The sequence below is a fragment of the Kitasatospora sp. NPDC049285 genome (assembly GCF_040678815.1).
In the GTDB taxonomy this organism is placed as follows: Bacteria; Actinomycetota; Actinomycetes; order Streptomycetales; family Streptomycetaceae; genus Kitasatospora.
On the sequence record NZ_JBFAQR010000051.1, the window covers coordinates 1 to 55772 of the forward strand.

The window sequence follows — 55772 nt, forward strand, 5'->3', positions numbered from 1 at the left end:
CATCACGCGTTGCCTCAAGCGCTTCGTCGCACGAGAGGTCTACCGCGCGCTCACCAGCACAGCAGCCGCACGAATCACTCGAAACGACCTCGCGCTTGCCGCTTGACGTCTATAGGAGCATCGCCAAGCCCTCCTGACGCCCCATCACCCGGCGCTTGCAGATGCCGATCGGGCCCTCGCGGTTCGACCGAACCCCCTCCTCGGCCCATCGACGCCGGTCCCCGATGGCGTCCCCGACGAGGCCGCAGCCTTCGAACCGTCATCGATCCGGTCCGCGCCGTCAGGTCCGGTCCCCGCGGCCGCGGGGATGACGTTCAGACAGCGGAAAATCGCAGCACGAACGGTGCACCGTTGGTGCTGGGCGTCCAGCCGTTCGAGCGCGCGGCCCGGATGCCCGCGGCGACTTCGGCCGGCAGGACGAGGTCAGTTGGCACCGCGTCCGGGTCGAAGACGATCGGCCGACCGGTCTCCACGACGAGCGTCGTTCCGGGACGGATGGCGTCCTCGACGGCGTAACCCAAGGTGCTGGCGTCGTAGTCGCAGCACCAGTGCTTCCTGCTCACCCGCCAGCGGTACTCGACGCCGTCGACGACGATGCGGCGGGAACCCTTCTTCGCCAGTGCCACTCTCTGCCTTCCGTTGTCGTCCGCTCGTCGTGCCGGTCGCCCGCTCTCCCTGCACGGCACCCATACGTCACCGGGCAGCCGCGGCAACGTGGCCTCCGCCCCGGATCATCCAGCAGTGGGCGTCAAGTCATCGACCAGAAAATGGAGTTGCACGTCATCCATGGACTCCGCCCAGAGCCCCTCGGCGTCGAGCACGGCTGCCGCGACCATCCGCGCCTCGGCGACCAGTTCGGGGTGAGCGTCGAAGCCCGGCCACGGCAGCACGGGAAAGTCGTTCTCCTCGCCGAACCGGCGGACCCGCTCGATGTCGCCGAGAACCGCGCGCGGCAGCGAATCGTTCGCCCAGGACCACAGCCAGGACCGTCGGGCGTGGCTGACACTGCCGATCATCGTGAGCCGACCGGTGAGGAACACGTTCCCGTCGCGCGACCACGTGATCCGCGCATCGTCCATCGACCACTGGTACTGCACGTCACCGGACAGGCCGAAACGTTCGACCATGAGCGCCTGCCGAGTACGGGCACGCTCGCGCGCCGCGAGCACGACGTCCTCCCATGCGGAGTGGTCGTGCTTCGAGCGGTCGTTCACGCTGTCTCCTCGCTGCCTCCGCGCACAGAACTTCCGGCAGATCGTCCCATCCGAGCGGGCGGCCAGGACCACCGGGCCCCGAAGACCCCCGGCTCAGAACCACCGTGGCGACGTTCCCAGGGCCGATAGTGTGGGTTGATCATTCCGACTGAAAGGCCACGGCCCTCACGGTGACCGAGTCCCACCCCCATGCCCTGTTCTCCTTCGGCGCGCTGCTTGATCAGCAGGTCCAGACGGCGCTCTTCGGGCGTACCGTACCGACGACCGCGGCATCCCTCGCCGGTTACACGACCCGGCCGATCGCCGTCACCGACGAGTCCGTGATCGCCACCAGCGGTCAGGACGTGCACCTGACCCTGGCGCGCAAGCTCGGCGGCACGGTCGAGGGCGCCGTCCTGCGCCTGAGCGACCAGGAGTTGGCCGCCGCCGACGACTACGAGGTGGCCGACTACGCCCGGCGCCGAGTGCTCCTCGCCTCGGGGGAGACCGCCTGGGCCTACCTGGACGCGAGGCCGCTGCGCTCGGCGGCGCGCATCGTCATCGTCGGCGACAGCATCGCCTACGGGCGCTGCGACCCCCAGGGCGGGTGGGCCGGGCACCTGGCAGCGGCCCACATCGGGGCGAACGAGACCGAGCACCGCGTGTTCAACCTGGCCGTCCCCGGCAGCACCCTGGCGGATGTCAGCGAGCAGACCCCCGCGCTCCTGCCTCCCCGTCACCCGGACACGCTCGTGGTGGCCGCCGGGATCAACGACTCCGCCGTACCGCACGCCACTTCGGACACCGACCCCGACGGCCTGACCACCCTCGCCGGCCACCTCGACTCACTCGCCTCGACCGCCCAGCGACACAACGCGCGCCTGGTCGTCCTCGGCCCAATCTGGCTGGACGAGACCCGCACCGGCGACTTCGAGGGCCTCCGCTTCACCACGGCACGGGCACGCGCACTGCGCGCGGCCCTGCAGACCTGGTGCGCGGACCACCACGTCGACTACCTCGACCTGTGGGAGCCGCTCCGCGACCAACCCCACCTGCTCGTCGACGGTCTGCACCCCAGCACAGAAGGCCACAAGGAGCTCTACCGCTACCTGACCGCCCTCAACGGCTGACCACCGCCCCTGACGGAGCGCCAGCACCGCCTCCGCGACACGAAGACGGGCCATCCGGGTGGCCGGCCCGGCGGCTAGCGGTTTGACGATGGATCAGCGAACGCACGGGGCCACCAACCTCCCCCGAATTCCCAGGTGGACCACGCCCACAGTCCGCTGTCAGCCTTCGTCACCGTCGAAGAACTCAGCCTCCATGGCGATCAAGTCCTGGCGGCTGAGCTCCGGCACGGTCCAGCCTCAGCGCTTCGCGTGCGCGATGAACCGGGGGTCGAGGGCGGCATGATGCCGTTCGACGTAGTACACGAGGTCGGAGTACCACAGCCAGCGCCCGTCAGTCAGCAGGGAGAGCCCGCCGATGACGGTCCTCTCGGGGCTCAGAACATCGTGTGCCAGTCCAGCTGTCGCAGCCAGCACCACACCGCTGCGGAGGTACCGGATCAGCTCACGTGAGTGTGCTGCCGCCCGGTGTCGACGGCCGCCCGGATGGACGGGCCGTCCGGCCTGCCGTGCTCGAGTTCTCTGAAATCGCCGACCATCGGAGGGACTTGGCGGGCGGCGCGCCGGTTGGCGGCGCTGTCAGGGCGGGCAGGTTGGTACACCGTTGGTGTACCGGCGGTGTACGCTCGCGGTATGGCTGATGCGACGATCAAGGTCTCCCCTGATACGCGCGACCGGCTGGCCGCGCTCGCGGCGGCCCGCGGCACCACGATCGGCGCCCAGGTGGCCCTGCTGGTGGAGCAGCAGCCCACCGCGGAGCAGATCGCGGAGCGCGTCGCCGAGGGCCGCCGGCTGCTGCGGGAGCACTTCGGGATGACCCTCACGGACCCGGAGCTGGACCAGGGCCCCGACCTGCTGCAGCGGGTCTACGACATCGCCGCGGCCGATGCGCGCGCCAAGGTCGCCCCCCGGCGCAGCGCGTGATCATCCTGGATTCCAGCGCGCTGGCCGCACTGGCCGCCGGCCATGAACGCCTGCACCGGATCGTGGACTCAGCTCTGCACAGCCCGTTCCAGCACCTGCTGGTACCGGTACTGTGCCTGGTCGAGGCCGAGATCAAGGACGAGGGGGCCGCAAACGCGGTCCTGTCACTGCCCTCGCTCGAGTTCGAACCGCTGGACGCGAGCACGGCCGTGGTGGTGGCGACCATGGTCCGCGACGGGTACGGCGGCCCGGATCTCGCCCACGCCATCGCCGCGAGCCTGCCGACCCCGGCACGTCCGATGCAGCACCTGATCCTGACGGCCCGCCAGGAGCTGTACCCGCCCGGGGTCGCCACCGTCGACATCGACGACCCCCGCCTGGAGCCGTAACCCGGAAGCGGCGCGCGGGGGGTTTGTCAGAACATGGCGAGCCGGTCCACCAGCAGTTCCACCCTTCGGTCGGTGTCTTCCGGCGGGAGGCGTCGTGCGCGGGTCAGGGTGGCCAGTCCGTGCAGGGCCGCCCAGAAGGTCTCGGTGAACAGTGCGGGGTGGACGCCGTCCCCGGCGACCTCGCTGAGGCTCTCCAGGAGGGCGGCGAAGGCGTCCTTCAGCGGCTCGGGCGTGTCCTCGTGCGCGAAGGCCAGGCCGCCGTCGAGCTGGAACATGGCGTCGTAGACCGCCGGGTTGCGTTCGGCGAAGTCAAGGTAGGTGCGGGCGAGGGCGGTGACCCGAGGGCGCGGGCCGTCGGCGGCGGAGGTCGCGGCCCGCAGGGCCGTGGCCATCTCGGCGGCGCCCTGGAGCGCGACGGCGCCGATGATCTCTCGTTTGCCGCGGAAGTGGCTGTAGAGGACGGGCTGGCTGTACTCGATGCGCTCGGCGAGCCGGCGGGTGGTGACCGCGTCCCAGCCCTGCTGTTCGGCGAGTTCGCGGGCCGTCGCCACGATGAGCCGCTCACGGCCCGCCCGTTCGCGCTCCTTGCGTTCCTGTACCGACATGATTCGATCCTAGCACCGCTAGACAATCGAGCGCAGGCAAGGCTAGCGTTGTCTCACAATCTAGCGGCGCTAGATCCCAGGAGGGGTCATCATGCTCAACGCACTCGAGGTCGTCACGACCGTCGTCGTCGGCCTGATGGTGGGGGTGGAGTTCGCCGTCGCCTTCGTCATCAACCCGATCCTCAACAGGCTCCCGGACGACAGCTACCTGCTCGGCCGCGCCCATGGCGGCCGGATGCTCGGCGCCCTGATGCCGGTCTGGTACTTCACCTCGCTCGTCCTCGCCGCCGTCTGGGCCGTCGCCGGGTGGCACCACTCCGGAGCCGGGCTGGTCGTCACCGCTGCCACGCTGCTGGTCCTGAGCGTGATCATGTCGATCCTGCTGCTCGTCCCGATCAACAACCTGAGCAAGACCTGGACCCCCGAGAACCGGCCCGAGGACTGGAAGGAGCAGATGAACCGCTGGGACCGCTACCACTACGGCCGCGTCGCGCTCATCATCGCCGCCTTCACCCTGCTGGTCACCGCCCTCACCTGAGCCCCAGGCCGACACCCCGCCGGTGGGGCCAGACCGACCCCGCCGGTGACGCGGGCTCCCCCACGACCCGGCACGCGTCCTAGAGCGGTGGGTTCGGCCGGGTCAGGCCCACGTCGTAGGCGAAGATGACGGCCTGGACGCGGTCACGGGCGCCGATCTTGGCGAGGACGCGGCTGACGTGGGTCTTGACGGTGGATTCGGAGAGCACCAGGCGTTGGGCGATCTCGCCGTTGGTCCAGCCCTGGCCGACGGCGACCAGGATCTCGCGTTCACGGCCGGTGAGGGCCGCCAGCCGCGGGTCGTCGGTGACCGCGCCGGGCGGGCGAGCCGGCAGGTGGTGGGCGTAGGCGTCGAGCAGGCGGCGGGTGATCGCGGGAGCCACCACGGCGTCGCCCTCGGCGACGGCGCGGATGCCGGCCAGGAGTTCCTCGGGGCGGGCGTCCTTGAGCAGGAAGCCGCTGGCTCCGGCGCGCAGCGCGGCGTGTGCGTACTCGTCGAGGTCGAAGGTGGTGAGCACCAGGACCCGGGAGCGGCCGCCCGCGGCGACGATCAGACGGGTCGCCTCGATGCCGTCCATGCCGGGCATGCGGATGTCCATCAGCACCACGTCGGGCCGCAGCCGGTCGGCGAGCCGCACGGCCTCGGCGCCGTGCCCGGCCTCGCCGACCACGGACGTGTCGGGCTGACTCTCCAACAGCATCCGGAAGCCGAGCCGCTGGAGCGGCTGGTCGTCCACGATCAGGACGGTCGTCATGCCGGACCTCCGGCGGCATCGAGGACGGGCGAGGGGCCGGCAGTACCACCAGTGCCCGCAGCAGCACCATCAGTACCAGCAGTACCAGCAGTACCAGCAGCAAGGATGGAAGCGTCGACGACGGAGGTCGCAGGAGCGTCGGGCCCCGGCGAGGCGTCGAGGTCGGCGACCACGGACCAGCCGCCGCCGGGGGCGGGGCCGGCCACGACCGTGCCGCCGTAGAGCGCGGCGCGCTCCCGCATCCCGGCGATCCCGTGGCCCTCGCCGGGCGGCGTCCCGGCGGCGGGTTCGCCGCCGGGGCCGCTGTCGTCGACGCGTACCCACAGCCGCCCGCCATCGAGGACGACGGCGACCCGGGCGCGGGTGCGCGGGCCGGCGTGCTTGAGGGTGTTGGTGAGCGCTTCCTGGACTATCCGATAGGTCATCAGCTGCACGCCGCGGTCGAGTGCGTCCAGGTCGCCCTCGGAGCGGTAGGTGATCTCCGGGCCGGCCGACCGGATCCGCGCGCACAGTTCGTCGAGGTCGGCGATGCCCGGCTGCGGGGCGAGTTCGGGTCCGTCGCCGCGGTCGCGCAGCACGCCGAGCATCCGGCGCAGCTCGCCGAGAGCCTGGCGGCCGGAGTCGCCGATCAGTTGCAGGGCCTCGCGGCTGCGCTCGGGCGCTACCTGGGCGGCGTACGCGCCGCCGTCGGCGAGGGTGATGATCACGGACAGGTTGTGGCCGATGATGTCGTGCATCTCGCGGGCCACCCGGGTGCGTTCGGTGGCGGCGGCGAGTCGGCTGCGCTGGTCGCGTTCGATCTCCAGGCGGGCGGCGCGCTCGCGCAGCCCGGCGAGTTGGGCGCGGCGGACCCGCACCGCGATGCCGAGGGCGACGGCGGCGGTGATCGTCGCGGACAGGAAGAACAGGCTGTCCCACAGCGGTACGGCGCCGGCCAGCCGGATCTCGACGACGGCGAGGCCGACCGGGACGGCCGCGCACGCCCACGCCAGGTCGCGCAGCCGCCCGTGCAGCGTGAGCCCGTACAGCGCGACCAGCAGCGCCCCGTCCGCGCGCAGCACCGAGCCGAGCGACCACTGGACGACGAACACCGCCGCGATCACGGCGAGCGCGGCCGCCGGGCGGCGGCGGCGCCACAGCAGGGGCAGCACCAGGCCGGCCTGGAAGGCGAGCATCGCGGGCACCGGCAGCGGGGCGAAGGCGATCCGGTGGCCGCGCGGTTCCTCGTCGCCGTGGGCGTGCACCAGGTCGGGCACGCAGAAGGCCAGGAACACCACCGCCACCACGGCGGCGTCCAGCAGCCACGGATTGCGGCGCTCCAGCTCCCGCAGGCGCTGGGCGGTCCGGCCGAGGCGCTCCAGCAGCGGGTGGGTCGGCATCACCTCACCGCCCGCGGCCCTGTCGCGGTACTGCCCCTGCTCGTTCACGGTTCTCACCAGCTCGTCGGTCGGAAATCGCCGGTCGCGGCGCCCTTGGCCGGGGCGCCGCGACGGGTCAGTCTGTCAGGCGTCGCTGCGTACCAGGCGCACGGCCGCCCCGGCGACTGCGGCGACCGTCCACAGTACGAAGACGGCGAGGCCCGCGCCGGGCGACAGCGTCGTCGAGTCGTGGTGCAGGGCGAACATCGCCTCGCCCGCGTTGCTCGGCAGGTAGGGGCTGATGTGGCTCTGCCAGGTGGTCGGCAGCAGCGAGACCAGGCCGGGCACCAGCATCAGCGTGGCGACCAGGACCGAGATGCCGCCCGCCACCGAGCGCAGCAGCATGCCCAGGGCGACGCCGATCACGCCGACCAGCCCGAGGTACAGGCCGGCGCCGAGCAGGCCGCGGACCACGCCCGCGTCGGAGAGGGTCATCGCGGCGCGGGTGCCGGAGACGATGCCGCTGCCCGCGAGGAAGGCGACGAACACGCCGACGGTGGCGAGCACCAGCGCGACCAGGCCGTACACCAGGGCCTTGGACCACAGCACGGGCAGCCGGCGCGGCACCGCGGCGAGGGTGGAGCGGATCATGCCGGTCGAGTACTCGCCGGCCGCGATCAGCACGCCGAGCACGCCGAGGGCGAGCTGCGCGAAGTGCGTGCCGAACAGCGACAGGGTGAGCGCGTTGGCGTTGGCGAAGTCACCGCGGTCCATCGGGCGGCCGGAGGTGAGGCGCGACTTGAACTGGTAGGCGGCGATCAGGCCGAACGCGACCAGGAAGAACAGGCCGAGGCCGACGGTGATCCAGGTCGAGCGCAGCGACCACATCTTGGCCCACTCGGCGCGCAGCACCCGGGTGCCGGTCACCTTGTACGCGGGGCGGGCGGGCCGTTCGGCGGCGGGCGCCGCGGGCTGGCTGGGTGCGACGGTGCTCATGCGGCGCTCCTCGGGGTGTCGGTAGTGGTGGTCGAGCCGTGGTACTCCACCGCGTCCCGGGTGAGGTCCATGAACGCCTCCTCCAGCGACACGGCGCGGGTGGCGAGTTCGTACAGGGCGATGCCGTGCTCGGCGGCGACGGTGCCGATCTGACGGGCGGTCACGCCGGTGACCAGCAGTTCCTCGGAGCCGGCTTGGCCGGTGATCTCGACGCCGGGGCCGGTGAGCAGCTCGCGCAGCCGGGCCGGGTCGGCGGAGGCGACGGTGACCTGGTCGCCGTCGGCCTGGCGGACCAGTTCCTGCACGGTGGTGTCGGCGAGCAGCCGGCCGCGGCCGACCACGATCAGGTGGTCGGCGACCAGCGCGACCTCGCTCATCAGGTGCGAGGAGACGAAGACCGTGCGGCCCTCGGCGGCCAGGCCGGTCAGCAGGTTGCGGATCCACAGCACGCCCTCGGGGTCGAGCCCGTTCACCGGCTCGTCGAGCATGACCGTGGCCGGGTCGCCGAGCAGGGCCGCCGCGATGCCGAGGCGCTGTCCCATGCCGAGCGAGAACGCGCCGGCGCGCTTCTTCGCCACGCTCTCCAGGCCGGTCAGCCCGATCACCTCGTCGACGCGCCGACGGGGGATGCCGTGGGTGTGGGCCAGCGCCATCAGGTGGTTGAACGCGGACCGCCCGGGGTGGATCGACTTGGCCTCCAGCAGCGCGCCGACCTCCTGCAGCGGCGCGGCGTGCTCGGCGTAGCGGCGGCCGTTGACGCGTACCGTGCCGCTGGTGGGGGCGTCGAGTCCGACGACCATCCGCATGGTGGTCGACTTCCCGGCGCCGTTGGGTCCGAGGAACCCGGTGACGGTGCCCGGCTTCACCGTGAAGTCGAGCCCGTCGACCGCCGTCTTCTCCCCGTAACGCTTCGTCAGCTGCTGCGCTTCGATCATCGGTCATCCCGTACCTGTGGCCGGCCGGGCCGTCCCGACCGCTTCACCGGCAACGCTAGGTCCGCTCCCCCGCCGGACCGCGGCACCCGGGGACGATCATTCGCCGCGGGGTGGTACCGCGGTACCACCCCGGTAGCGCTGGAGGCCGTCGAGGACGAGGTCGAGCCCGAACTCGAACTCCGCGCCGTACGAGTAGCCCGGACGCATGACGTGCACGGTGGCGATCTCGGTCAGGTACGGGTACTCGCCCTCGGCGAAGCCGCTCATGATCGACTCGGCCAGCTGGGCGGTCTGCTCCGGGGTGTCGAACGGCAGGGTGCGCTCCTGCAGCGCGAAACCGTAGACGTAGCTGTCGAGCACGGAAACGGCGTGCGCGGTCAGGGCGAGCGAGAAACCGCCCCGGCGCAGGCAGCCGAGCACCGCGTCGTGGTGGCGCAGGGTGGCCGGGCCCGGGGTCGCCCGCGACTCCATCAGCCCGATCGCCCAGCGGTGACGGGCCAGCACCCGGCGCATCGACTCCGCCCGCTGACGCATCGCCGGCCGCCACGGCTCGCCCGGCACGGGCAGCTCCACCTCGCCGAAGACCAGGTCGACCATCCCGTCGAGCAGGTCCTCCTTGTTGGCGACGTGGTTGTAGAGCGACATCGCCTCGACCCCGACGGCCTCGCCGAGCCTGCGCATGCTGAGCGTCTCCAGGCCGGCGGTGTCGGCGAGTTCGACGGCGGCCTGCAGCACCCGCAGCCGGGTCAGCGGCTCGCGCGGCGGCTTCTGGCCCTCGGTCGGGGGCTTCCGGCCCTCGGCAGGGGGCTTCTGACGCTCCGCCGGGAGCTTCTGGCGCTCCGTCGGGGGCTTCGGGGTCCCGGTCGGCGGCTTCGGCGCGGTACGTCGGGTCACGGTGGGCGGTCTCCTGCTCTGGTGGTCTCCCGGCGTTGACGAGCTTACGCCGTAAGTGCTGTACTTACGGCGTAAGCTAGCCACTTACAGCGTAAGCCTGACCCTCGCCCGACCTTACGGCGCAAGTCCAGGCTTACGCCGTAAGCACCGCTGCGCACGCATGCAACGCGGGCGCGGGCGGGCGCGCCACTTACACCGTAAGCAGCCAGTAGGCGGAAGATCCCGGGAGCAGCGACGATGCGCACCACGAGCGGGCCGACCGCACCCACCGAGGACGCGACGACCATGGCGGCCGTCGTGCAGGAGCGCTATGGCGCCGAGCCGGAGGACGTGCTCCGTGCGGGGCGGCTCGCGCGGCCGGCGATCGGGCCAGGCGAGGTGCTGGTGCGGGTGCACGCCTCCAGCGTCGACCGGGGCACCTGGCACCTGATGGCGGGACTGCCTTACGCCGTACGTCCGGTGAGCGGGCTGCGCGGGCCGAAGCTCCCCAACCCGGGCCGCAACCTGGCCGGCGTCGTGGCGGCGGTCGGTCGCGACGTCACCGGCTTCGCGACCGGTGACGCGGTCTACGGCACGGCGCCCGCCGCCTTCGCCGAGTACGCCGCCGCCCGGCCCGACCGGCTGGCACCCAAGCCCCGCGGCCTCACCTTCGCGGAGGCGGCGACCGTGCCGGTCAGCGCGCTCACCGCCGTCCAGGCGGTCCGCGACCACGGCCGGATCGAGGCCGGCCAGCACGTGCTGATCACGGGCGCGGCGGGCGGCGTCGGCACCTTCGCCGTCCAGTTCGCCCACTCCCTCGGCGCCAACGTCACCGCCGTGGCGAGCACCCCGAAGCTCGACGCCGTCCGGGCCCTGGGCGCCGAGCACGTCGTCGACTACACCCGCGAGGACTTCCTGGGCGGCCCGCGACGCTACGACGCGGTCATCGACATCGCGGGCAACCGTCGCCTGCGCGACCTCCGCCGCGTCCTCACCCCCCGCGGCCGGCTGGTCATCACCGGCGGCGAGACCGCGGGCCGCTGGCTCGCCGGGACCGACCGCCAGCTCCGCGCCCAGCTCCTGTCCCCCTTCACCGCCCAGCACCTCGGCACCTTCATCTGCACCGAGCACAGCGACCGCCTGCGCGAGCTCACCGCCCTCCTCGACGCCGGCGCCCTCACCCCCGTCGTCGACCGCACCTACCCCCTCGCCGAGACGGCCGCCGCCGTGCGCCAGCTCCTCACCGGCCGCACGATCGGCAAACTGGCCGTCACCCTGCCCACGGAGTAGCCCCGGCAGGGCCCCTCCGCACCCACGAGCACGTCCGCACCCACCGTCCCCGCCGCACCTACCGACACGTCCGCACCCACCGGAGCGACGCCCACCCGGGGCGGCACTCGCACGACGAAACGTCCGCGGCTTACGCCGTCAGTGCGCGGCCTGGTAGGCCCGGCCGGCGGCGGTCGGTGTGGTGCCGTCGGTGAAGAGGCCGCTGCTCGGCTTCGCGGGGTCGGCGCCGAGGCCGAACCAGGCGTAGCGCTGGAGGTAGGGCAGGGCGTCGAGGGCGGTGGTGGAGGCGGTGACGAAGGCGGCCTGCTGGTCGGGGGTGGGGAAGCGGGTGCCCTGGGAGAAGTCGATCAGGGCGTACTCGGTGAGCCAGATCGGCTTGTGGTAGCGCTGGTGGACGGCGTCCAGATAGGCCGTCAGCTGGTTGACCGCCTGAGGGGTGCGGAAGTCACCGCCGTACCAGTGCAGGGTGATGAAGTCGACCCGGTACCCCTTCGCCGCGGCGCCGGACATGAAGCGGTCCAGCCACCCGCCGGGCGTGTCGCCGCCGTACGCCACCGCCGGGCTGCCGAGGACCTGGCCGGCCTGCATGAGTTGCGGCCACAGTCCCAGGGCCTGATCGACCGTCATGTTCGACTGCGCGCCCATGTCGGGTTCGTTGAACCCGAGCAGGTAGGGCCCGTTGGCGCGGGCCTGGGCGAGGGAGGCGTCGTTGACGGAGGCCGCCCCCCAGATCATCGGGACGAAGGACGCCGCCGCGGGCGTCGTCACGCCGGAGTGCTGCGTGGCCCAGGTGTAGTACCAGCTCGCCCCGGACGCGGCGAGCGCCTGGCTGACACCGTTGAACGACCAGACGCCGACGCCCTTCCGCGCGGATGTGGCGATCCCCGTCGGCGCGCCGGCCCCGACCACGGACGCCGAGGACCCCGGCGACGCGGTGGACGCGGCGGACGCAGTGGTCGAGGCCGACGACGGTGACAGGGACGGCGTGGCCGAGCCGGACGGGTCCGGCGACGACGCCGGGCTCGCCGGGGCCGACTCGACCGGTGCGGGCGGCGTGGACGTCGCGGCGAGCGCCGTCGTCGCGGCCGGCGCGTCGAGGAAGCCCGGCGTCAGCCGTGCCCCGACCAGGACGACGACCGCCGTCAGGGCCACGGCCGCGCTGCCGAGCACCGGCTTGGAGAGCGCCCGCGATCGTGTGCGGCCGGAGTGCCGCGCCCCGCGCCCGGCCGTCCGAGCCCCGCGCCCACCGGTCGCGCCCGGCGGCGAGGACGGGCCGCTCGCGGCGAGGGCGTCGAGGATCCGGGCCGGGTCGAGGTGCGTCGGGACGGCCAACAGGGGCAGCCCGTACAGCAGTCGCTCCATCGGGAGCAGCCCTTGGTCGGCGCCGGCGCAGCGCGCGCAGTCGCGCAGGTGCCGGGCGAACCGCTTGCGCCACAGCGGGCCGGGGGTGCCGTCCCAGGTGGCGGCGGTCTCGCCGAGTCCGGCGCAGCGCGGGTCGGTGGCCAGGCCGCGGACCACGAGCCGGGAGACCTCGAGTCGCTTCTTCATCCGGCCGACCCGGACGGCGGTGTGACCGGTCGACAGGCCGAGCGCGGCGACCAGGTCGGCCTGCTCCAGTTCGCCGGTCTCCTTCAGCCACCACAGCGAGAGCAGTTCGCGGTCGTCGGGGTCGAGCCAGCGGGTGGCCTCGGCGATCTCGCGGCGTTGCTCGGTGAGGCCGAGACGCAGGATGGTCAGGCCCGCGAAGTCCAGGGCGGGGTCGGGTATCGCCTCCGCCTCCTCCAGGCGGGCCACCCGGTCGAGGGCCACGGCGCGGTCGTGCTGCCGGTTGCGTACCTGCCGGACGGTGATGGCCACCAGCCAGGACCGGAAGGCGGCGGGGTCCCGCAGGTCGGACAGTCCTCGCACCGTGCGCAACAGCGTCTCCTGTACGACGTCGTCGACGTCGGCATGGCCGTTCAGCGCCCTGCCGACGATGTTGTAGACCAGCGGCAGGCACTCGGCCACCAGGCGTTCGAGGGCCTGCCGGTCACCGGCGCGCGCCGCCGTCACCGTCCAGGCGTCCGGTCCGCTGCGTGGGGTGTTCGGCATCGGCATGGAGGTCCGTTCCTCTACGTGGGGTGCGGTGGGGCTCTGTCCACGGAGACCGTTCGCGCGGGCATCCGCCAACAGAAATCCGCCCGCGGTCCGGAAATTTCTGTTGGCGGGCACCGGCGGCCGCGGTCACCGATACGTGCGCACGCACCCCGAGGAGCACGAGGAAGGCATCAGAATGGCACGAGGACGCCGTCGCAACGGTGTGAGGTCCCGCCGGCAGCGCTGGTGGTACGTGGTGGCCGCCGTGCTCGTGACGGTCGGCGCCGTCCTGGCCGCGGACCACCTCGGGCCGACCTCCCCGTCCCACCGGGCCCCCGCCGTGGAGGCGCAGGCCGCACCGAGCGCCCCGGCCACGCCACCTGACGGACCGTCACCTTCCGCCGAGCCGACCGGCTCGCCGACGTCCTCCCCCGCGCCCACCGCCTCGACCAGCCCGTCGATCAGCCCGTCGACCGCCCCGGGCAAGGCCGCGCCGAGCGCGCCCGCGGCGCAGCCGTCGACGGCGCCGGCGGGCGAGCGGCTGATCACGCTGGTGAACCGGACCGGCGAGACGGTGTGGGCGGTGGTCACCAACAGTGCGGCCCACCCGCAGGGCCGGCGGCTGGAGCCGGGGCAGAGCACCTCGCTGACGGTGGCGAACAATTGGGGCGGACGGATCTGGGGCCGGACGGGCTGCGCCTCGACCGCGGCGAGCCACTGCTCCGGCGGCGACTGCACCACCGTGTGCGACGGCCCCAACCCGCCCACCACGCTGGGCGAGTTCAGCTTCGACGCGTACGCCGGCCTGGACTTCTACGACGTCAGCATGGTCGACGGCGCGAACCTGCCGATGTACATCAACGTCTCGCACACCACGACCACCGACCCGGTCAGTGCGTCCGGCTGCTACAAGGGCGTGTGCACCACGGCCATCGACTGCCCGCGCGCGATGCAGGCGTCCGCCGACGGCAGGGTGGTGGGCTGCAAGCCGCCGTGCGCGGCGTTCGGCGGCGACGACTACTGCTGCGTCAACCAGTGGGCGGGCCGCGAGCACTGCGTCCCGTCGAAGTGGCCGGTCGACTACACGCAGGTGTTCAAGAAGGCCGCGCCGTACGCCTATTCGTACGCCTTCGACGACTCGGCGACCATGCCGTGCAAGGGCGCCTGCTACTACCGGATCACCTTCGGCACCACCGGCTAGCGCTCACCGGCGAGGAAGGCGAGGTCAGTGCCGTCCGCCGGCCGGGCTGCGGCGGGTAGGGAGGAGTCCGATGACCCGGTGTTCGACGCGGTACGCGACGGTGGTGGCGGATCGGACCACCCCGGCGGCGCACCGCATCACCCACGGCAGTTCGAAGGCGGACGAGACGGACTTGGTGGCCACCGCGGCGGTCCGGGCGAGGGTCTCGGACATCTGCGGGGTGCCCAGCTCGCCGCCGAGCTTCTCGTCGGAGACCCGGCACGCCGCCAGCAGCCGGGCGGCGTGCTCGGGCGGGGCCGGCGGGTACGCGTCGCCGTCGCCCGGGACGGCCTGCCGGTAGGTCGCGAGGAACTCCTCGACGTGGTCGGCGGACCCGCCGTCGGCGTCGCGGATCGCCTGCGCGGCGACGGTGGCGAGCTCGTCGGCGGCGATCAGCCGCTGCAGTCCGCCGGCCACCCAGATCGCGGTGATCGGCAGGCTGCGCGGCAGCCGGTCCGACGCCGAGGCGGTCAGGAACTCCAGCTCGGGTGCCCTCCCGTCGGGGAACGGGTCCTGCACGCCAGGCGGAGGATCGCTCTCGGCGATCCGCCGCAGCTCGTCGACGAGTCGGCGCCGGTAGGCGGCCGGGTCCCCCGACTCGACCGCCATCCGGGACAGGTGCCGGGGGTCGAGCAGCAGCTGCACCAGCCAGCCGGACCCGTCGAGTCGGCCCCACATCCAGTCGTTCGCACACCACGAACTCTTGTAGAACGCGCCGAAGTGGTGCAGCTGAAGCCCCGTCAGCTTCTGCGCGGCCAGGCTGCGCACGTCCAGCGCGCTCCTCGTGTCGGCGCTGATCTGCACCAGCTCGACGGCCTGCGGCGCGCGGCGCTGGTCGGGCGACAGGACGAGTTGGAGGACCTGCAGCTCGAACAGCCGGGCGACCGCCTGATCCGCCGTCAGGACACCGTCGTCGGTGAGGTAGTGCAGCAGGTCGGCCAGCCGGGTCCGCTCGTCCGTCGCGCTGAGGCCGGTGGCCGGTGCGGTGATCGGTGGTGCCTGCGCCCGCGCCCGGGCGAGCAGCGCGGCCAGGTGAGGGTGCGCGTCCCGGATCACCGCGCCGAGTTCGGACCACGCCCCGGCGAGCGCGGCCTGCTCGGTGTCCGACGGCAGCTGGCTGCGGACCGCGGCCCGCCACGCCTCCGACCCGGCCAGCGCCGACGCCCCGGCCCGGTCCGCCGAGGCGAGCGCGGCAGCGACCTCCACCTGGAGCGCGGACCCGGACCGGACCGGCACGGCCTGGTGCGCGCGGGCCACCAGCCCGTCGAGCCGCGCCCGTTCGTCGGGGGTCGGCCGCAGCGTGAAGCCCGCGGTGAGCAGGCCCAGCACGATCGCCATCGCGCCGTCGAGCGTGGTGCGGCCGTAGCGGGCCAGCGCATCGTGGTCGCCGGGTGCCGGGAGCAGCGCGGGCAGCCGCTCGGCGACGGCCTCCTCGCCCGCGCCGGTGAGCAGGTCGGCGTCGGCGCCGAACCCGACCGGACGGTTGTCCGGCGCCCGCTGCCCGTCGAGCGTCCGCTGTCGCAGGGCCTCCTCCGCGGCCGTCCGGGCGAGCGCGTGGGCGTGCTGGTCGCGGAAGCGCGCGTACACCGGAGGCGTCACCGCACCGCCGCCCGCGGCCAGGCGGGCGAGCTGGCCGTCGGCGCGCCGCCGGGCCCGGGCCTGCTCGTTGTGCGTGGTGAGGGCCGCCAGCTCGGCGGAGATCGACTGCGAGAGCGCCGCGTTCAGGTCCCACATCAGGGCCTGGCCGAGGACGGGCGGCGACGGCACGACGCCTGGCACGCTCGCGCGAGCGCTCCCAGCAGCACTCCCGTCCGCGTTCCCGCCCGCGTTCTGATTCGGGTTCTGGTTCGCCTCCGGCAGGCCGGCGCTGGGGACGACGTAGGCGAGGATCCGGCGGATCTCGCGGTCGGCGGGGCGGTCGAAGATGGCCTCCAGCGCCGGTGCGAGCGGCCGGTTGGCGAGCAGTCCGCCGTCGGCGCAGTGCTGGGCGCGGGTGATGTCGATGTACGGGGCCATCGCCGGGTGGCCGTCGCCGCTGCCGGACCCGTCGAGCGGGAGGAACGCCGGTTCGAACGCGGCGGGGAAGGACGCGCTGCTGCGGCCCGCGAGCGCCAGTGCCCGGAACGCCTCGGGCCGGGCCAGGTCCGCGGCGGTGAAGGTGAACAGTCCGCGGTGCGTCGTGTCGCGGATCAGCGTCCCGTAGTCGTCGGTGTAGCGGCTGTCCTCGCCCTTGAGCAGCGTCGTCGTGATCATCACGCGCACCGGCGAGTCCGCGTCCGCCCCTTGCGGATTGGTCGCCATGATGTCCCGCAGCCCGTCGCTCAGACCGGCGAGCAGGACCTCGTCCCCGTACAGCAGCGAGGGCTGCGCACGGTCCGAGGGCCGCCGCAGCAGCTTGCCGAGCGAGCCCTGCGACAGCCAGATGTCGCGCAGCAGGCCGAGGTCGGTCTGCCACACCTCGGCGAGACCGAGCACCGCGGCGTTGATGCCGCCCGCACTGGTGCCGGACAGCACGTCGATGCCGAACCGGACGCCGACCAGCTCCAGCAGGCTCCCGTACTTGTCGCGCACCGGCGCGACCGCCGCGCCGACGGCCCCCGGGCGCCCCTGCCGGAGGCGGCTCGCAGCGGAGAGCAGGTTCATCTCCCGCGCGACGCCCCCCATCCAGATGGCGAGGCTCACCCCGCCGGTGAAGGTGGCCGCCAACCTGATCTCCGGTTCGACGGCGGTGATGCCGGTGTGCGGGGTGGCCGTGACCATGACTGCACCCTTCGGTGAACTCGCCACTGGTGTACGCCGAATGCGGTACTTCCATGCTCCGGGGCGGTGCCCGGACTGTCGAACGGGAGCGTGCCCGGCACGGCGGCGGACCGGGTCCGGTCCGGCGGCCGGGGCGGGAATGCGCGGGCCTGCGGCACCGACGACCACTTGATCTGCGCAAAAGCCTCACCGACTGCCGCTGTTGCTTGACGTGTGCACTGCCTAGGCTCCGGCATGCGAGGCGGCTCCAGAGACTCGACGGAAGATCACATGGACTACTGCATGGCCTGCCGACGGCACCTCAACGGGGCACTGTCCTGCCCGGGGTGCGGCAGCTCCGGCACCTCGGTCGGACCGGCGATCCCGGCCCGCACCGCCGTGCCGGTCACAGCGACGACACCCGGGTACGCCGGGCATCCGGCGCGGGCGGACCAGCCCGCCGCTGAGCCCGTCGCGGAGCCCGCGGCCGAGGCACCGCCGCAGCGCGACCGCGCGGTCCCGTCCGGCCGGGGCCGGCGCAAGCCACGGGGGCGGCAGCGCGGCATGGTGGTGCTGTCGGTGGCCGGCCTGGTGGTCGGCGGGCTCGGGGCCGTGGCGGTGGCCGTCATGGGCGGCGCCGACGGCGCCGAGGCACCCGTCGGCTCGACCGGGCCCGGGCACTCCGCGTCCATCGGCGACGCGGTGTCGGCCGAGGCGTCCGCGCACCCCGCTCCGGCCGTGGCCTCCGCGACCAACACCCACCCGAGCGGTAAGCCGTCGTCCTCGGCGTCCAGCGCCGGCCCGTCCGCGAGCACCAGCGCCTCGCGCAGCACGGCCCCGTCGTCCGCGCCGGCCACCTCACCCGCGACGACGACGCCCCCCTCCTCGCCCGCACCGACACCGACGGCCGGTTCGCCCACCCCGACCCACTCGGCCAGCCCGTCGCCGACGTGCAAGCCGGTCCTGTTCTGGTGCGCATGACGGGGGCAACGCGCGCCGGGCGGATCTGGTGCTACGTCATGAAGGCGGCATTCCGGCTGGTGAAGTCCTTCGCCGGGCCGCCGGAGCCCGAACAGCACGGCCCCTGGTGTCAGTTCGACGCCCCTCGCGGAGGGACATGACCGCCCGGACCAGCTGAAGCCGCCCGACCGCTCCGGTGCGTCAGGTGGTCGTGCAGTCGAGCAGCCGGCCGCACTCGGTGCCGATCAGCAGTCGGCCGGGCGCGGTGACGGTGAGCGCCGTCGGCACCAGCGCGGCCCCGCGTACGGTGAGCCGGGTCCATGCGCGCAAGGTGCCGTCGGCCAGTGCGAGTGCGAGCAGATCGCCGTTGGCGTAGCCCGCGTACGCCGTCGTGTCGTCGGTGTCGAGGACGACGGCGGGCCGGTCGGTGCGGAACACCCAGCGTGCCGCCCCGTCGACCGGATCGCGGCGCGCCACGTAGCAGTCGCCGGGGCGGCGTCCCTCGCGGCGCCACCGCGCGCCGGCCTGCAGCAGATCGCCGCCGGGAAGTTCCACGCCGGGGCCGTCGTCGTGGTCCTCCCCCGGCGCGAGGGCGAGCGGGAACAGCAGGCGGGGCGGGGCCCAGGCCGGGTCGAACAACGGCCCGAGTTCACCGACCGGAGGCGCGCTCGGGACGAAGGGCTCCTCCGCGCCGGGCAGCGGCACGGGGACCGTCGTCCCCACCCACCGTTCGCGCACGGCGCCAGGTTCTCCGTGGAAGAGGGAGGTGAGCATCCCGCCGCCGCGCCGCACCCGCAGGCCACGGGGTGCGAGGACGGGGAGCCCCGCGGGGTCGACGTGCAGGTCCGCGGCGGCGGACAGTCGCACTCGGGCGGTCCGGGTACCGTCCGACAGGTCGATTCGGCTGACCGAGTCGGGGACGCCAGGCAAGTACGACGGTCCGGCGTACACCCACGCCGACCGCTGGTCGGGTGCCACCACGAGCTGCATGCCTCCGCACGCGGCCGCCGGGACCGACCAGGACACCTCGCCGGACGGCAGCCGGCACTCCAGCAGGACCCCGTCCAGCGAGGCCAACACTCTTCCGTCGTCGAGTAGTTCGACCGCATGGACGAGGCGCCTGGGGTCGCGTCCCGGGTGGTACCGGTCGAGTACCCCTCCCGGGTCCGGTCGCGGGTGCGCCGCAAAGGGGCGCGTCGTCGAGTGCCGCAATTCCGAGCTGCGGACCGAACGCAGCTCCAGAGCGCGCCAGTCGGTCCGGTGGAGGTCCACCAGATGTTCTACCTGCGCCTCCGACACATCCTTGGTGACCGGCTCGAGGTAGAGGCGCAGGGATCGCCCGTCGAGCCACTCCAGCTCGCGCACGGTGCGCCCGTACGCATCGTGGAACGCCGATGTGGCCAGGCCCGATTCGAGGTCCAGCAGCAGGAGTTCACCCACATTGTGGTACCCGCCGTCGTACTCGCCGGTGCCGACCGCGAGCAGCGGCAGCTCCGGGTGGAAGGCCAGCGCGTTGGCGGGACACCTTGCGCGCAGCACCGCGACGCAGGTCAGGTCGGAGGTGCGGTACACGGCCACGGGCGCGGGCCGGCCGTGCCGGACGTCGCCCGCCACCGCGAGCAGGCCACGCTGCTCGTCGGCCACCGCCACACGTGGCCGGCCGGTCTCGGCGAACGGGCGGTCGGCGAGGACGCGGTCGATGCGCAGGATCACGGGGCGGATCGTCGCAGACGCCGGACGGTTCGTCAGCCGATTATGCAGCTCCCTGCCCTGTCAACTGCCCTGCTCTGTCCACCCGCCCTGCTCGAGTTCGCCCTGCCGCATCCAGGCGATGACGTCCAGGACGCGCAGGATGCCGATGTCCTCGCCGATGCCGGACTCGGCCCGGAGCAGCGCCAGTTGTGCACGGAAGGCGCCGTCGTCGGCCCGCAGCGCGGTGGCCAGCGACGCCCAGAAGGTGTGGTCGGTCGCGGGGCGGTGGAACAGGGCCTTCACGCGCCGGTCGTAGACCGGGACGAGGCGGGGGCGCTTGCGGGCCAGCAGCTTGCCGGCGACGACGGAACCCACCCCGTCGGGGCTGGTCGGATACGCTCCGTTCGGGTTCGCCAGGCGCTCCCACAGCTCCCAGGCCGGGCCGCCCGGTGCGATCAGCCGGTCGCTCGCCGGGTCCTCCAGCCGGGCGTCCCGGGGGATGGCCGACAGCAGCCGCTGCCAGTGGCCCTCGGGGTCGGTCAGCAGGTCGACGGCGCCGTGCGCGGCGACCGAGACGCTGAGCATGGTGATGGCGACCAGGTCGTCGGCGTCGAACCGGTCGGCGGCCTCCGGCCGGTCGCCGCCGCCGGCGAACCGTTCGAAGTAGGCGCCGGAGTACGCGAGATCGCCCCGGGAGCGCCGCCGGGTGAAGTAGGACCGCAGCAGCCGGACCGACTCCTCGACGTCCCCGTAGACCGCCGGTATGTGCAGTGTCGCCACCAGATCCCCCTGCCGTTGCCCGCGGAGCGCCAGGCTAGCGGGCCGCCCGGTCGGCTCGGGAATCGGAGGTTCGGTGCGACGCCCCGACCTGCCAGTGGATGAATGAGTGCCGGAACGAAGCCCGGACCGGACCGGCGGCGCGGTATGGCGGCGGTGACGACCCGTCAGGGCGGGGAGGCGCGATGGGGCTTCGGCGGTGCCGTTCGGGAGGCGGTGGGCGGGGGTGCCATGGCCCAGCGGATGGTGGCGGTGACCGCGTGGCCGGCCAGCGGGACGGCGCTTCGCTCGACGAGGGGCAGCCGGGGCAGGCCGAGTTGGGTACGGGCCCAGGTGGGCAGCAGGGCGACTGCGCCGTACGCGAGGGCGCTGTAGGGGGCGAGTGCGATGAGCGGTACGGGCGGCTGGAACAGGAGGAAGCGGGCGGCAGCCATCGCCTCGGAGGTGGCCCGCAACTCGGAGCGGTAGGCCGCGAGTTGCGCGGCGAGCTCCGCCTGGTTGCGGGGCGGGTCGACCACGCCGAGCGCGGTGGCCACGGTGGCGGCGTCCGCGAGGTAGCCGTCGTAGCCCGCATCGTCCAACGGGCGGGCGCCGTACGTGCGGTGGGCGCGCAGGAAGCTGTCGACCTCGGCTGCGTGCACCCAGCCGAGCAGGTGGGGGTCGGACGCACGGTAGGGCTCGCCGTCGGCGGTCACGCCCTGGATCCGCCGGTGTACGGCTCGGACCCGGTCGACCGCGTGCTGGGCGTCCTCGGCGGTGCCGAAGGTGGTGACGGCGAGGAAGGTGCTGGTCCGCTGGAGCCGGCCCCAGGGGTCGCCGCGGTATCCGGAGTGGCCCGCCACTGCGGCCATCGCCAGCGGGTGCAGCGACTGCAGGAGCAGGGCTCGCAGCCCGCCGATGAACATCGAGGCGTCACCGTGGACGGTTCGGATCGGCCGGTCCTCGTCGAACCAGCGCGGGCCGGGTGTCTCGTGGATCCTGCGCCGTGCGGCCGGGCCCTGCGGACCGGCGACCCGTGCGAACAGTTCCGCCCCCAGACCCCGTCGTATCGCGGCGAGGCCGGGGATCGCGGACTGGTGAGCGGTCACGCCTTACACTGTAAGCCCGTCGGCGGCGGAGCGACAGCTCCCGCCCCTCACCGACCCGTCAGCCGTCAGCCTCGGCTCCCGCGGACGGCGCGGCCGGACGCAGGGCGTCGCGCAGCGAACGGAGCCGGTCGGCGGGGGCACCGAGGCCGTGCACGCTCAACCGCGCCGCCTCGACGCTCGGTGCCCGGTGGACGGCGAAGGCGAGGTTCGCGGACTGGTGCAGCATCCACTGGTGGTACGAGAGCAGCCGCAGCGCCTCCTCCCGGACGGCAGCGAGGTCACCGTCGGCGGGCAGCGCGTGCATCCAGTCGGCGAGCCTCGCGTAGTGCGCGGCCTGGCGTTGCAGGACCTCGGCCAGACCCGCCGGCACCGGACCGGGATCGCCGCACGCGGCCACCGCCAGGTCGGTGGACGCCTGCCCCGCCACGGCCTCGTCCAGTACCGCCAGCAGCGCCGTCCGCTGCTCGCCGCGGTCGCCGACAGCGGGCGCGCGGGAACGCGAGCGGCTCGCCCACCGGCGCATCGCCGCCGGTCCGACGTGCCGCCGCGCGAGCGGCGCTGCACCCACCGGTCACCTCCACAGTGCCCTTCCAGTGTGCGCCACCCGCGCCGCCCGGCGCGCCACGGATCAGCCCCGGCCCGGCGCGCCGGCGGTCGGACCGGGCAGGGTGCGGTGGTTCCGGTTGAGCGGGGTACCCGTGGCCACGGCTGCGCACTTCGGTGAACTCTCCGGCGACGTACGTAGAGTACGTATTTTCCGAGCGCCGGAGCGACGTACCCGCCTGTCGGACGGAGCGCCCACCCGGCCGCGCGGCGAGCCGGAGCGGGCCGCGCCCGCTCGCACCCCGCTGCAGGTGGGATCGCGTACATCTCCTGCGCGCGGCACGGGCGCACCCGACCGGAGCCGCGCACGGCAGCGGCAACGTCGGTCTCCGCCAGCGGAGATGACCGATCGCGTGGCCGAAACTCGGCCTGTCGCGCCCCCCGGGGGTCTGCCAAGGTAACGCCGCGCCACACACTGCGCACCACCCCCCTGCCGTCGCACCGTCCTCGGGAGCCAACTCCGATGAACCTCCGGAAAGCCGTCGTCGCCGCCGCCCTGGGCGCCGCCGTCCTCACCTCCGTGCCCGCCGTCGTCGCACCGCACCACGCGTACGCCGACTCCTGCTACGACGACAACCAGACCGACTGCGTCGACGACGGGGGCGACCCCTGGGGCGACGGAGGCGGCGGCGACGTCGGCGGTGGCAGCGGCGGGGGCGACGGCTCCTTCGACCTGAGCGAGGGCAACGTCGGCGACCCGATCCCCCAGCTCCCCACGGTGGTCGTGGTCGGCAAGCGGACCCCGACCCCGGTCCCCGCCGCCCCGGGAATTCCGGTGAGCTACGGCGGCGGCAACGGCACCGGCACCCCCGGCGTCCGGGTCTGGAGTGCCGGGCAGCTCTGGGAGGTGCGGCAGAACTGCTACCGCAACTCCTCGCAGTCGCCGCAGAAGATCTCCGAGTCCGCCACGTACACGGTCTCCTTCGAGACCAGCACCAACATCTCGGCCGACGCGATGGAGGTGCTCACCGCCAGCATCGGCACCAAGCTGAACACGTCGATCGCCAAGACCTACGGCGTCGAGGTCACCCTCAACCCGAACGAGAGCTGGGCGTTGTACGTGGAGTACCAGACCGTGGTGTACGCGGTCACCACCACGCACCTGCTCACCCCCGACACCACCGAGTACGTGAACGTCACCCAGCCGACCGGCGTCACGACGGGCCGCGCCTGCTGATGGCACCGAGCTCCCCCTCGGCGGGGGGGGGGCGGGGCGCCCCGCGGGCCCCCCCCCCGCCGCGGGCGCGCGGGGCCCCCCCCCCCCCCCCGCCGCTCGACGCCGCGGCGGTTCCCGCCGCCGCCCGCCGCGAGGCACTCGACGCCCTGGCCGCGCTGCGGCGGGACGCGGCGTACCTGGACGACCCCGACCTGTTCCACCGCCCACGGGTGCGCGCCAAGCTGCGCCGCCGCCACGTGGCGGGGGCGGATCCCGCGCGGCTGGCCGAGCAGTTGGCCGCCGCGGCCGAGAGCCGTACCGCGGCGGGCCTGCTGGCGGTCCAGTCGGTGCGCGAGGAGGTCGCCGAACAGCCCGGCCGGCGCCCGTGCTTCACCCCGGACGCGCTCGTCGAACTGCACCGGCTGCTGATCGCGGGCGACCCCAACATCCCGTCCCCAGGCGGCTTCCGCCGTTCGCGCGCCGTCGTCACCTGGGACGACGGACGCGTCTTCGCGATCGACGCCGCCGCCGACGAGCTGCGCGAGCACCTCGAGCGCTGGTACGCGTGGGGCACCCGCACCACCTCGCCGCCGCTGGACGCCGCGGCCCTGGCCGCGCTCGGCCTGCTGACCATCCACCCGTTCCCCGACGCCAACGGCCGCCTCGCCCGGCTGCTGTGGCAGTGCGACCTGGTGGCGGCGGGACTGCTGCCCGGGCTGCTGCTCGACCTCGACGGCTGGGTCCACGGGCACCGCCGGGAGCACGACGAGGCCCTGGTCGCCGCCGCCGAGGGCCGGCTGAGCAGCTGGGGTGAGGTCGTCGCCCGGGCCGTCACCGAGACCGCCCGGCATCGCAGCGCCACCCTCACCACCTACCGCGCCGTGCTCGACGCCTCACTCGCCGAAGTCGCGGGCGACCCGGCCGCCACCGCCGTCCTGCACCAGCTGCGCGCCACCCCCGCAGTATCGGCCCCCTGGCTGCACGACCGAATCGCCCACCCCCCACAACCCGCCCTCGACCGCCTCCGCACCACCGGCATCCTCACCGACCACCCCCGCCTCCCCGGCGCCCTGGTCCACCCCGGCCTGCTCGCCCTCCTCGACGCGCCCCTGGACGACAACACCCTTGCGAACGGGCTGACCTGAGACCGAGTCGGCGGCGCGCCGGGAGACGTTACGGCCAGGTCTCCAAGGACGACCAGCGCCCCCATTCAACCCCGCAGTCCGGAATGCTTCGGGCCGATTCACACGCGCGCGACGACGGTTGGTACCCGTGCACGGCAGGGGGTGCACGCGGTGCACCCGATGCCTACGTTGGAGATACCGGCCCCGTCGTAGGAGCCCTTGGACCTGGGGTACGCATGTCTTGGTGGAGAGAAAATCCGGGGCAATGGCTTCGCATGAAGGTCCCCAGGCCGGCCTTCGGCGGCTACGGATGGCTGTGCGGGTTCCTGCTGTCGACATCCGTCTCCCTCTGGGGAATAGCATCGTTCTGGCACACCCCCGTAGGCGCCCAGGACAATCCATGGGTTACCTCCCTTCAAGCTTCGAGTCATTTCAAATTCTTCATAGTCGCAATATTCACAATCGGATCCTGCTACTGTTTTCGAAGATTCCGAATCAGTCGCAGAATGATAGTTCCCGGGCCGATCTCAGTACCCACGTTCAGTAGCGAGGGTGGCGGCCCGGAGATCGAGACAGAGAGACTGACTACGCATTTTCGGGAAGCCCTGGCCGAGGTCAGCCTGGAGGCTCCCTCCCCCATGCCCGGCGGGTCGCAGCAGATCGATTTCGTAGAAGTCCTGAACAGTCCGGCATTGGACTCCGGCAATTCACCCGCCACTCTGGTGGCAGCTCTTGGGAGGCTCTTGAGCGCGACCCATGTCAGGTACTCCTATCAGGTGAACGGAGTTCTCTATCGAAGCCCGGAGAACGCGTGCAGCGTGACAGTTCAGGTCATTGTCCTCCCCAAGTGGGCCAGCCAATCGATTACCTGCACCGGGTCGACGTTCGAGGCTGCCGTAAAGAGCGCCGCCTACGAGGTCTGCGCCTTCATTCTTCCATTGACGCGGCTTGTGGAGAAACCGCCCTGGGCCGCATGGCATGGCCTGGCCATCCCGCACGGGCTCTTCAGGGATGTCCAAGAGGCACAGAAATACAAGTTCTCCAGGCGTTACGACGAGGCGCTGGGAAAGTACTTCGATGCGATTTCACAGGACCCGCACAACCCGTTCCTCCGACTTGAGGTCGGATTCATTCAGGAGCAGCTCGGCCTGTGTCTCGATGCGCTGATGACCTATCAGGACATCATCAAGCTGGGCCTGAACCGCGACGTCGAACGCCTGGCCTGGATGAAAGGAACCCCGGCATACTTCCGCAAAATCGGGGTTCGCAAGAACTGGTGGCGGCCAGCACTGCTCACCGCCCGGTACCGCCAAGCGATATTACTCGGCATGGGCGAGCAACTGATAGACGACTGGTGCTCGTGCAACAGAAGACCAGCCGGAACAAGCAAGCGAGACGTCGAGCTCAGGCACTTGCGCAGCCGAATCCTGAAAATGCTCAAGGATTATGAATCCGACTTTGCCGCGCATCTCCGGGATCATGGAGACCACGCCGGATCGGGGGGCGCAGGTGGCATCGAGAAGCTCCTGGCCAGAGATTTCGCGAACACGTCCAGAGGGAAGAACGGAAAGCTTCTCGTCCAGGAATTCTTCCAGTTCGTCGGCCAGGCAAAAGCCCAGGAACTGCGCGGAGCCTACCGCTTCCGGAGAGTCCCAGGGGGCACCATCTCGCGCGTGGCCCTGAGGCTCATGCTGGTATGGGCACCGGCTCGGCGATGCTGGACCCGGGAGGCCAGGAGGACGTTGGGGGTCTGCAGAGGCCTACGCGAACTGAAGTACGCCAGGGTTTACGGTCATTCACGTCCGGCGAAATCGAGAAAGGCCGCTGCGCAATTACTGGCCAGGGTCGCCGGACGAGAATGGAAGTGGCCGATGCCCGCTAGGCACATCCAGCGGGAAATACGGTTCGCATGGTTCAGAGGACTGCCTCTCCGACGGATTCCATGGCACGACTTCTACTACTCTGCATGTATTTTCGCCATCGGCCTGCTACCTCTCGACAAGCGTAGGCCGATAAGGCTGGAAGGCGATGCGGCATCCCTGGCCGAACGGGCTGTGGACCATCTGGACATGGCATGCCGACGGGCGGACAGCAGCTCCATAGCGTCGATGCGGCCGTGGATCGTGGCGGAGGATCCGGATCTGGTCGGCCTGCGGACCTTCAATGAATTCGTGGTATGGGAGAACGAGCACTATCCGCTCAAGAACCCGACCTTTCTCCGCCCCGTAGGCGTGCACGATCTGGAGCTGATCAAATACCAGCATGACCTGTTGCAGAAGGTGGCAGGCCTGATGGTTCAGATATGGGAGCGCCGCGAGCGCGATATTTCAAACTCGCGCCTCGATGCCGGCGAGGTGCAGCGACGGTGGCTCGATGAGGAGGGCAACACCTGGAGGATGGCTCGCGACTTCGCCGTCGATCGGCACCACTGGCAGACCAGATTCGACTTCATCAGGGCCGTGCAGGAGTTCGCCGAATGCAACTCACTCCTGTTCGAGCATTCATGTCCCAGCTATGGCGATGATCCGGTGATGCAGCTGCGGGAGGTGCGCCGCCGCCACCAGGTCTCCGACAGTTCTCACCGGGAATTCCAGCAGACGGTACGCTCGGTCCACGAAAAGCGGAAAGGCAGGATCGGCGACCTGGGCGCACACCTCGGAAGTGAAGTGGGCTTCGAGGAGCGGATTGGACTTCCACGACCTGAGGCGCTGAGTCAAGAAGAGATGTGCCGCGTCTGCTGCGAACGTTCTCGGATGTGGGCGCGACTGGCGCAGGCCTTCGAGGAAAGGGCTGGAGAGAACTCGGTGGAGGCGGTCGGAGACGTGACCTCCGTGTTCGAGCGGGCAGGGCAGGCGTAGCCGCCTGGGTGCCAGGAGCAGGCGGACGTCGCGAGCACCCTGGAGGCGGTGCAGCGGTAGCCGGTCGGTCCGGTGCCCTGCTTTGCCTGGCGCATGATCAGGGTTGTGACCTTCACGCCGTCCGTGGCGCCGAAGCACATCAGCGGTGCTCCGGGTTCTCGAAGTCGAAGCGGCAGCCGGCATCCCACTCTGCGCGCTGGTTGCCGTGGGCGGGGATGCCGCCGGCGTCCTTGAGCATCCGGGCGAGGTGGAGCTGGTTCCAGGTCATGAAGGTGGTGTTGCGGTTGGTGAAGTCGTTCTCGGGACCGCCGGAACCGGGGTCGAGGTAGGACGGGCCGGGCCCGGCCGGGCCGACCCAGCCGGCGTCGGCCTGCGGCGGGATGACGTAGCCGAGGTGCTGGAGGCTGTAGATGACGTTCATCGCGCAGTGCTTGGCGCCGTCCTCGTTGCCGGTGATCAGGCAGCCGCCGACGCGGCCGTAGTAGGCGTACTGACCGCGGTCGTTGAGGATCGAGGAGCAGGAGTACAGGCGCTCGATCACGCGCTTCATCACGGAGGAGTTGTCGCCGAGCCAGACCGGGCCGGCCAGGGTGAGGATGTCGGCGGCCATCACCTGGGAGTAGACGACGGGCCATTCGTCGGTGTCCCAGCCGTGTTCGGTCATGTCGGGCCAGACGCCGGTGGCGATGTCGAGGTCGACGGCCCGCAGGACGTCGACCTGGACACCCTGGCGTTGCAGGATGCCGGTGCTGAGGTCGATCAGGCCCTGGGTGTGGCTGCGCTCCGGGGAGCGCTTGAGGGTGCAGTTGATGATGATCGCCCGCAGGTCCGTGTAAGTGGCCACCGCTGGGTCCCTCCGCGCCGGTTCGTCAGTCGTCCCCCGGTGCCATCCGGTTGATGCACCGTCGGACATCGCACCACGCGCACCGCCCCGGGCCCGGCACCCTCCGCCATCCGGTGGACCCGCCGCGCGTCGACCAGCCCTCCCTCAGTCCTCGGCGGCCTCGGCGCTCTCCGCGGTCTCGGCGGCGACCCACCCCAGGTACGCGTCCGAGCCGGCGACGACCGGGACGGCGATCACCTCGGGGGTGTCGTAGTCGTGGTGCGCCCGGATGTACGCGGTGAGCCGGTCCCCGAGGTCCGCGCGGGTCTTGAAGTCGGTCCGCCACTCCGCGGCGTCCTGCACCTCGCCCTCCCACCGGTACACCGAGCGGATCGGGTAGACCTGCGCGCAGGCGGCGAGCCGCTCGCCGACCACCGCGGCGGCGAGGGCGCGGGCCTTGTCCTCGGCGTCGTGCGTGGTGGTGACCACGAGCGCGGCGTTCGCGGGGGGCGTCATGCCCGGACCCTACCCCCGCCGCCGCCCGACTCGGCATCGGGCGCTGCTCATGACACCTGCCCGGCGGGGTAGGTTCGGGGGCGTCGGTCTTCTCCGTGCGGAGAGTCCCCTTGCAGAGAGGCAGGTGCGGCCATGGCGTCGCTGTACGAGGTTCCGGTCCGGACGCTGGCGGGTGAGCCGTCTTCGCTGGCAGAGCACAAGGGCAAGGCGCTGCTGCTGGTGAACGTCGCGTCGAAGTGCGGGCTGACCCCGCAGTACACCGGTCTGGAGCGGTTGCAGAAGCAGTACGAGGAGCGCGGCTTCACGGTGCTCGGCTTCCCGTGCAACCAGTTCATGGGCCAGGAGCCGGGTTCGGCCGAGGAGATCCAGGAGTTCTGTTCGACCACCTACGGGGTGAGCTTCCCGCTGTTCGAGAAGGTCGAGGTGAACGGCGAGGGCCGGCACCCGCTGTTCGACCGGCTGACCGAGTTCGCGGACGCCGAGGGCGCGGCCGGCGACGTGCAGTGGAACTTCGAGAAGTTCCTGGTGTCGCCGGACGGCGCCGTGGTCGGCCGGTTCCGCCCGCGGACCGAGCCGGAGGCCCCGGAGCTGATCGCCGCGATCGAGGCCCAGCTGCCCCGCTGACCCCGCACCGCGATCGGGGCCAGCCGCCCCGCGACACCGCGCGCGAGCGGGCCCAGCTGCCCCGCTGACCCCGCGCCGCGGCAAACCTTCAGCCCAGACTGTACAGCTGAAACTGGACAGCCTGGGCTGAAGGTTTTAGCGTGGGCGGCGTGAAGCCGAAGCAGACCCCCGAGGTCGCCGAGTCCGCCGTGCAGGCCGCCCAGGACACCTGGGCCGTGGTCGGCCGGCTGCGTCGCCGGCTCCGCGGGATCGCCGTGGAGGGCGACCTGACACCGGGGCAGGTCGCCGTGCTGCGGCACCTGGACCAGGCCGGTCCGGACTCCACCAGCGGGCTGGCGGCGGCCGAGCGGATGCGTCCGCAGTCGATGGCGAAGATCGTCGCCGCGCTGGAGCTGTCCGGCCTGGTGGAGCGGAGCCCGGACCCGGCGGACGGCCGCCGCCAGCTGGTGGCGCTGACCCCGGCGGGCCGGGAGCGCCGGGCGGGCGACCGCCGGGCCCGGCAGGAGTGGCTGGCGCTGGCGCTGAGCGAGCGGTGCACCGAGGAGGAGCGCCGCGCGGTGGTCACCGCGATGGCGGTGCTGGACCGGGTGGCGCAGTTGTGAGCCTGCGCACGCGACCCACGGCCGTCCCGGTCGAGCAGCGGCGGGGCGCCTTCGACCGGCGGCTGATCGCGCCGATGGTGCTGGGCTCGGTGCTGAACCCGGTCAACTCCTCGATGCTGGCGGTCGCGCTGATCCCGATCGGCCGGGCGTTCGGCGCGGCGCCCGCGCAGACGGCGTGGCTGGTGACGGGGCTGTACCTGGCCACGGCGGTCGGGCAGCCGGTGATCGGCCGGCTGGTGGACCTGTTCGGGCCGCGCCCGCTGTACCTGTGCGGGACGGCGCTGGTGGGCGTGGCGGGTGTGCTGGGGGTGTTCGCGCCGAGCCTGGGCGTGCTGGTGGTCTCCCGGGTGCTGCTCGGCTTCGGCACCTCGGCGGCGTACCCGGCCTCGATGGCGCTGCTGCGCTCGGAGAACGACCGGATCGGCGCGGAGCGCAGCCCGGCGGGGGTGCTGGCGGCGCTGTCGATCTCCAACCAGGTGATCGCGGTGGTCGGCCCTACCCTCGGCGGCCTGCTGATCGGCGCGGGCGGCTGGCACCTGATCTTCGCGGTGAACCTGCCGCTCTCGCTGGCCTGCCTGGTCCTCGGCGCCCGCTTCCTGCCCCGCCCGTCCGCCCGCACCGGCCCGGCCCGGGTGGACCTGCCAGGGATGGGCCTGTTCGCGCTGGCGCTGACCGCGCTGATGCTCTTCCTGATGGCCCCGCGCGTCGACCGCTGGTACCTGCCGCTGCTCACCCTGGCCGCCGGATCGTCCTTCGCCGTCCGGGAGTTGCGCACCGCACGCCCGTTCGTCGACCTGCGGGTGCTGGGCGGCAACCCGGCGCTGCTGGCCACCTACGGGCGCCAACTGCTCGCCTACACCAGCTCGTACGCCTTCCTGTACGGCTACACCCAGTGGCTGGAGGAGGGTCGCGGGCTGAGCGCCTCGGCGGCGGGGCTGGTGCTGCTGCCGATGTCGGCAACCGCGATCGCGGTGACCGCGGCGACCGGCCGCCGGGCCGGGGTGCGCGGCAAGCTGCTGGTCGGCGGGGCGGTCCAACTCGCGGGCGGGGCGGCCCTGTTGCTGCTCGGCGCGGGGACGCCCGGGTGGGCGCTGGCGCTCCTGGGCGCGGCGCTCGGGGTACCGCAGGGGCTGACCGGGCTGGCCAACCAGAACGCGCTGTACGCCCAGGCCGACCCCGACCGGATGGGCTCCTCGGCGGGGCTGCTGCGCACCTTCATGTACCTGGGCGCACTGGCCTCCTCGGCCGCCACCGCCGCGTTCTTCCGGCACGGCGCCGACACCGGCGGCCTGCACGAGCTGGGCCGGCTGCTGGCGGCGGTCGCCGCGCTGCTCCTGGTGCTCACACTGGCCGACCGCTCGCTGCGACGCGTCCGCTGACCCCTCCCACCGTCCGCGCGCCCCGCTGCCGACGTCCGCACACCTCGCTACCGATCTCCGTACACCCCCGCCACCGAAAGGCCCCGTCATGCCCCTCACGACGCTCGACCCGGTGACCGCGATGGTCGCCATCGACCTCCAGCAGGGCATCCTCGCCGCCCCGGGCGCCCCGTTCCCGACCCGGGAGGTGCTGGAGCGCACCGTCCGACTGGCCGAGGCGTTCCGCGCCGCGAAGCTGCCGGTGGTCCTGGTGCGGGTGAGCTTCGCCCCGGACGGCGGGGACGTCCCGCCGGGCCGCACCGAGGGCGGCCCGGCCGCGCCGCGCCAGGAGGGCTGGGACGTGCTCGCCGCCGAGCTGCACGACCCGTCCGACCTGGTGGTGACCAAGCACAACTGGGGCGCCTTCCACGGCACCGACCTGGACGTCCAGCTGCGCCGCCGCGGGGTCACCCAGATCGTGCTGACCGGGGTGGCGACCAGCATCGGCGTGGAGTCCACCGCCCGGGCCGCGCACGAGCACGGCTACCACGTGACGCCGGTGGTCGACGCGATGACCGACTTCGACCCGGAGGCGCACCGGAACAGCGTGGAGCGGATCTTCCCGCGGCTCGGCGAGCGCGCCACCACCGAGGAGGTCCTGGCACTGTTGGCCGGCGCCCACGGCTGAGCCGGGTCGCGGTTTTCCGTCAGGCTTCGCCCGGGTGCCAGTGCGGCCACTCCCAGGGGCGGTCGTCCCAGTGCACCTTGACCGGGTCGCGGGGGTCGAGGTCGGGGAAGTGGTGCCTGATCTCCGGCTCGAACTCCTCGGGGGCCAGCGGCTTCCAGCCGGAGCCCTTGAAGTGGACCAGGCGGTAGCGGCTGTCGGTGCGGAACTCGGCGATCTCGACCAAGGGCTCGGCTGTGCTGTTGCTCGTCATGCCGCCAGCATCGAACGGCCGCCGACGGCGCGCACCCGCTGACCGCCGCCCGGCGGCAGGGATCGACCCGGACGACGGCGTCCCGCTCCGGCGCCGGGTCTGGGTCGCCCGGCGGCAGGGAGCCGAGGCGCCGGGTCCGGGCCGCGTCACGGATCAGTCGCAGTCCGGTACGGGCCTTCGGCCGGAGGGGGCCGCTCCCGTACCGTGGAGGGAGTCGGAGCGTGCAGGAGGCTCGCGTGAGCAAGGGCAAGGCGTCGAAGGCATCGAAGGGGTCGGCCGCGGCGCGGGTGCGCGGACTCGACGGCCTGGCGGTGACCCGGTCGGCGTGGGGGTTGTACCGGGAGACGAAGCGGCCCGGCGCACCGGGGTTGGCGGCGCGGGTGTTCGCGCTGCCGCGGCTGCTGCGCGACGCGCTGACCGGCCGGTACCCGGGGCTCGGGCCGGCCAAGCTGCTGGCGCTGGCGTTCGCGGTGGCGGTGTACCTGGTGAGTCCGATCGACGCGATTCCGGACTTCATCCCGGTGCTGGGCTGGAGCGACGACACCGGGCTGCTGCTGTGGTTCCTGCTGGGCCTGACCCGGGAGTCGGGGCGGTACCTGGAGTGGTCGCAGACGGGCGCCAAGGCCGCGGCCGCCGAGCTGCCCGCGGACAGCTGAGGAGCCGACACCTGACGAACCGTTCGGGTACCGCAACGAGCAACTTCCACGCCGCAAAAACCTGACATCGAAGAGAAATTTCCGCGCAGGGTCCTTGTCGGGACGCTGCGCGGACCCCTACTGTCGGCTCACCTTCACCGTGTCGTACGCCCCGTGAGCGTCCCGGGCGTTCCACCTTCGCCACGCCTGAGAGAGCCGAGCCCCGATGCCTGCTGCCACCCAGCCCCCGTCACGTCCGACCTCCCCGGCCCACGCCCTGCCGCGCCTCTCGGTGCGCACCGGTGCGGCGGTGGTCGCCTCCGTCCTCGGCCTCGGCGTCGCGCTCAGCGCGCCGATCGCCCAGGCCGCGCCCGTCCCGTCCGGCACCGTCGGCAACCCGGCGGTGAGCCGGGCCGGGATCGACCCGTCGCTGTCCGAGGGTCGCGGCGCCCGGGTGGACTTCGCCGAGCAGGAGGCCGAGCGCGCCGCCACCACCGGCACTGTGCTGGCCGCCGACCGCACCGCGTACACCCTGGCCGCCGAGGCGTCCGGGCGCAGTGCGGTGAAGCTGACGCCGGGTCAGTACGTGGAGTTCACGCTGCCCCGCGACGCCAACGCGATCACCGTCCGCTACAGCCTGCCGGACGCGCCGAACGGCGGCGGCACCACCGCGCCGCTGGACGTCACCGTCGACGGCAAGAACCGCAAGTCGCTGGCGCTGACCAGCCAGTACGCCTGGCTGTACAACCAGTACCCGTTCACCAACGACCCCAACGCGGGCCTGCTGCACCCGGATTGGTGGATCACCGAGTGCGGCTGCGTCCCGGCGGCGACCACGCCCGCGCCGGCGATCTCCACCCCGTTCCGCCCGGGCCACGCCTACGACGAGCAGCGGATGCTGCTCGGCCGCACCTACAAGGCCGGCGACAAGGTGCGCCTGACGCTGCCCGCCGGGTCCTCGGCCGCCTGGGCCGCGATCGACCTGATGGACTCCCAGCTGGTCGCCGCGCCGCGGGTGGAGCTGAAGGCCGTGAACGTGCTGGCGACGGGCGCCGACCCGACCGGCCGCCGGGACTCGGCGGACGCCATCGACCGGGCGATCGTCCTGGCCAAGCTGCTTCACCTGCCGGTCTACCTGCCGCCGGGCGTGTTCCAGGTCAACCGCCACCTGGTGGTGGACGACGTGACGCTGATCGGCGCGGGCAGCTGGTACACCGTGCTGAAGGGCACGCAGCAGACCCTGGCCACGCCCGCCCCGGACGGCTCGGTGCACACGGGCGTCGGCGTCTACGGCAAGGACGCGGCGCAGGGCGGCAGCCACAACGTCCACCTCTCCGGCTTCGCGATCGAGGGCGACGTCCGGGAGCGGATCGACACCGACCAGGTGAACGGCGTGGGCGGGGCGTTCAGCGACTCGACCATCGACGGCCTGTACATCCACCACACCAAGGTCGGCATCTGGCTCGACGGCCCGATGAGGAACCTGGCGATCACCGGCAACCAGATCGCCGACCAGATCGCCGACGGCATCAACTTCCACACCGGTGTGACCGACTCGGTGATCCGCGACAACTTCGTCCGCAACACCGGTGACGACGGCATCGCGCTGTGGTCGGAGAAGACCGCGGACGCCCGGGTCGTCATCGACCACAACACCGTGCAGTCGCCGACCCTGGCCAACGGCATCGCGGTGTACGGCGGCACCGACACCACGGTCTCCGCCAACCTGGTGGCCGACCCGGTGCGCGAGGGCTCCGGCCTGCACGCCGGTTCGCGGTTCGGCGCGGAGCCGTTCGCCGGGTACCTGCACTTCACCGACAACACCGTGGTGCGGGCCGGCACGTACGAGCTGAACTGGAACATCGGCCTCGGCGCGATCTGGTTCGAGGTGCTGGACCGGGACATCGACGCCGACATCAAGGTCACCGGCGACCACTACCTGGACTCCACCTACAACGCGATCATGGCGGTCGCCGAGTGGGGCGTGAAGGACCAGTACAAGCTGTCCAAGCTGGCGTTCAAGGACGTCCGGATCGACGGCACCGGCACCTCGGTGCTCAGCGCCCGGGTGGCCGGCTCCGCGACGTTCGAGAACGTGGTGGCCCGCAACGTCGGCGCGGTCGGCATCAACAACTGCGGCACCTTCCACTTCACGGGTGCCGGTTCGGAGTTCGGCGTCACCGACCTCGGCGGCAACTCCGGCGGCGGCACCACCGGCGCCTGGCTGGCCCCGTGGGAACTGCCCAACACCATCACCTGCGACGACCGCCCGCCGGTGGTCCCGCCGCCGGCCCCGTCGACCTGGTGACGACCCGTCAGGACGGCTCCTCGTCCTGACGGAGGATCACCGGCTCCTCCCCGCCGTCGATGACCTCCGCCGCCCGCTCTCCCTACCGTGGGGCCATGGGGGAACGGGTGGGCCCGCGCTGGACGCGGTGGGCGGCTCCGGGAACGGTGGGCGCCGCGGTGGGGTACGGGGCGCTCCAGGCGTGGTGGGCGGCGGGCCACGCGCCGTCGTTCGGCCGGCTCGGGACGGACCTGCTGCTGTTCCCGGGCTGGGCGGCCGTCGCGCTGTGCGCGGGCGCGGCGGCGGCGGGCGGCGGGCTGTGGAGAGCCCGTCGCCCGCGGCCCGCGCTGCTGGTGGCGGCCGGGGCGGTCGGCGCGGCCCTGCTGGTCTGCTGCCCGTTCCTGCTGCTGGACGTGGTCGGCGGGCTGCTGCCCGGACTGGGCTTGCCCCGCTCGCTACCGGGCTTCCTCAGCCGGGCCGCCTGCGCCACGGTGGTGGCGCTGCTGGCCGCCGCCGCACTGTCGTACCGCCGCCGCCTGTGGGGGGCGTGCGGTCGGTGCGGCCGCACCGACGGTCCGGCGGTCCGCGAACCGTCGGCCCGGCCGCCGCGCTGGGCCTGGTGGGCGGCGTACGGGGCGGTGGCCTCGTGCTGGCTGCGGATCCTGGCCCAGTACGGGCTGGGCTTCGGCTCGCCGGGGCCGCTGAACACGGCGGAGGCGCTCTCGCTCGCGGTCTTCGAGACCGGCTTCGTGCTGGCGGGGACGGCGCTGCCGCTCTCGCTGGTGCACCGCTGGGGGCGGGTCGTGCCGGGGTGGCTTCCGCGGCTCGGCGGGCGGCGGGTGCCGCGCCTGCTACTGCTCGCCCCGGCGTCCGCGATCTCGCTCGGGCTGCTGGTCTACTTCGGCGTCGGCATCGGCCAGTTGGTCGGCGAGACGCTCCACCCGGTGGCGCACGACGGGGCGCTGCCGCTGGGCTTCCTGTGGGTCGCGATGCCCGCGTACTGGCTGTGGGGCCTGGGGCTGGCGGTGGCCGCGTTCGGCTACCACCTGGGCACCCGGCGGCCGTGCCGGGCCTGCGGGCTCTGACGGCACTGACGGGGTGTCAGTACGGCGCTCAGCCGAGCGGCTTGACCAGCTTCTCGAAGCGCAGGTCCGGGCGGAGCGGGACGCCGAACCGCTCGTCGCCGTAGGGGAACGGCTCGAACTCGCCGGTGCGGGCGAAGCCCCGGCGCTCGTACCAGGCGATCAGGTCGGCGCGCTGCTCGATCACCGTCATCTCCATCGCGGTGACGCCCCACTCGGCCCGGGCCCACTGCTCGGCGCGGGCCAGCACCCGGCGCCCGAGGCCGCCGCCCTGCGCGGTCGGGCGGACCGAGAACATCCCGAAGTAGGCGGTGTCGCCGCGCCGTTCCACGTGGCAGCAGGCCACCAGCTGCCCGCCGTCCTCGGCGACCAGCACCACCGACTCGGAGCGGCCGATCACCTCGGCGACGCCCGCCGCGTCGGTGCGCTGCCCCTCCAGCAGGTCGGCCTCGGTGGTCCAGCCGACCCGGCTGGCGTCACCGCGGTACGCCGACTCCACCAGGGCGACCAGGTCCGGCACGTCCTGCTGGACGGCGGGGCGGAAGCTCAGCTGGTCGTCGGCGGTCATCGGCGCACTCTCCTTCAGGGGTTCCGGCGCGGGGGCACGGCGGGGCACCGCCATGGTGCCACAGCACCGCCGTCAGCCCAGCCGCCCGGTCAGCCCACCCGCACAGTCAGCCCAGCCGCACGGTCAGCCCGTCCAGTCCGCTGGCCGCGGCCAGCCGCTCGGCGGCGGCGTCCAGGGCGGCGGCGGGCGGCGGGGCGTCGAAGGGGCGGACGGTGAGCGTGGTACCCGCGAGCTCCCAGACGCCGGCGATCCGGCCGTCGACCAGCAGCAGCGGGGCGATCCAGCCGCCCGCCCGGCTGACCTCGGCGCGGTGCGCGGCGGGCAGGATCTCCGCCGCCTTGGTCCCGGGGCCGAGCAGGTACTGGTCGAAGGCGCCCAGCAGGTGCACCGAGGGAGCCGGCTCCGCCGCCGCCAGCTCGCCCAGGTGCTCCGCGAGCGCGTACCCGGGCTCGCCGTCGACCCGGACCTCGGCGAGGCGGTCGCCGAGCGTGGCGGCGAAGGACTTCAGGACGGCCTTGCGCAGGCTGTTGCGGGACAGCCAGGCGTCGAACCGGTCCAGCCCGGCCGGTCCGTACGCGGCCAGGTAGGCGGCGAGGACGCGCGGGCCGGCCTCCTCGACGGGCGGCGGCGCGGGCCAGTCGGCGGCCAGGTCGGCGGGGTGCGCGAAGGAGGTGCGGGCGCCCTCGGTCGGCGCGTGGCAGAGCACGCCCTGCCAGGCCAGCGGCTTCAGCAGCGCACCCCAGCCGGAGGCCAACTGCGGCCGCAGCGAGGCGAATTCCGGCTCGGCGGCGAGTTCGGCCGCCAGCTCCTCACGGGTCAGCACCCGGCCGCGCAGCAACACGTCCACCCGCGCGGTGAGTTCGGCGACCTGGGCGGGGGTGGCCCCGAACTCCCTGGTCCACGCGGGCTTCTCCCAGGTCCGGGCCGAGGCCATCAGGGCCAGCACGTCGGCGGCCTGACCGGGCGTCAGCAGGTGCAGCGTCCCTCGCTGCCCCCAGGTCCGCAGCAGCCTCCCGGCACCGAGCGCGGCCTGCGCCCCGCCGGCGGACCCACGCAGGGCGAGCGCGAGGTCGGCCGCAGCCGGCACCTGGGCCTGCACCCCGACCAGCCGCTCCACGACCAGGGCCGGATCCCCCGGACCCGACCCGTCGACGTACTGCCTCCGCTGCCGCCAGGCCAGCACCTGACCCGTGCTCAGTTCCACCGCACGCTCCCTCCGTGTGCCGCCGACCTTGAGGCGTGCCCGTCGGACCACGCGCGGCGAGCACCGCCGGGGCACTCATCTCGACGGCTTCTCGTCCGCCGCCGATGGCCCCAAGCCCCCATGGGGGAGCCGCCCGCTGCTACGGCGCGGGGATCGGCGTCTCCGGCGGGCCCGGGTACGGCATGATCTGGCGGAGCAGTCCGCGGGGGTGGCCCCGGCGGCGCCACTCGCGGGGGTAGCCGATCGACACCTCCTCGAAGCGGACGTCGTCGTACCAGGTGGTGCGCGGGATGTGCAGGTGGCCGTAGACCGAGGCGGCGACGTTGAAGCGGCGGTGCCAGTCGCCGGTCAGCTCGGTGCCGCACCACTGGGCGAAGTCGGGGTAGCGCAGCACGTCGGTGGGCTGGCGGACCAGCGGCCAGTGGCTGACCAGGACCAGCGGCAGCGCGGGGTCGTGGGCGGCGAGCGTCTTCTCGGTGGACTCGACGCGCTCCCGGCACCACTCCTCGACGCCTCCGTACGGCGCGGGATTCAACAGGAATTCGTCGGTGCACACCACCCCGGACTCCCGGGCACGAGCCAGCGACTCGCGCTTGGTGCTGACCCCGGGCACCCGGAACGTGTAGTCGTACAACGTGAAGACCGGGGCGATGGCGTAGTCGCCGTCCGGGCCGTGCCAGACCGGGAAGGGGTCCTCGGGGGTGGTGACGCCGAGGGCGCGGCAGCGGTCGACCAGCAGCCGGTAGCGGGCGGGCGCGTCCAGCGTGACCGGGTCGTCGGAGGTGGTCCAGAGCTCGTGGTTGCCGGGCGTCCAGATCACCTTGGCGAAGCGCTCGGTGAGCAGTCGCAGCGAGTCCTCGACCTGGTGGACCTGCTCGGCGACGTCGCCCGCGACGATCAGCCAGTCGTCCGGGGTGACCGGGCGCAGCGTCTCCAGGATGGCGTGGTTCTCGGATACGGCCGTGTGCAGATCACTGACCGCGAGGAGCCGTCCGTCCGCCACCGCCGTGTCCCCCTGCCCGAGTGTGTACGTCGCTTCCGGCCCGCTCGATCACCACCCACGCTACCCGGGCGGGGTGGGTCGGCGCCAGCAACCAGCGGTTTCCTGTCGCATCGTCAACATTCGGCCGAACCAGGGGTGTTCGCGGGAAACAACTATGTCTGTTCGCCACACGGACATCCGTTCGAAGTATGCGTTCAACACCCTGTTGACTGACGGGGCCATGACTATATCTTCTCCGCATGCGGCCGACCCCGGCCGCGGCAACCGGATTGAGGAGTCGTCATGACCGCTTCCGGCACCACCCGCCTGCTCCGTCGCACCGCCACCGTCGCGGCCTCGGCCGCCCTGCTCTGCGGGGCCGTCGCCGTCGCCCCCGCCGCGCAGGCCGCCAAGCCGGGCAACCCGGCCGGCTTCCACCCCGAGCGCGACTACGCGGGCTCGACCGTCGCCGCCCACGAGGGCCGCGAGACAGTCGCCGCGAACACCTTCGCAGCTCTGGCCGTCACCCAGACCCGCGGCATGGACGTCTCCAGCTGGCAGGGCAACGTCGCCTGGAGCACGGCGTACGCCAACGGCGCCCGCTTCGCCTACACCAAGGCCACCGAGGGCACGGGCTACACCAACCCGTACTTCGCCCAGCAGTACAACGGGTCCTACAACGTCGGGATGATCCGCGGCGCCTACCACTTCGCGCTGCCGAACGCCTCCAGCGGCGCCACCCAGGCCAACTACTTCGTCAACCACGGCGGCGGCTGGTCCAAGGACGGCAAGACCCTGCCGCCCGCCCTGGACATCGAGTACAACCCCTACGGCGCCACCTGCTACGGCCTCACCCAGGCCGGCATGGTCAGCTGGATCCGCGACTTCTCCAACACCGTGCACTCCCGCACCGGCCGCTACCCGGTGATCTACACGACCACCGACTGGTGGACGACCTGCACCGGCAACAACGGCTCCTTCGGCGCCACCAACCCGCTGTGGATCGCCCGCTACGCCGCCTCGGTCGGCACGCTGCCCAACGGCTGGTCCTACCAGACCATCTGGCAGTACGCCGACTCCGGCACCTTCCCCGGCGACCAGAACTACTTCAACGGCGCCCTCGACCGCGTCCAGGCCCTCGCCAACGGCTGACGCCGCGTCACCTGCGGAGGCGGCCGACCGACCGTCACCCACCCGCCCGCGGCCGGAAGCTCCTCTTCCCGGCCGCGGGCGGGGCCGCGGTCAGCTGCCGAGGGGCAGGACCAGCTCCCAGGTGTCGACGGCGAAGTCCAGGACCATGCCGTGGCGGGCGTAGAGGGCCGGCGCGCCGGTGGTGTTGGCGGTGTCGACGCCCAGGCCGACGCGGGTGCGGCCGCGGGCGGCGTAGTGCGCGAAGAAGTGCCGCAGCAGGTGGCCGCCGAGGCCGCGGGAGCGGGCGGCGGGGACGACGCCGAGCTGGGAGGCCCAGGCGGTGGCCGAGCGGTCGTCGCGGGTGCGCAGCACGGCGGCGTCGCCGAGGCCGTCGACGGCGGCGATCCACACCAGCGACCAGTCCAGGCCCGCGCCCTCGACGTCGGCCAGCCACTGCTCGTAGCTGCGGGGCCGGAAGTCGAAGTGGTCGGCGAAGGACTCCTCGAGCAGCCGGTGCGCGGTGCGGCGGTCCGACTCGTCCGCGCAGGCGCGCAGCGTCACGCCGGGCGGCGGGACGGGCGCCGGGTCGGCGACCGGGTCGACGGAGCGGGTGAGCACGTGGTGCCGGCGCACCGGGCTCCAACCGCGCCGGCGCATCGCGTCGGTGTCCACCGTCGGCTCGGAGTTGAGGTGCAGGTGCAGGACGGCGCGTTGCGCGCCGCCGGCCGCGGCGAGTTCGCCGGCCCGGCCCTCCATCAGGTCGAACAGGTGCAGGGCGCCCTCGAGTTGGTCGGGCAGCAGGTACTGGTCCAGGTCGATCCGCTGGTCGCCCGGCCGGCCGCGCACCAGCCCGTACCCGACCAGTCGCCCGTCGGCGTCGGCCAGCAGCCAGGAGTCGCGCTCCAGGTCCACGTCCGGATGGCCGAGTTCCTCCGCCACCTCGTGCAACTCCGTCTCGGCCCGCCCGAGTTCGATCTCGTCCACCGCGTTCAGCAGCGCGCACACCGCCGCCACGTCATCGAGCGTCGCCGCCCGCACCGTCATCCCGGCCGGAACCGCCATCGGTCCTCCCCCACTCGCTCTTCCCGGCAAACCCGCCCTTTCTACCCCCGTCCGCCGCCGCACCCAACAGGTTTTCCCGGGCGGCCCTCCGGATGCCCGCGCGCCGACTTATTCGGAGGCGGCGAACCGCGCCGCTCGGCCAGACTCCCCTCGACCCGGCGGGAACGGCCCGCCCCGTACCGAGGAGTCGTCAGCCGTGTCCGCCACCCCGCCGGTCCTGCTCACCACCGCGCAGCGGACCACCACCGGCGCCCTCCTGATCGAGCAGGCACTCCGCCGCGGGCTGACCCACGCGATCGCCGACGGCCCGTTGACGGTGCAGCCGCTGCACGGTCGGACGGTGCACTGGTACGGCGGCCCGCTCGCCGCCGACCGGCTGGCCGGGTCGCTGGACCTCGGACTGCTGGAGCCTTCGGACGGCTGGCTGGCCGAGCTGCCACGCGAGTTCACCGGCCGGCGGGTGGAGCTGACCACCCTCGCCGAGGCGTGGGCGCTGCGCCGGCCGGCGTTCGTGAAGCCGCCGAGCGACAAGCAGTTCCCGGCCGCGGTGTACGCCGACGGTGCGCGCCTGCCGCGCACCGGCGACCGGATCGGCCCCGACACCCCGGTGCTGGTCTCCGACGTGGTCACCTTCGCGGTCGAGTTCCGCTTCTTCGTGCTGGACGGCCGGGTCCGCACCGGCAGCCGCTACGCCCGCTTCGGCCGCCTCGACCCCGCCCCGCTCACCGCCGACCCGGACGCCGACGCCGCGCTCGTCTTCGCCCACCGCCTCCTGACCGACGCCGCCCACACCCTCCCCAGCGCCGTCACCCTCGACGTCGGCCGCCTCCACGACCCGGACACCGGAGCCGCCCGCTGGGCGGCGGTGGAGGCCAACATGCCCTGGTTCAGCCACACCTACGCCGCCGCCCCGTCCGCCGCCCTCGACGTCGTCCTCCGGGCGACCGGCCCGCGCAGCGCCTTCGCCACCCGCGACCGGCGCTACCTCCGTCCCGTTCCGGCCCCTTGACGTCTCATCGTCCACAGGCAGCCCGGCCCGACCGACGCCTTCGCCGCCTCATGACGGGCCTTCCTCGGCCCCCTTCCCACCCCCTGACCTCTCGTCGTCCGCTCGCAGCCAGGCCCGCCGCCGACCCCCGCGCCGTCGCCGGGTGCGGGGCGTGGTGAGGGCCCGGGTGCCGGGTGCGGGAGTGGTGGGGGGTCACAATGGCCCGCATGAGAGTGATCTTCACGCTGGCCGGGGCTGCGCTGCTGGCGGCGACGGTCGGGAGCATCCTGCGGACGCTGGTGGTGCCGCGCGGGCTGTACTCGGCGTTGGTGCAGCGGCTGTGGCGGGTGTTGCGGCTGGTGCTGCGCACGGTCGCGGCGCCGTTCGGCGGGTACCGGGCGATCGACCGGGCGCAGACCTGGCTGGCGCCGCTGATCCTGCTGGGGATGCTCGGATGCTGGCTGCTGTCGACGCTGCTGGCGTACACCTTCCTGCTGCGCGGGACGTCCGACCTGAGCTGGACGGTGTCGTTCCGGGAGGCCGGGTCGAGCCTGTTCACGCTCGGTTTCGCCAGCGGCGACCGCCTGCACCTGTCGCTGATCGACTTCCTGGCGGCGGCCAACGGGCCGCTGATCATCGCGCTGCTGATCGCCTACCTGCCGACCCTGTACGGGGCGTACAACCGGCGGGAGTTGGAGGTGACGCTGCTGCAGTCGCGGGCCGGCGAGCCGGCCTGGGGGCCGGAGCTGCTGGCACGTCAGGCGCTGGTGCGCACCGAGAGCGAGCTGCCGGACCTGTACCGGGACTGGGAGCGGCTGGCGGCGGACCTCGGCGAGGGCCACTCCAACTACCCGGTGCTGATCTCGTTCCGCTCCCCGCAGCCGCACCGCAACTGGGTGGTCGGCCTGATCGCGGTGATGGACGCGGCGGCGATGCAACTCGCCCTCAACCCGCGCTCCGCCCCGCCGGAGGCCCGGCTGATGCTGCGCGCGGGGTTCACCGCGCTGCGCGACATCGCGACCTCGCTGCGCATCCCGTTCGATGCCGATCCGGATCCGGAGGGTCCGATCCGGCTGACCTTCGCCGAGTTCGACGCGGCGGCGGCCATGGTGACCGCGGCGGGCATGCGCCTGGAGCGCCCGGTCATCGACGCCTGGCCGCACTTCCGCGGCTGGCGGGTCAACTACGAGGCGATCGCCTACGAGCTGGCCCGCCGCGCCGACGCCGTCCCGGCGCTGTGGGCCGGGCCGCGGGACTTCCCGGCCACCCCGATCCCACCGCGCCGCCCCGCCGACCGCCGCCCCGCGAACCCCTGAGGGCACCCCCGCGGGCGGCGGCCGACCGCGAGTCCTGCCGGACGGCCGCCGAGCGGGAGCCCGGCTCAGCCGAGCAGCCGGAACTTGGTGGACGGGACGCCGCTGATCAGGCTGCAGTCCAGGTTCGAGGTCGTGGCGCTGTACGTGAAGCCGCTGGGGACGCTGCACGCCCACAGCCCGTTGACCGGCGTGCGGAGCCGGTAGGTGGTGGCCTGGACGCCCTGGTTCAGACTGCACGCGGTGGTGTAGCTGACGTAGTCGTAGGTGAAGGCGGGCGTCGCCACACACGCCGTCAGCCCGTCGTACGGGGTGCGCAGGTGGTAGGTGTTGGCGACCACGCCGGACTGCTGGCTGCACGCGGTGCCCCAGCCGATCGAGTCGTAGACGAAGCCCGGCGCGCTCGTACAGGCCGTCAGACCGTCGACGGGCGTGCGCAGGTGGAACTGCGGCGAGTTCCAGTTGCCGCCGCCACTGCAGGTCCGGTTCATCGCCACCTGGTCGTAGACGTAGCCGGACGGGACCGAGCAGGCCCAGGCGCCGTCCAGCCCCGTGGGGGCGGCGGAGGCGCTCGTCGCGGCGGTGCCCGAGAGCACCAGCGCCGCCGCCGCGAGGGCGGCGAGCAGCAGGCGAGCAGGGCGGTCGACCAGGACGGCTCGGGCAGCTCGGACGGTTCGTGCGACGGACATGATGCTCCCTCGGGTGAGGAGTTCGGCCGGTGGATGCACGTGCACGGTGCGGGGACCCGGGTAGGCGTCCGCACCCGCGGGAGATTCCAACACGCCCCACGGACCGTCACCCCGCCGCCCGGCCCCGGACGGTCACATCACCGCCCGCCGTCCACCCGCCGCGCACCGATCCGCCGACCCGCCTCACCCGATCGACGACACCCCCGCTGCCGAACCCGGCCCAGCCGCCCCGCACACCCGCCCCGACTTCTCGTCAGCCGCCGACAGCCCCCGGCCCCACCGGGGGATCGGGAGCCACCCGCTGACGCGAGGCGATCCGAAGCCCCGCGCCGGGTCTGTCGTCAAACCCCGTCGCGGCCCCGCGGTGGCTCGTTCGTGCTCTCGGCGTGCGGGGGAAGCCCTCGTCGGGGGTGTACTCGGGTGACGACAGACCCTAGTGCTTGCCGCCGCGCAGGAGTTGTTCCTCGGCGGCGGCCAGCAGTTCGACCACCCGGCGGCCGAAGCGCACGTCGCAGGGGTGCGCCGGGCCGCCGGCCGCGGTGGCCAGCAGGGCGTCGACGGCGCGGCCGAAGGCGGCGGTGGGGTGCTCGGAGCGGTCCGGCAGCTGGACGACGCCGGCGGTGCCGCGCAGCTCCAGGCCCGCGCCGTTGGCGGAGGCCTCGGGCGGGGCGGTGAGGCTGAGCGTCACGGTGCTGGAGGCGCCGCCGGTGTGACGCAGGATCAGGTGCGTGGTGTCACCGGGGCCGGGCGCGGCGGTCACCTGCTCGACGTCGCCGAGGATCGGCAGCAGCACCGACAGGGCGTGCGGGCCGACGTCCCACAGCGCGCCCTTCTGCTGCCGCCAGGCGGAGGCCGCGTACGGGCTGTCGGTGGTGAAGACCGAGCCGATCCACTGGCAGTGCGCGGTGAACCAGCCGTCCTGGGCGGCCTGTTCGGCGATCCAGGGGGCCTGCCGGTCGCCGAAGCGGACGGTGAAGAAGACCACCGAGGCGACCCCGGCCGCGGCCACGGCGTCCTCCACCGCGCGGGCGGCGTCGATCGTGGCGGCGACCGGCTTGTCCAGCAGCAGGTGGCAGCCCGCCTGGGCGGCACTTACGGCGAAAGCCGCCTGCACGTCCGGGGGCAGCGCGATGGCGACGGCGTCGACGTCGGCGAACAGCGCCTCCGCCGTCGGATAGACGTCCACGCCGTGCACGGCGGCGAGTTCGGCGGCGGCCTCGGGGCGGCGGCCCCAGACGCCCGCGAACTCGACGTCCGGGTGTTCGGCCAGCGCGGGGGCGTGCACGAAGCCCGCCCAGGGGCCGGTGCCGAGCAGTCCGATCCGCATGCTCAGCCCTCCACCCGGATCAGGGTGAAGCCGTCGTAGCCCTTGCTGCCGACGGTCTGCACGGTGGTGGCGGTGACCCGCGGCTCGGCGGCGAGCAGGTCGTGCATCCGCTGGACGCCGCGCACCGCCTCGTCCTCGCTGTCGGCGTCCGCGAGCTTGCCGTCGCGCACCACGTTGTCGACCACGATCACCGAGCCGGGGCGGGTGAGCGCCAGCGAGGCCTCGATGTAGTGCGGGATGCTTGCCTTGTCGGCGTCGATGAAGACCAGGTCGTACGGCTCGGTGCCGGCCTCGGCGAGTTCGCGCAGGGTGTCGCGGGCCGCGCCGACCTTGACCTCGGCCCGGTCGGCGAGACCGGCGTGGGCGAGGTTGGCGGTGGCGACGGCGGCGTGCGCCGGGTCGAGCTCCAGGGTGGTGAGGGTGCCGTCCGCGGGCAGCGCGCGGGCCAGCCAGATCGCGCTGTAGCCGGCCAGGGTGCCGATCTCCAGGATCCGCCGGGCACCCTGGATCCGGGCCAGCAGGTGCAGCATCTTGCCCTGGTTCGGGGCGACCGCGATCTGCGGCAGCCCGGCCTTGTCGGCCGCGGCCAGCGCCGCCTCCAGTGCCTCGTCGTGCCCGATCAAACGGTCACCGATGTACTCGTCGACCGCCGTCCACGCGCGCGGGTCGCTCTCCTGCCGTGCCATTCCCCACCTCCGTGATCATGTCGCCCGGCCGACCCTACTCCCTGCCCGCACCCGCGGGTACGCCGGACACGGGGATCCGCCCCCGCTCCGCCGCACCGGGAACGCCACAGGCCGGCCCCGCAACCGGGACCGGCCTGCACGTCTCGCCCAGCGGTGCCCACCGAGGGGCCGCCGTCACTCCACGGGTTCGGCGACGGTGTCGGTGAGCGGTTCGCCGCTCTTGCCGCCGGACTGCTCCGGGTGCTGCGCCCGCGACTTCTTCGCCCGCCGCTTGATGATCAGCGCCGACCCGGCCCCGAACAGTGCGGCCGCGCCGAGGCCGATGTACGAGGCGCCCTGCAGGTACTTCTCCGCCACCTTGCCGACCTGGTACACCAGCAGCGTGGTACCGCCGGCCCAGACCACGCCGCCGAGCACGTTGGCGACCAGGAAGCGCCAGTACGGCATCCGCAGGGTGCCGGCCAGCGGGCCCGCGAAGATCCGGAGCAGGGCGACGAAGCGGCCGAAGAACACCGCCCACATGCCCCAGCGCTGGAACGCCCGCTCGGCGGTGGCCAGATGCTCGGGTCCGAAGTGCTTGGGGAACTTCCGGCCGAGTTTGGCGAACAGCGGCCGTCCGCCCTTGTGCCCGATCGCGTACCCGATCGAGTCACCGATGATCGCGCCGGCGATCGCACACCCGGCGACGCCCCAGGGGCTGACGACGCCCTTGGCGGCCAGCAGCGCGGAGGTCACCAGGGCGATCTCGCCGGGCAGCGGGATGCCCAGGCTCTCCAGGCCGATGATCAGACCGATGATGACGTACACCGAGGTCGGCGGGACGCTCTCGATCCACTGGTCGAGGTGCAAGGCGGAGTACCTCCGTCTGGGCAGGATGAAGCGGGCCGGCGGCGCACGGCACTACGGAAAATCTCGGTAAAGAACCGGTCGGGCCAGCCTAACCGGTACCCCGCGCGCCCTCCGAGCCCCCGCCTCCGCCAACGGCCGCCACCACCCGCCGGTTCCCGCGCCGCAGCAGTCGGCGGGCGGTCAGCAGGGCCCCGAGGTGGCACAGCAGCGCCGCCACGACGGCGAGCAGCGGCAGCCGGCTGCCCAGCCACAGGTGCAGCGCCAGCCCGCCGATCAGCAGGACGACCACCGCTACGCGCAGCGCCCGGTTGGCACCCAGCAGCCCCCGGTCGGCGCCCGCCAGCGTCCCGCTGCTACCCGGCGGCCCGGCCCGCGACCCGTCGGCGCCGATCACCGGACCGCCTGGACGTAGTGCACCCACGGTCGCAGGTCGCCCTCCTCGACGCCGCCGAACCCGGCCTGCTCGACCAGCGGGCGCATCAGGTGGACCGGGTTGTTCTCCATCACCGGACCGACCGCCGCGCCCACCAGGTGACGGCCCAGCGCGCTGGTCGGCGGCCGGAAGTCGGCGAGCAGCAGCCGTCCGCCCGGGCGCAGCACCCGGTGCATCTCGGCGACCGCGATGGCCCGGTCGGGCTCGGGCAGGTGGTGCAGCATCAGGGCGGAGACCACCAGGTCGCAGCTGCCGTCCGCGGCGGGCAGCCGCTCGGCGACGCCGTCCTCGAAGGTGCAGCCGGGTCGTCCGGCGGCTGCGCGGGCGGCCTGGGCGCGGAAGTCCGGGGACGGGTCGATGCCGCGGATGGTGCCGCCGGGGGCGAGGCGTTCGGCGACCCGGACGGTGAGGTAGCCGGTGCCGCTGCCGACGTCCAGGGCGTGCTCGCCCGGGCGGGCGCCGCTCAGTTCGGCGAGGCGGCGGTAGACGCGGTCGCGGCGGCCGGCGAAGAAGGCGCTGGTGAAGACGTCGTAGCCGCGCCCGTGGGTGAGCGTCTGACCGCCGGTGCGGGAGTCGGCGGTGCCGTGCAGGAAGCCTGCGAGGTCCATGAGCGAGCCTTTCTTAGTCATGACTAAGTTCTCTTGGCGAGAATCAACTTAGTTGCGACTAAGTCTGCTGGCAAGGGGTCGCTACGATGGCCGTGTGCCGACCTCAGACCCGCCCGCCCGCGTGCGGCTCAGCGCCGCCGACCGGCGCGCCTCGATCCTCGCCGCCGCCACCGAGGTCTTCTCCGAACTCGGCTACCACCGCAGCAAGATGAGCGAGGTCGCCCGCCGGGTCGGGGTCAGCGAACCGGTGGTCTTCCAGAATTTCGGCTCCAAGGCCGCGGTCTTCTCCGCCGTCCTCGACCACGCCGCCGAGCAGATGACCGCGGCGTTCACCGCCTGGGCCGACCGCTGCCCCGACATCGGCTCGTGGCTGGCCGAACTCCTCGCCCCCGCGCACCTGACCCGCGTCCACGACCGCGGCACCCTCGGCGTCCTGCTCTCCGACGCGCAGACCCTGACCCACGAACCCGGCGTCCTCGACGCCGCCCGCCGCGCCAACCGCCTCGTCGCCGACACGCTCACCGACCTCCTCGCCCGAGGCCGCGCCGACGGCTCCCTCCGCCCGGACCTCGCCCCCGCCACCGGCGCCTGGTGGCTGATCTCCCTCTTCGCCTCCCAGCCATTCCGCCACGCCGTCTCCCCCACCAGCCACGAGGCCGACCTGGCCGACCTCACGCTGCGGACGCTTCTCGCCCCGTCCTGACAGCCCGTCGACTGACGGAGCGTCGGCCGACGAGCTGCCGACCAACGGGGCCGTCGACCGATGAGCCCGGGGGTCAGCCCTCGCTCACCCACGCGGGTAGCGCCTCGCGGCGGGACAGCCACTCGGGGGCGATGTCGGTCAGGCCGGTGCGGGCGGCGGTGACGCCGCCGGCGATGGCGCAGGTGGTGTCGACGTCGCCGAGGCCCTCGGCGGTGGTCCACAGGGTGTCGGTGAGGCTGTCGAGGTGGTGGGCGGCGGACCAGAGGGCGAAGGGGACGGTGTCGGTGGCACGGATGTGCCGGCCGTTGCCCAACAGGTCCGCGGCGCGCCAGGGTTCGGTGGTGGGGGCCAGCTCGGCGGCGGCCCGCACCCCGTCGCGTACGGCGCCCTCCGGCGTGCGGTCGGCGACCGTGCGGAGCAGCGCGGCGCCGCTCGGGGCGTCCTGGCGGCGGCCGCGGGCGGCGAGGGCGGCGGCCAGGGCGACCGCGACGGCGCCCGCGATGCCCTCGGGGTGGGCGTGGGTGACCTCGGCGGAGTAGGCGGCCTGTTCGGCGGCCTCGTCGAGGTCGTCGGCGAACCAGGCCCCGAGCGGAGCGACCCGCATCGCCGCGCCGTTGCCGAGGCTGCCCTGACGGTCGAACAGTTCGCGGGACTCCTCCGGCCAGCGCGCGGGCTGCTCGGCCAGCACGGGCAGCAGCAGCTTCATGCCGCGGCCGTAGCCCCGGCCCGGGTCGGCGAGGAAGGTGGCGCCGAACATCGCGGCGAGCTGGGTGCGGTTCACCCCGTCCTGGTCGACCAGGGCCCGGTACACGGCCAGGGCCATCGCGGTGTCGTCGGTCCAGTGCCAGGGCGACTCCTCCGGCGTCCGGCGGGCCCTGATCTGCTCGTACGCCTGCGACGGCTTCCGGAAGAGCCCGAACCAGCGCTCCCCGAAGGCGTCGCCGAGGGCGAGGCCCTCCAGGGAGTCGCGGGCTGCCTGCCGGTGGTCGTCGGTGTGGTCGGGAGTCGTCATGCCGGGCATCCTGCCAGCCCCGTACCGCGCCGCCCACCCGGTTTTCCGGCGCCCCCGACCAGCTCTGACGGCTCGTCATCAACCGTCGCTCACACGCAGTAGAGCGCCGCTGCCACCTCCTCGACGGTGGCCTCGGGCGCGCCGGTGAGCCGGATCCGGAGCCGCTCGCCCGGCAGCAGGGTGGTCAGGCCCCGGTCGGCGGTGGCGGCGGGGTGGATCCGGTCGGGCTGCAGCAGCAGGTCGCGGACCAGGGTGCGGGCGGTGACCAGGACGTCCAGCGCGCCGTCGGCGACGGGCTCCAGGGTGAGCGCGTAGTCGGCCTCGGGGTAGGCGAACTCCCGGTCCACGGACGGGAAGTGGACGGCGCGCAGGCCGTCCGCGTCGGCCACCAGGTACTCCTCGGCGGAGCCGGGGACGGGCAGCAGGGCCGGCGGAACGGGGAGGGCGAGCACGGCGCGCGGGTCGGCGGTCAGCTCGACCGAGGTGTCGGCCAGCAGCTTGCCGTCGACGTCCAGGCGCCGCAGCCGCAGGGTGGTGGTCCAGGGCTCGGCGGACTGGTTGACCAGGGCGGTCCGGGGTGCACCGTCGCGGTCGGCGGGCTGCAGGGTGAGCAGGCGGTCGGCGTAGAGGCGGCGCAGTTCGTGGTGGAGCGGCTTGAGCCGGCCGTCGCCGTCGATCGCCGCCCAGGAGGAGACCGGCCAGCAGTCGTTGAGCTGCCAGACGACGGTGCCGGCGCAGCGCGGCCAGTGGGAGCGCCAGTGTTCGATGCCGGTGGCGATGGCGCGGGCCTGGACGACCTGGGTGAGGTAGTGCCAGCGGTCGAAGTCGGCGGGGGGCGCGAAGTGCCGGGCGAGGCCGCGGTCGAGCTTGCCGTTGCCGTCCGTGGCCTTCTGGTGGTGCAGCATGCCGGGCGAGTCGGCGGCGAGGGTCTCGCCGGGCAGGGCGCGGCGCAGGGTGGCGTGGGCGGGCGGGGCCTGCCAGCCGAACTCGGCGACGAAGCGCGGGACGCTGGCCCGGTACTCGGCGTGGTCCTGACGGTTCCACACCTCCCAGGAGTGGTGCGTGCCGTGGTCGACGTCGTTGGGGTGGTGGTCCCAGGAGCCGGACCAGGGGCTGCCGGCGGTGTACGGGCGGGTGGGGTCGAGTTCGGCGACGATCCGCGGCAGCAGGCCGAGGTAGTAGCCCTCGCCCCAGGAGTCGCCCGCGAGTTCCTCCTCCCAGCCCCAGTCGCGGAAGCCCCACAGGTTCTCGTTGTTGCCGTTCCACAGCACCAGCGAGGGGTGCGGCATCAGCCGGACCACGTTGTCCCGGGCCTCGGCCTCGACCTCGCCGCGCAGCGGCTGCTCCTCGGGGTAGGCGGAGCAGGCGAACGGGAAGTCCTGCCAGACCAGCAGGCCGAGTTCGTCGCAGGCGTCGTAGAAGACGTCCTGCTCGTAGATGCCGCCGCCCCAGACCCGGACCAGGTCGACGTTGGCGTGGGCGGCCTGCCGGAGCCGGGTGCGGTAGCGCTCCGGGGTGACGCGGGCGACCAGCGTGTCGTCGGGGATCCAGTTGACACCGCGGACGAACAGCCGCTCGCCGTTGACGACGAGGGTGAAGGCGGTGCCGAACTCGTCGGCGCCGCGGTCGAGTTCGACGGTCCGGAAGCCGATCTGCCGCTGCCAGGCGTCGAGTTCGCGCGCGCCGTCGTGCAGGCTGACGGTCAGTCCGTAGCGCGGCTGGTCGCCGTACCCGCGCGGCCACCACAGGTCGACGTCGTGGGCCTCCAGGGTCAGCACGCCGTGGTCGCCGTCGAGCACCGCCTCGGCGCTCGCGCCCGCCGCCGCGGCCCGGACGGTGAGCGGGCGGCCCGCGCCGGCGGCGGTGCGCTCGACGGTGACCCGCACCTCGACCAGGCCGGTGGTGCCGTCGACGGTGACCAGCGGGCGGACCTCAGCCAGCCGCGCGGTGGACCAGTGCTCGAGCCGGACGGGCTTCCAGATCCCGGCGGTCGGCAGCGTCGGGCCCCAGTCCCAGCCGAAGCTGCTGGCCATCTTGCGGATGTACTGGAACGGCTCCGGGTATTCGTTGGGCCGCGCGCCCACCAACTCCCGTACCCGCTCGGCCTCCTGGTACGCGCTGGTGAACTCGACCGCCAACTCGCCGCTCAGGCCGGTCACGTCGAACCGGTACGTGCGGTGCATGTTGCGGGTGCGGCCCAGTTCGACACCGCCGAGCGTGACGGTGGCGGCGGTGTCCAGGCCCTCGAAGACCAGGTCGGTGCGCTCGTACCCGCCCGCGTGGGCCGGCAGGTCACTGGTGTAGGTCCAGTCGCGCCGTCCGACCCACGCCACCTCCAACTCGTTGACGCCCAGGTACGGATCGGGGATCAGCCCGGCCGCCAGCAGGTCGGTGTGGACGCAGCCGGGGACGACGGCCGGCAGCCGCGTGTCCCCGTGGCGCAGGCTCCAGCCCTGCCCGAGCGGGGTGGTGTGGGTCATCTGTACAGCTCCCATCGGAGGGCCTGACCGGGACGGTGAGTCATCGGCGCGAGCACGGTAACCCGCCCCGGCGACGCTGTCCATAAACCGGTTATGTGGTGCGCTTGACTCGCTTCCCGGCACGTCAACTCACGTCCTGGATGCAGTCAGGAGCGCTGCCGGTGCCCACGAGATCGCCGCGCGGCCGGTGCTGGACAAGCTCGGCGCTTTACCGCTTCACCGAACGGGTCGACCGGCAGCCGCGCTCCGGCCGTCTCGGGCCCGCCGGGCGTAGTAGCTTGAGGGGGCGGACGCACGGTCCGCTTCCCGCGTGCGAAAGGTTCCGTCAAGTCCGTGGAGCAGGTGTCCCCGCAGCAGAGCCCGCCGGCGAAGCGGCCGACCATCGCCGACATCGCCAGGATCGTCGGCGTGTCCAAGGTCTCGGTCTCCAACGCCTTGAACGGTCAACCGGGTGTCTCGGACGCCACTCGCGCGAAGATCGCCGTGGTCGCCGAGGAGCTCGGCTTCGTCCGCAACAGCGCCGCCCGGGCGCTGAGTGGTGCGAAGGCCGCGGCCGTCGGGCTCGCGCTCTGCCGGCCCGCGCGGATGCTCGGGACCGAACCGTTCTTCATGGAACTCATCGGCGGCATCGAGCAGGTGCTGTCCGAGGCCTCCTACTCACTGGCGCTGCAGGTGGTCTCCGACCACGAACGCGGTCTGGAGGCGTACCGGCGCTGGTGGGGTGAGCGGCACATCGACGGGGCGCTCCTGGTCGACCTGCGCCGGGACGACGCCCGGGTGCCCGCGCTGGAGGAGATGGGCCTGCCCACCGTGGTGATCGGCCACCCGTCCGGCTCCGGCCGGCTCACACCCGTCTGGTCGGACGACGCCGCGGCCACCCGCGAGACCGTCGAGTACCTCGCCGCGCTCGGCCACCGCCGGATCGGCCGGGTGGCCGGGCTCACCGGCCTGGTGCACACCGCCCTGCGCGACGAGGCCTTCGCCGCCGCCTGCACCGACCTCGGACTGGACCCGCTGCCGACCGTGCACACCGACTACACCGGCGAGGAGGGCGCCCGGGCAACCCGCCGGCTGCTGCTCTCCCCCACTCGGCCGACCGCGATCCTGTACGACAACGACATCACCGCCGTCGCGGGCCTCTCGGTCGCCCAGGAGCTCGGGCTCACCGTCCCCCGCGACCTCTCCCTCGTCGCCTGGGACGACTCCCCGCTCACCCAGGTCGTCCGGCCGCCGCTCACCGCGCTCACCCGCGACATCCACGCCTACGGCGCCCACGCCGCCCGCACCCTCCTCACCCTGATCGCCGGCCGCCCCACCGACGGCTACCAGGACCACGCCCCCCAGCTCACCCCGCGCGGCTCCACGGCGCCACCTCCGGCGGCCTGACGGCGGGTCACACGGCGCTGCCTCCAGCGGCCTTGGCGGCCTGACTGCGGGTCAGGCCGGCCGGGACGGCGGGCCGGGCGGCGTTCAGCCCGAGGCCGGGCCGTCGAGTGAGGCGCGCACGGCGCGCGGCGCGGAGGTCGATCCCGGTTGACGCCCGCTCACCGCTCCTGCGGCGCCGGCCCCGTCGTGCCGCGCGGGACCAGGACCGGGGTGCCCGAGACCCGGGAGGTGGCGTGGCCGTCGTCCAGCAGGGCGAGCAGGCAGCGGGCGACCTCCTCGCCGACGGCGAAGGGGTCGTCGGCGAGGGCGGAGAGGTGGGGACGGGTGATCTGGCAGAGGTCGGAGTCGTCCCAGGCGACCAGCGAGACGTCGCGCGGGACGCTGAGGCCGAGTTCGTCGGCGACGGCGATGCCCGCGACGGCCATCAGGTCGTTGTCGTAGACGAGGGCGGTGGGCCGGTCGCGGCTGGTGAGAAGGGTGCGGGTGGCGCGGGCCCCGGCGTGCGCGGAGAGGTCGGTGGGGAGGCTGCGGGCGGTGACGCCGGGGAGGGCGGCCACGGTCGCGGTGAGGGCCTCGGTGCGCAGCAGGGTGCGGCCGAGCGACTGCGGTCCGGTGACGTGCGCGATCCGGCGGTGGCCGAGCAGCGCGAGGTAGCGGACGGCCTCGCCGATCGCCGCGGCGTCGTCCGTCCACACGGCGGGGAACGGTCCGCTCAGCGACGGGTGGCAGACGGCGACGGCGGGCATGCCGAGCTTGTGCACGGGCTCAAGGCGGGGGTCGTCGGCGACCACGCCGACCAGCACCGAGCCGTTCACCCGGCCGGACTGCCACCACTGCCGGTAGAGCGCGATCTCGGCGTCCCGGTCGGGTACGGTCTGCAGCAGCAGCGCGCACGGCCGCTCGGCGAGGACCTGCTCGATGCCGCCGATCAGCGCCATCTGCACCTGGTCGAGACCGGACGCCGCGCCGCGGGTGAGCGCCATGCCGACCGTGTGCACCTGGTCGGCCCGGGCCAGCGAGCGGGCGGCGAGGTTCGGCGACCAGCCGAGTTCGCGGGCGGCGTCCACGATCCGCTGCCGGGTCGCGGCGGAGACCCCGGGGCGCTCGTTCAACGCCAAGGACACCGCCCCGGCCGAGACGCCGGCCCGCGCCGCGACATCCCGGATCGTCACCCGGCGCTGCATGCCACTCCTCACCTCACCCGCTACCTGACGCCCCCCATCCTGTCAGCTCCCCGCCACCCGCGCGGACCTCGCCCTCTGGTAGCGTCGCCCTCTTCGCCGCCACCCCGGCGGAGTACCCACGGCAGGGACGGCATGACGACCGCGCAGCAGCGCCTGCACCACGCCCTGGACGCCCTCGACCGCACCGCACGCCCGGGTCCGCGCGTCGACGGCTGCACCCACTGCTTCACCCCCGCCCAGCTCGGAGCCCTGGCCGGGCCGCCCGCGCTCCTCCCGAACGGCCTACTGCACTCCGCGGCCGCCAAGCACCCGACCCACTGGGGCGACTTCCCAACCCTGTACCGTCGCCTCGCGCCGCGCGTGCTACGCCAGTTGACGACCGGTCGGCTCGATCTCGACGGCAGCCTGGTCGGCGCCCGGCTGTACGCCGCGAACTGGCGCGAGTGGCCCTCCGCGGACCTGGTCCAGGCCGTCCTGGACGCCTGGTGGGACACCACCCTGGACCACTACCCGGCCCGGCCCTCCGCCCCCGAGACCTTCGAGACCCTCACCGCAGCCTCCGGCTCCCCGACACCATGGCTCCACACCTGGTCCGCCACTCCCACCCCCGCAGCCGACACCCACCTGGCAGACACCCTGACCACCTGGCTCTCCGACGGCGAACTCCCGGACCTACGACTCGGCTTCTACAGCGACCTGCCAGTCGGACCGGAGCTCCTCGCATGGCTGCTGACCCTCCCGCCGAGCCGAATCCGCGACGACCAACGTCAACTCCTGGAGCCCACCCCCAGCCACTGACCCCCCGTCAGCCCACCAGCACCATCCCGCCGGAGGCCCCCCACACAGCGTCAGTCCGCCGGAAGCGTTACGTCCGAGCCACTCCCGCTCCCAACTCCCCTCCCCACCGCCGGCGGCGGGTCTGTAAAAAGAACGGTGTAACTCCCGATCAAGGAAGTAGCACCTGATGACAGACGTGACCGTCTCGGCCGAGGCCGTGGAGGCCGGGC

General features: G+C 73.2%; 52 protein-coding genes and 1 pseudogene. 23 read left to right on the forward strand and 30 right to left on the reverse strand.

The window, feature by feature from the left end; translation table 11 throughout:
• Nucleotides 1-314: 314 nt before the first annotated feature.
• Both AB0K51_RS26265 and AB0K51_RS26270 read right to left on the reverse strand, forming a co-directional pair.
• The gene (locus tag AB0K51_RS26265) at nucleotides 315-626 is read right to left on the reverse strand and encodes a hypothetical protein (RefSeq protein WP_363459606.1); all 312 of its coding nucleotides are present in this window, start codon (nucleotides 624-626) and stop codon (nucleotides 315-317) included.
• Nucleotides 627-731: 105 nt separating this feature from the next.
• A complete protein-coding gene (locus AB0K51_RS26270) occupies nucleotides 732-1214 on the reverse strand; it encodes a DUF6882 domain-containing protein (protein ID WP_363459607.1) in 483 nt (160 codons plus the stop codon).
• Nucleotides 1215-1384: 170 nt separating this feature from the next.
• Here AB0K51_RS26270 and AB0K51_RS26275 point away from each other — a divergent pair, with 170 nt between their 5' ends.
• The 3 genes from AB0K51_RS26275 to AB0K51_RS26285 all read left to right on the forward strand — a co-directional run bounded on the left by AB0K51_RS26275 (nucleotide 1385) and on the right by AB0K51_RS26285 (nucleotide 3633).
• Nucleotides 1385-2323, forward strand: a complete 939-nt coding sequence (locus AB0K51_RS26275; RefSeq protein WP_363459608.1) for a GDSL-type esterase/lipase family protein — start codon at nucleotides 1385-1387, stop codon at nucleotides 2321-2323.
• 630 nt (nucleotides 2324-2953) lie between these two features.
• Nucleotides 2954-3244: a hypothetical protein gene (locus tag AB0K51_RS26280; protein ID WP_363459609.1), complete on the forward strand. Its 291-nt coding sequence runs from the start codon at nucleotides 2954-2956 to the stop codon at nucleotides 3242-3244.
• Entirely contained in the window at nucleotides 3241-3633 is a 393-nt protein-coding gene (locus tag AB0K51_RS26285; protein WP_363459610.1) for a hypothetical protein, read from the forward strand. The genes AB0K51_RS26280 and AB0K51_RS26285 overlap by 4 nt, the downstream gene beginning before the upstream one ends.
• A gap of 26 nt (nucleotides 3634-3659) precedes the next feature.
• On the opposite strand, the gene AB0K51_RS26290 is transcribed toward AB0K51_RS26285, so the two are convergent.
• Nucleotides 3660-4238 (reverse strand): TetR/AcrR family transcriptional regulator, encoded by a 579-nt coding sequence (locus AB0K51_RS26290; RefSeq protein WP_363459611.1) that lies wholly within the window; start codon nucleotides 4236-4238, stop codon nucleotides 3660-3662.
• A gap of 91 nt (nucleotides 4239-4329) precedes the next feature.
• Between AB0K51_RS26290 and AB0K51_RS26295 the strand changes: the two genes are divergently transcribed.
• Nucleotides 4330-4776, forward strand: coding sequence for a DUF1772 domain-containing protein (locus tag AB0K51_RS26295; RefSeq protein ID WP_363459612.1), 447 nt, complete (start codon nucleotides 4330-4332; stop codon nucleotides 4774-4776).
• 79 nt (nucleotides 4777-4855) lie between these two features.
• On the opposite strand, the gene AB0K51_RS26300 is transcribed toward AB0K51_RS26295, so the two are convergent.
• The 5 genes from AB0K51_RS26300 to AB0K51_RS26320 form a co-directional block, all read right to left on the reverse strand.
• Nucleotides 4856-5530, reverse strand: coding sequence for a response regulator transcription factor (locus AB0K51_RS26300; protein WP_363459613.1), 675 nt, complete (start codon nucleotides 5528-5530; stop codon nucleotides 4856-4858).
• Entirely contained in the window at nucleotides 5527-6909 is a 1383-nt protein-coding gene (locus AB0K51_RS26305) for a sensor histidine kinase (RefSeq protein ID WP_363459657.1), read from the reverse strand. The genes AB0K51_RS26300 and AB0K51_RS26305 overlap by 4 nt, the downstream gene beginning before the upstream one ends.
• Nucleotides 6910-7032: 123 nt before the next feature.
• Nucleotides 7033-7884, reverse strand: a complete 852-nt coding sequence (locus AB0K51_RS26310; protein WP_363459614.1) for an ABC transporter permease — start codon at nucleotides 7882-7884, stop codon at nucleotides 7033-7035.
• A complete protein-coding gene (locus tag AB0K51_RS26315) occupies nucleotides 7881-8819 on the reverse strand; it encodes an ATP-binding cassette domain-containing protein (protein ID WP_363459615.1) in 939 nt (312 codons plus the stop codon). The genes AB0K51_RS26310 and AB0K51_RS26315 overlap by 4 nt, the downstream gene beginning before the upstream one ends.
• Before the next feature lie 96 nt (nucleotides 8820-8915).
• A complete protein-coding gene (locus tag AB0K51_RS26320) occupies nucleotides 8916-9713 on the reverse strand; it encodes a TetR/AcrR family transcriptional regulator (RefSeq protein WP_363459616.1) in 798 nt (265 codons plus the stop codon).
• Nucleotides 9714-9950: 237 nt separating this feature from the next.
• Here AB0K51_RS26320 and AB0K51_RS26325 point away from each other — a divergent pair, with 237 nt between their 5' ends.
• Nucleotides 9951-10982, forward strand: coding sequence for an NAD(P)-dependent alcohol dehydrogenase (locus AB0K51_RS26325; RefSeq protein ID WP_363459617.1), 1032 nt, complete (start codon nucleotides 9951-9953; stop codon nucleotides 10980-10982).
• 138 nt (nucleotides 10983-11120) lie between these two features.
• Here AB0K51_RS26325 and AB0K51_RS26330 read toward each other — a convergent pair whose 3' ends face one another.
• Nucleotides 11121-13079 (reverse strand): sigma-70 family RNA polymerase sigma factor, encoded by a 1959-nt coding sequence (locus AB0K51_RS26330; protein WP_363459618.1) that lies wholly within the window; start codon nucleotides 13077-13079, stop codon nucleotides 11121-11123.
• 175 nt (nucleotides 13080-13254) lie between these two features.
• Between AB0K51_RS26330 and AB0K51_RS26335 the strand changes: the two genes are divergently transcribed.
• A complete protein-coding gene (locus tag AB0K51_RS26335; RefSeq protein ID WP_363459619.1) occupies nucleotides 13255-14259 on the forward strand; it encodes a thaumatin family protein in 1005 nt (334 codons plus the stop codon).
• Between the two features lie 24 nt (nucleotides 14260-14283).
• On the opposite strand, the gene AB0K51_RS26340 is transcribed toward AB0K51_RS26335, so the two are convergent.
• Entirely contained in the window at nucleotides 14284-17058 is a 2775-nt protein-coding gene (locus AB0K51_RS26340) for a patatin-like protein (RefSeq protein ID WP_363459620.1), read from the reverse strand.
• Nucleotides 17059-17328: 270 nt separating this feature from the next.
• On the opposite strand from AB0K51_RS26340, the gene AB0K51_RS26345 reads away from it, so the two are divergent.
• Nucleotides 17329-18018 (forward strand): hypothetical protein, encoded by a 690-nt coding sequence (locus AB0K51_RS26345; RefSeq protein ID WP_363459621.1) that lies wholly within the window; start codon nucleotides 17329-17331, stop codon nucleotides 18016-18018.
• Between the two features lie 180 nt (nucleotides 18019-18198).
• Here the strand turns inward: AB0K51_RS26345 and AB0K51_RS26350 are convergent, their stop codons facing one another.
• From AB0K51_RS26350 to AB0K51_RS26365, 4 genes are all read right to left on the reverse strand, one after another.
• Nucleotides 18199-19710: a hypothetical protein gene (locus AB0K51_RS26350; protein WP_363459622.1), complete on the reverse strand. Its 1512-nt coding sequence runs from the start codon at nucleotides 19708-19710 to the stop codon at nucleotides 18199-18201.
• A gap of 60 nt (nucleotides 19711-19770) precedes the next feature.
• Nucleotides 19771-20469, reverse strand: a complete 699-nt coding sequence (locus AB0K51_RS26355; RefSeq protein WP_363459623.1) for a DUF6308 family protein — start codon at nucleotides 20467-20469, stop codon at nucleotides 19771-19773.
• A 164-nt stretch (nucleotides 20470-20633) separates the two neighbouring features.
• A complete protein-coding gene (locus AB0K51_RS26360; protein WP_363459624.1) occupies nucleotides 20634-21554 on the reverse strand; it encodes an oxygenase MpaB family protein in 921 nt (306 codons plus the stop codon).
• A gap of 58 nt (nucleotides 21555-21612) precedes the next feature.
• Nucleotides 21613-22122: a hypothetical protein gene (locus AB0K51_RS26365; RefSeq protein ID WP_363459625.1), complete on the reverse strand. Its 510-nt coding sequence runs from the start codon at nucleotides 22120-22122 to the stop codon at nucleotides 21613-21615.
• 498 nt (nucleotides 22123-22620) lie between these two features.
• On the opposite strand from AB0K51_RS26365, the gene AB0K51_RS26370 reads away from it, so the two are divergent.
• From AB0K51_RS26370 to AB0K51_RS26380, 3 genes are all read left to right on the forward strand, one after another.
• The gene (locus AB0K51_RS26370) at nucleotides 22621-23334 is read left to right on the forward strand and encodes a DUF6426 family protein (RefSeq protein ID WP_363459626.1); all 714 of its coding nucleotides are present in this window, start codon (nucleotides 22621-22623) and stop codon (nucleotides 23332-23334) included.
• A gap of 209 nt (nucleotides 23335-23543) precedes the next feature.
• The gene (locus AB0K51_RS26375; RefSeq protein ID WP_363459627.1) at nucleotides 23544-24458 is read left to right on the forward strand and encodes a Fic family protein; all 915 of its coding nucleotides are present in this window, start codon (nucleotides 23544-23546) and stop codon (nucleotides 24456-24458) included.
• 254 nt (nucleotides 24459-24712) lie between these two features.
• The gene (locus AB0K51_RS26380) at nucleotides 24713-27295 is read left to right on the forward strand and encodes a hypothetical protein (RefSeq protein ID WP_363459628.1); all 2583 of its coding nucleotides are present in this window, start codon (nucleotides 24713-24715) and stop codon (nucleotides 27293-27295) included.
• A gap of 139 nt (nucleotides 27296-27434) precedes the next feature.
• On the opposite strand, the gene AB0K51_RS26385 is transcribed toward AB0K51_RS26380, so the two are convergent.
• Both AB0K51_RS26385 and cutA read right to left on the reverse strand, forming a co-directional pair.
• On the reverse strand, nucleotides 27435-28139 hold the full coding sequence (locus AB0K51_RS26385) for a flavodoxin family protein (RefSeq protein ID WP_363459629.1): 705 nt from the start codon (nucleotides 28137-28139) through the stop codon (nucleotides 27435-27437).
• A gap of 144 nt (nucleotides 28140-28283) precedes the next feature.
• A complete protein-coding gene (cutA, locus tag AB0K51_RS26390) occupies nucleotides 28284-28634 on the reverse strand; it encodes a divalent-cation tolerance protein CutA (protein WP_363459630.1) in 351 nt (116 codons plus the stop codon).
• A gap of 132 nt (nucleotides 28635-28766) precedes the next feature.
• Between cutA and AB0K51_RS26395 the strand changes: the two genes are divergently transcribed.
• The 4 genes from AB0K51_RS26395 to AB0K51_RS26410 all read left to right on the forward strand — a co-directional run bounded on the left by AB0K51_RS26395 (nucleotide 28767) and on the right by AB0K51_RS26410 (nucleotide 31906).
• On the forward strand, nucleotides 28767-29258 hold the full coding sequence (locus tag AB0K51_RS26395; RefSeq protein WP_363459631.1) for a glutathione peroxidase: 492 nt from the start codon (nucleotides 28767-28769) through the stop codon (nucleotides 29256-29258).
• A gap of 149 nt (nucleotides 29259-29407) precedes the next feature.
• Nucleotides 29408-29860 carry a MarR family transcriptional regulator gene (locus tag AB0K51_RS26400; protein WP_363459632.1) on the forward strand — a complete coding sequence of 151 codons (453 nt, stop codon included), beginning with the start codon at nucleotides 29408-29410 and terminating at the stop codon, nucleotides 29858-29860.
• Complete coding sequence (locus tag AB0K51_RS26405) at nucleotides 29857-31239, forward strand: MFS transporter (protein WP_363459633.1); 1383 nt, start codon at nucleotides 29857-29859, stop codon at nucleotides 31237-31239. The genes AB0K51_RS26400 and AB0K51_RS26405 overlap by 4 nt, the downstream gene beginning before the upstream one ends.
• 88 nt (nucleotides 31240-31327) lie before the next feature.
• Nucleotides 31328-31906: an isochorismatase family protein gene (locus AB0K51_RS26410; protein WP_363459634.1), complete on the forward strand. Its 579-nt coding sequence runs from the start codon at nucleotides 31328-31330 to the stop codon at nucleotides 31904-31906.
• A 19-nt stretch (nucleotides 31907-31925) separates the two neighbouring features.
• Here AB0K51_RS26410 and AB0K51_RS26415 read toward each other — a convergent pair whose 3' ends face one another.
• Entirely contained in the window at nucleotides 31926-32156 is a 231-nt protein-coding gene (locus AB0K51_RS26415; protein ID WP_363459635.1) for a hypothetical protein, read from the reverse strand.
• A 443-nt stretch (nucleotides 32157-32599) separates the two neighbouring features.
• Here AB0K51_RS26415 and AB0K51_RS26420 point away from each other — a divergent pair.
• The 3 genes and pseudogenes from AB0K51_RS26420 to AB0K51_RS26430 form a co-directional block, all read left to right on the forward strand.
• A pseudogene (locus AB0K51_RS26420) lies at nucleotides 32600-32710 on the forward strand (DUF1232 domain-containing protein); the annotation flags it as partial.
• Between the two features lie 307 nt (nucleotides 32711-33017).
• The gene (locus tag AB0K51_RS26425) at nucleotides 33018-35099 is read left to right on the forward strand and encodes a glycosyl hydrolase family 28-related protein (RefSeq protein ID WP_363459636.1); all 2082 of its coding nucleotides are present in this window, start codon (nucleotides 33018-33020) and stop codon (nucleotides 35097-35099) included.
• A 95-nt stretch (nucleotides 35100-35194) separates the two neighbouring features.
• The gene (locus AB0K51_RS26430; protein WP_363459637.1) at nucleotides 35195-36163 is read left to right on the forward strand and encodes a hypothetical protein; all 969 of its coding nucleotides are present in this window, start codon (nucleotides 35195-35197) and stop codon (nucleotides 36161-36163) included.
• 28 nt (nucleotides 36164-36191) lie between these two features.
• Here the strand turns inward: AB0K51_RS26430 and AB0K51_RS26435 are convergent, their stop codons facing one another.
• From AB0K51_RS26435 to AB0K51_RS26445, 3 genes are all read right to left on the reverse strand, one after another.
• The gene (locus tag AB0K51_RS26435; protein WP_363459638.1) at nucleotides 36192-36728 is read right to left on the reverse strand and encodes a GNAT family N-acetyltransferase; all 537 of its coding nucleotides are present in this window, start codon (nucleotides 36726-36728) and stop codon (nucleotides 36192-36194) included.
• A gap of 106 nt (nucleotides 36729-36834) precedes the next feature.
• On the reverse strand, nucleotides 36835-37932 hold the full coding sequence (locus AB0K51_RS26440; protein WP_363459639.1) for a crosslink repair DNA glycosylase YcaQ family protein: 1098 nt from the start codon (nucleotides 37930-37932) through the stop codon (nucleotides 36835-36837).
• A gap of 139 nt (nucleotides 37933-38071) precedes the next feature.
• A complete protein-coding gene (locus AB0K51_RS26445) occupies nucleotides 38072-38935 on the reverse strand; it encodes a metallophosphoesterase (protein WP_363459640.1) in 864 nt (287 codons plus the stop codon).
• 282 nt (nucleotides 38936-39217) lie between these two features.
• On the opposite strand from AB0K51_RS26445, the gene AB0K51_RS26450 reads away from it, so the two are divergent.
• Nucleotides 39218-40066 carry a lysozyme gene (locus tag AB0K51_RS26450; RefSeq protein ID WP_363459641.1) on the forward strand — a complete coding sequence of 283 codons (849 nt, stop codon included), beginning with the start codon at nucleotides 39218-39220 and terminating at the stop codon, nucleotides 40064-40066.
• Nucleotides 40067-40156: 90 nt separating this feature from the next.
• Here the strand turns inward: AB0K51_RS26450 and AB0K51_RS26455 are convergent, their stop codons facing one another.
• Nucleotides 40157-41107 (reverse strand): GNAT family N-acetyltransferase, encoded by a 951-nt coding sequence (locus AB0K51_RS26455; RefSeq protein ID WP_363459642.1) that lies wholly within the window; start codon nucleotides 41105-41107, stop codon nucleotides 40157-40159.
• Nucleotides 41108-41303: 196 nt separating this feature from the next.
• Between AB0K51_RS26455 and AB0K51_RS26460 the strand changes: the two genes are divergently transcribed.
• Both AB0K51_RS26460 and AB0K51_RS26465 read left to right on the forward strand, forming a co-directional pair.
• The gene (locus AB0K51_RS26460) at nucleotides 41304-42116 is read left to right on the forward strand and encodes an ATP-grasp domain-containing protein (protein ID WP_363459643.1); all 813 of its coding nucleotides are present in this window, start codon (nucleotides 41304-41306) and stop codon (nucleotides 42114-42116) included.
• A 206-nt stretch (nucleotides 42117-42322) separates the two neighbouring features.
• Nucleotides 42323-43411 (forward strand): hypothetical protein, encoded by a 1089-nt coding sequence (locus AB0K51_RS26465; protein ID WP_363459644.1) that lies wholly within the window; start codon nucleotides 42323-42325, stop codon nucleotides 43409-43411.
• Between the two features lie 65 nt (nucleotides 43412-43476).
• On the opposite strand, the gene AB0K51_RS26470 is transcribed toward AB0K51_RS26465, so the two are convergent.
• The 6 genes from AB0K51_RS26470 to AB0K51_RS26495 form a co-directional block, all read right to left on the reverse strand.
• Nucleotides 43477-44097: a hypothetical protein gene (locus tag AB0K51_RS26470; RefSeq protein ID WP_363459645.1), complete on the reverse strand. Its 621-nt coding sequence runs from the start codon at nucleotides 44095-44097 to the stop codon at nucleotides 43477-43479.
• Between the two features lie 433 nt (nucleotides 44098-44530).
• Nucleotides 44531-45424, reverse strand: a complete 894-nt coding sequence (locus AB0K51_RS26475; protein WP_363459646.1) for a Gfo/Idh/MocA family oxidoreductase — start codon at nucleotides 45422-45424, stop codon at nucleotides 44531-44533.
• Between the two features lie 2 nt (nucleotides 45425-45426).
• Nucleotides 45427-46110 (reverse strand): O-methyltransferase, encoded by a 684-nt coding sequence (locus AB0K51_RS26480; protein ID WP_363459647.1) that lies wholly within the window; start codon nucleotides 46108-46110, stop codon nucleotides 45427-45429.
• A gap of 174 nt (nucleotides 46111-46284) precedes the next feature.
• Nucleotides 46285-46959: a DedA family protein gene (locus AB0K51_RS26485; RefSeq protein WP_363459648.1), complete on the reverse strand. Its 675-nt coding sequence runs from the start codon at nucleotides 46957-46959 to the stop codon at nucleotides 46285-46287.
• 88 nt (nucleotides 46960-47047) lie between these two features.
• Complete coding sequence (locus tag AB0K51_RS26490) at nucleotides 47048-47353, reverse strand: hypothetical protein (protein WP_363459649.1); 306 nt, start codon at nucleotides 47351-47353, stop codon at nucleotides 47048-47050.
• Nucleotides 47350-48000, reverse strand: coding sequence for a methyltransferase domain-containing protein (locus AB0K51_RS26495; RefSeq protein WP_363459650.1), 651 nt, complete (start codon nucleotides 47998-48000; stop codon nucleotides 47350-47352). The genes AB0K51_RS26490 and AB0K51_RS26495 overlap by 4 nt, the downstream gene beginning before the upstream one ends.
• Nucleotides 48001-48094: 94 nt before the next feature.
• On the opposite strand from AB0K51_RS26495, the gene AB0K51_RS26500 reads away from it, so the two are divergent.
• Complete coding sequence (locus tag AB0K51_RS26500; protein WP_363459651.1) at nucleotides 48095-48703, forward strand: TetR/AcrR family transcriptional regulator; 609 nt, start codon at nucleotides 48095-48097, stop codon at nucleotides 48701-48703.
• A 73-nt stretch (nucleotides 48704-48776) separates the two neighbouring features.
• Here AB0K51_RS26500 and AB0K51_RS26505 read toward each other — a convergent pair whose 3' ends face one another.
• On the reverse strand, nucleotides 48777-49715 hold the full coding sequence (locus AB0K51_RS26505; protein WP_363459652.1) for an ADP-ribosylglycohydrolase family protein: 939 nt from the start codon (nucleotides 49713-49715) through the stop codon (nucleotides 48777-48779).
• A gap of 89 nt (nucleotides 49716-49804) precedes the next feature.
• Nucleotides 49805-52195 (reverse strand): glycoside hydrolase family 2 protein, encoded by a 2391-nt coding sequence (locus AB0K51_RS26510; protein ID WP_363459653.1) that lies wholly within the window; start codon nucleotides 52193-52195, stop codon nucleotides 49805-49807.
• A 333-nt stretch (nucleotides 52196-52528) separates the two neighbouring features.
• Between AB0K51_RS26510 and AB0K51_RS26515 the strand changes: the two genes are divergently transcribed.
• Complete coding sequence (locus tag AB0K51_RS26515; RefSeq protein ID WP_363459654.1) at nucleotides 52529-53581, forward strand: LacI family DNA-binding transcriptional regulator; 1053 nt, start codon at nucleotides 52529-52531, stop codon at nucleotides 53579-53581.
• 158 nt (nucleotides 53582-53739) lie between these two features.
• Here the strand turns inward: AB0K51_RS26515 and AB0K51_RS26520 are convergent, their stop codons facing one another.
• On the reverse strand, nucleotides 53740-54765 hold the full coding sequence (locus tag AB0K51_RS26520; RefSeq protein ID WP_363459655.1) for a LacI family DNA-binding transcriptional regulator: 1026 nt from the start codon (nucleotides 54763-54765) through the stop codon (nucleotides 53740-53742).
• Between the two features lie 132 nt (nucleotides 54766-54897).
• On the opposite strand from AB0K51_RS26520, the gene AB0K51_RS26525 reads away from it, so the two are divergent.
• Nucleotides 54898-55563 carry a hypothetical protein gene (locus tag AB0K51_RS26525; protein WP_363459656.1) on the forward strand — a complete coding sequence of 222 codons (666 nt, stop codon included), beginning with the start codon at nucleotides 54898-54900 and terminating at the stop codon, nucleotides 55561-55563.
• The last annotated feature ends 209 nt before the right edge of the window (nucleotides 55564-55772 follow it).

Bases quoted from the DNA above. Each gene is read 5' to 3' on its own strand.
- AB0K51_RS26280 (WP_363459609.1), top strand. From the start codon at position 2,954: ATGGCTGATGCGACGATCAAGGTCTCCCCTGATACGCGCGACCGGCTG.
- AB0K51_RS26290 (WP_363459611.1), bottom strand. From the start codon at position 4,238: ATGTCGGTACAGGAACGCAAGGAGCGCGAACGGGCGGGCCGTGAGCGG.
- AB0K51_RS26295 (WP_363459612.1), top strand. From the start codon at position 4,330: ATGCTCAACGCACTCGAGGTCGTCACGACCGTCGTCGTCGGCCTGATG.
- AB0K51_RS26300 (WP_363459613.1), bottom strand. From the start codon at position 5,530: ATGACGACCGTCCTGATCGTGGACGACCAGCCGCTCCAGCGGCTCGGC.
- AB0K51_RS26305 (WP_363459657.1), bottom strand. From the start codon at position 6,909: ATGCCGACCCACCCGCTGCTGGAGCGCCTCGGCCGGACCGCCCAGCGC.
- AB0K51_RS26310 (WP_363459614.1), bottom strand. From the start codon at position 7,884: ATGAGCACCGTCGCACCCAGCCAGCCCGCGGCGCCCGCCGCCGAACGG.
- AB0K51_RS26315 (WP_363459615.1), bottom strand. From the start codon at position 8,819: ATGATCGAAGCGCAGCAGCTGACGAAGCGTTACGGGGAGAAGACGGCG.
- AB0K51_RS26325 (WP_363459617.1), top strand. From the start codon at position 9,951: ATGCGCACCACGAGCGGGCCGACCGCACCCACCGAGGACGCGACGACC.
- AB0K51_RS26330 (WP_363459618.1), bottom strand. From the start codon at position 13,079: ATGCCGATGCCGAACACCCCACGCAGCGGACCGGACGCCTGGACGGTG.
- AB0K51_RS26335 (WP_363459619.1), top strand. From the start codon at position 13,255: ATGGCACGAGGACGCCGTCGCAACGGTGTGAGGTCCCGCCGGCAGCGC.
- AB0K51_RS26340 (WP_363459620.1), bottom strand. From the start codon at position 17,058: ATGGTCACGGCCACCCCGCACACCGGCATCACCGCCGTCGAACCGGAG.
- AB0K51_RS26345 (WP_363459621.1), top strand. From the start codon at position 17,329: ATGGACTACTGCATGGCCTGCCGACGGCACCTCAACGGGGCACTGTCC.
- AB0K51_RS26370 (WP_363459626.1), top strand. From the start codon at position 22,621: ATGAACCTCCGGAAAGCCGTCGTCGCCGCCGCCCTGGGCGCCGCCGTC.
- AB0K51_RS26380 (WP_363459628.1), top strand. From the start codon at position 24,713: ATGAAGGTCCCCAGGCCGGCCTTCGGCGGCTACGGATGGCTGTGCGGG.
- cutA (WP_363459630.1), bottom strand. From the start codon at position 28,634: ATGACGCCCCCCGCGAACGCCGCGCTCGTGGTCACCACCACGCACGAC.
- AB0K51_RS26395 (WP_363459631.1), top strand. From the start codon at position 28,767: ATGGCGTCGCTGTACGAGGTTCCGGTCCGGACGCTGGCGGGTGAGCCG.
- AB0K51_RS26410 (WP_363459634.1), top strand. From the start codon at position 31,328: ATGCCCCTCACGACGCTCGACCCGGTGACCGCGATGGTCGCCATCGAC.
- AB0K51_RS26415 (WP_363459635.1), bottom strand. From the start codon at position 32,156: ATGACGAGCAACAGCACAGCCGAGCCCTTGGTCGAGATCGCCGAGTTC.
- AB0K51_RS26425 (WP_363459636.1), top strand. From the start codon at position 33,018: ATGCCTGCTGCCACCCAGCCCCCGTCACGTCCGACCTCCCCGGCCCAC.
- AB0K51_RS26430 (WP_363459637.1), top strand. From the start codon at position 35,195: ATGGGGGAACGGGTGGGCCCGCGCTGGACGCGGTGGGCGGCTCCGGGA.
- AB0K51_RS26435 (WP_363459638.1), bottom strand. From the start codon at position 36,728: ATGACCGCCGACGACCAGCTGAGCTTCCGCCCCGCCGTCCAGCAGGAC.
- AB0K51_RS26450 (WP_363459641.1), top strand. From the start codon at position 39,218: ATGACCGCTTCCGGCACCACCCGCCTGCTCCGTCGCACCGCCACCGTC.
- AB0K51_RS26455 (WP_363459642.1), bottom strand. From the start codon at position 41,107: ATGGCGGTTCCGGCCGGGATGACGGTGCGGGCGGCGACGCTCGATGAC.
- AB0K51_RS26465 (WP_363459644.1), top strand. From the start codon at position 42,323: ATGAGAGTGATCTTCACGCTGGCCGGGGCTGCGCTGCTGGCGGCGACG.
- AB0K51_RS26470 (WP_363459645.1), bottom strand. From the start codon at position 44,097: ATGTCCGTCGCACGAACCGTCCGAGCTGCCCGAGCCGTCCTGGTCGAC.
- AB0K51_RS26475 (WP_363459646.1), bottom strand. From the start codon at position 45,424: ATGCGGATCGGACTGCTCGGCACCGGCCCCTGGGCGGGCTTCGTGCAC.
- AB0K51_RS26480 (WP_363459647.1), bottom strand. From the start codon at position 46,110: ATGGCACGGCAGGAGAGCGACCCGCGCGCGTGGACGGCGGTCGACGAG.
- AB0K51_RS26495 (WP_363459650.1), bottom strand. From the start codon at position 48,000: ATGGACCTCGCAGGCTTCCTGCACGGCACCGCCGACTCCCGCACCGGC.
- AB0K51_RS26505 (WP_363459652.1), bottom strand. From the start codon at position 49,715: ATGACGACTCCCGACCACACCGACGACCACCGGCAGGCAGCCCGCGAC.
- AB0K51_RS26510 (WP_363459653.1), bottom strand. From the start codon at position 52,195: ATGACCCACACCACCCCGCTCGGGCAGGGCTGGAGCCTGCGCCACGGG.
- AB0K51_RS26520 (WP_363459655.1), bottom strand. From the start codon at position 54,765: ATGCAGCGCCGGGTGACGATCCGGGATGTCGCGGCGCGGGCCGGCGTC.
- AB0K51_RS26525 (WP_363459656.1), top strand. From the start codon at position 54,898: ATGACGACCGCGCAGCAGCGCCTGCACCACGCCCTGGACGCCCTCGAC.